At 37.0% G+C, this 57,671-nt stretch carries 59 protein-coding genes and 1 pseudogene (2 of these 60 running past the window's edge); 45 read left to right on the top strand and 15 right to left on the bottom strand.

Translation table 11 applies throughout. The annotated features are described in order from the left end of the window. The 4 genes from C1A40_RS05495 to C1A40_RS05480 all read left to right on the top strand — a co-directional run. Positions 1-595, top strand: the final stretch of a protein-coding gene (locus C1A40_RS05495; protein ID WP_102995021.1) for an McrC family protein. Its footprint begins 674 nt before the window's first position; the window shows 595 of its 1,269 coding nt (coding positions 675-1,269); the start codon falls outside the window, past its left edge; its stop codon occupies positions 593-595. Between the two features lie 2 nt (positions 596-597). After that, positions 598-1,488: a helix-turn-helix transcriptional regulator gene (locus C1A40_RS05490; RefSeq protein ID WP_102995020.1), complete on the top strand. Its 891-nt coding sequence runs from the start codon at positions 598-600 to the stop codon at positions 1,486-1,488. A gap of 68 nt (positions 1,489-1,556) precedes the next feature. Continuing rightward, positions 1,557-2,225: a hypothetical protein gene (locus C1A40_RS05485; protein WP_102995019.1), complete on the top strand. Its 669-nt coding sequence runs from the start codon at positions 1,557-1,559 to the stop codon at positions 2,223-2,225. A gap of 16 nt (positions 2,226-2,241) precedes the next feature. Next, positions 2,242-2,775, top strand: a complete 534-nt coding sequence (locus C1A40_RS05480) for a hypothetical protein (RefSeq protein WP_158651291.1) — start codon at positions 2,242-2,244, stop codon at positions 2,773-2,775. On the opposite strand, the gene C1A40_RS05475 is transcribed toward C1A40_RS05480, so the two are convergent. The 3 genes from C1A40_RS05475 to C1A40_RS05465 are packed head-to-tail and all read right to left on the bottom strand — an operon-like array spanning position 2,770 to position 6,399. Beyond that, on the bottom strand, positions 2,770-4,575 hold the full coding sequence (locus tag C1A40_RS05475) for a DUF2779 domain-containing protein (RefSeq protein ID WP_102995017.1): 1,806 nt from the start codon (positions 4,573-4,575) through the stop codon (positions 2,770-2,772). The genes C1A40_RS05480 and C1A40_RS05475 overlap by 6 nt on opposite strands. 1 nt (position 4,576) lies before the next feature. After that, positions 4,577-5,632: a nucleotidyl transferase AbiEii/AbiGii toxin family protein gene (locus tag C1A40_RS05470; RefSeq protein ID WP_102995016.1), complete on the bottom strand. Its 1,056-nt coding sequence runs from the start codon at positions 5,630-5,632 to the stop codon at positions 4,577-4,579. Then, a complete protein-coding gene (locus C1A40_RS05465) occupies positions 5,629-6,399 on the bottom strand; it encodes a DUF6577 family protein (protein ID WP_102995015.1) in 771 nt (256 codons plus the stop codon). The genes C1A40_RS05470 and C1A40_RS05465 overlap by 4 nt, the downstream gene beginning before the upstream one ends. Positions 6,400-6,793: 394 nt before the next feature. On the opposite strand from C1A40_RS05465, the gene C1A40_RS18130 reads away from it, so the two are divergent. The 26 genes from C1A40_RS18130 to C1A40_RS05340 all read left to right on the top strand — a co-directional run bounded on the left by C1A40_RS18130 (position 6,794) and on the right by C1A40_RS05340 (position 20,553). Continuing rightward, positions 6,794-6,949 carry a hypothetical protein gene (locus tag C1A40_RS18130; protein ID WP_158651290.1) on the top strand — a complete coding sequence of 52 codons (156 nt, stop codon included), beginning with the start codon at positions 6,794-6,796 and terminating at the stop codon, positions 6,947-6,949. A 54-nt stretch (positions 6,950-7,003) separates the two neighbouring features. Beyond that, positions 7,004-7,891, top strand: a complete 888-nt coding sequence (locus C1A40_RS05460; RefSeq protein ID WP_102995014.1) for a hypothetical protein — start codon at positions 7,004-7,006, stop codon at positions 7,889-7,891. A 106-nt stretch (positions 7,892-7,997) separates the two neighbouring features. Beyond that, positions 7,998-8,642: a hypothetical protein gene (locus tag C1A40_RS05455; protein ID WP_102995013.1), complete on the top strand. Its 645-nt coding sequence runs from the start codon at positions 7,998-8,000 to the stop codon at positions 8,640-8,642. A 1-nt stretch (position 8,643) separates the two neighbouring features. After that, positions 8,644-9,213: a hypothetical protein gene (locus C1A40_RS05450; RefSeq protein WP_102995012.1), complete on the top strand. Its 570-nt coding sequence runs from the start codon at positions 8,644-8,646 to the stop codon at positions 9,211-9,213. Between the two features lie 178 nt (positions 9,214-9,391). After that, positions 9,392-9,643 carry a hypothetical protein gene (locus tag C1A40_RS18125; RefSeq protein ID WP_158651289.1) on the top strand — a complete coding sequence of 84 codons (252 nt, stop codon included), beginning with the start codon at positions 9,392-9,394 and terminating at the stop codon, positions 9,641-9,643. A 10-nt stretch (positions 9,644-9,653) separates the two neighbouring features. Beyond that, entirely contained in the window at positions 9,654-10,202 is a 549-nt protein-coding gene (locus C1A40_RS05440) for a hypothetical protein (RefSeq protein WP_102995010.1), read from the top strand. 9 nt (positions 10,203-10,211) lie between these two features. After that, positions 10,212-10,439 (top strand): hypothetical protein, encoded by a 228-nt coding sequence (locus C1A40_RS05435; RefSeq protein WP_102995009.1) that lies wholly within the window; start codon positions 10,212-10,214, stop codon positions 10,437-10,439. 88 nt (positions 10,440-10,527) lie between these two features. Next, positions 10,528-10,947: a hypothetical protein gene (locus C1A40_RS05430; protein ID WP_102995008.1), complete on the top strand. Its 420-nt coding sequence runs from the start codon at positions 10,528-10,530 to the stop codon at positions 10,945-10,947. Next, positions 10,947-11,753 (top strand): hypothetical protein, encoded by an 807-nt coding sequence (locus C1A40_RS05425; protein ID WP_158651288.1) that lies wholly within the window; start codon positions 10,947-10,949, stop codon positions 11,751-11,753. The genes C1A40_RS05430 and C1A40_RS05425 overlap by 1 nt, the downstream gene beginning before the upstream one ends. Continuing rightward, entirely contained in the window at positions 11,750-13,486 is a 1,737-nt protein-coding gene (locus tag C1A40_RS05420) for a beta-propeller fold lactonase family protein (RefSeq protein WP_102995006.1), read from the top strand. The genes C1A40_RS05425 and C1A40_RS05420 overlap by 4 nt, the downstream gene beginning before the upstream one ends. 4 nt (positions 13,487-13,490) lie before the next feature. Beyond that, positions 13,491-13,985, top strand: a complete 495-nt coding sequence (locus tag C1A40_RS05415) for an N-acetylmuramoyl-L-alanine amidase (RefSeq protein ID WP_102995005.1) — start codon at positions 13,491-13,493, stop codon at positions 13,983-13,985. Further along, positions 13,985-14,170: a hypothetical protein gene (locus C1A40_RS05410; protein WP_102995004.1), complete on the top strand. Its 186-nt coding sequence runs from the start codon at positions 13,985-13,987 to the stop codon at positions 14,168-14,170. Before C1A40_RS05415 ends, C1A40_RS05410 begins: the two co-directional genes overlap by 1 nt. 10 nt (positions 14,171-14,180) lie before the next feature. Then, complete coding sequence (locus C1A40_RS05405) at positions 14,181-14,654, top strand: hypothetical protein (RefSeq protein ID WP_102995003.1); 474 nt, start codon at positions 14,181-14,183, stop codon at positions 14,652-14,654. Positions 14,655-14,665: 11 nt separating this feature from the next. Continuing rightward, positions 14,666-15,073, top strand: a complete 408-nt coding sequence (locus tag C1A40_RS05400; protein WP_102995002.1) for a hypothetical protein — start codon at positions 14,666-14,668, stop codon at positions 15,071-15,073. Positions 15,074-15,084: 11 nt separating this feature from the next. Beyond that, entirely contained in the window at positions 15,085-15,465 is a 381-nt protein-coding gene (locus tag C1A40_RS05395; protein ID WP_102995001.1) for a peptidoglycan-binding domain-containing protein, read from the top strand. A 4-nt stretch (positions 15,466-15,469) separates the two neighbouring features. Then, a complete protein-coding gene (locus tag C1A40_RS05390; protein WP_044638301.1) occupies positions 15,470-15,670 on the top strand; it encodes a hypothetical protein in 201 nt (66 codons plus the stop codon). After that, positions 15,670-16,017 carry a hypothetical protein gene (locus C1A40_RS05385; RefSeq protein ID WP_102995000.1) on the top strand — a complete coding sequence of 116 codons (348 nt, stop codon included), beginning with the start codon at positions 15,670-15,672 and terminating at the stop codon, positions 16,015-16,017. Before C1A40_RS05390 ends, C1A40_RS05385 begins: the two co-directional genes overlap by 1 nt. Positions 16,018-16,028: 11 nt before the next feature. Next, positions 16,029-16,397, top strand: coding sequence for a hypothetical protein (locus C1A40_RS05380; RefSeq protein WP_241910496.1), 369 nt, complete (start codon positions 16,029-16,031; stop codon positions 16,395-16,397). Next, positions 16,381-16,746: a hypothetical protein gene (locus C1A40_RS05375; RefSeq protein ID WP_158651287.1), complete on the top strand. Its 366-nt coding sequence runs from the start codon at positions 16,381-16,383 to the stop codon at positions 16,744-16,746. The genes C1A40_RS05380 and C1A40_RS05375 overlap by 17 nt, the downstream gene beginning before the upstream one ends. Further along, positions 16,652-17,083: a hypothetical protein gene (locus C1A40_RS18120; protein WP_158651286.1), complete on the top strand. Its 432-nt coding sequence runs from the start codon at positions 16,652-16,654 to the stop codon at positions 17,081-17,083. Before C1A40_RS05375 ends, C1A40_RS18120 begins: the two co-directional genes overlap by 95 nt. Before the next feature lie 75 nt (positions 17,084-17,158). Further along, on the top strand, positions 17,159-18,430 hold the full coding sequence (locus C1A40_RS05365; protein ID WP_158651285.1) for a hypothetical protein: 1,272 nt from the start codon (positions 17,159-17,161) through the stop codon (positions 18,428-18,430). A gap of 9 nt (positions 18,431-18,439) precedes the next feature. Continuing rightward, entirely contained in the window at positions 18,440-18,772 is a 333-nt protein-coding gene (locus tag C1A40_RS05360) for a hypothetical protein (protein ID WP_158651284.1), read from the top strand. 156 nt (positions 18,773-18,928) lie between these two features. Further along, positions 18,929-19,465: a M15 family metallopeptidase gene (locus tag C1A40_RS05355; RefSeq protein WP_102994994.1), complete on the top strand. Its 537-nt coding sequence runs from the start codon at positions 18,929-18,931 to the stop codon at positions 19,463-19,465. Further along, positions 19,465-19,899, top strand: a complete 435-nt coding sequence (locus C1A40_RS05350; protein ID WP_102994993.1) for a hypothetical protein — start codon at positions 19,465-19,467, stop codon at positions 19,897-19,899. The genes C1A40_RS05355 and C1A40_RS05350 overlap by 1 nt, the downstream gene beginning before the upstream one ends. Then, positions 19,896-20,363, top strand: a complete 468-nt coding sequence (locus tag C1A40_RS05345; RefSeq protein ID WP_044638308.1) for a DUF2190 family protein — start codon at positions 19,896-19,898, stop codon at positions 20,361-20,363. Before C1A40_RS05350 ends, C1A40_RS05345 begins: the two co-directional genes overlap by 4 nt. A 10-nt stretch (positions 20,364-20,373) precedes the next feature. Continuing rightward, on the top strand, positions 20,374-20,553 hold the full coding sequence (locus tag C1A40_RS05340) for a hypothetical protein (protein WP_158651283.1): 180 nt from the start codon (positions 20,374-20,376) through the stop codon (positions 20,551-20,553). A 351-nt stretch (positions 20,554-20,904) separates the two neighbouring features. Here C1A40_RS05340 and C1A40_RS05335 read toward each other — a convergent pair whose 3' ends face one another. The 4 genes from C1A40_RS05335 to C1A40_RS05320 all read right to left on the bottom strand — a co-directional run bounded on the left by C1A40_RS05335 (position 20,905) and on the right by C1A40_RS05320 (position 26,396). Continuing rightward, positions 20,905-21,771: a tyrosine-type recombinase/integrase gene (locus tag C1A40_RS05335; protein ID WP_102994991.1), complete on the bottom strand. Its 867-nt coding sequence runs from the start codon at positions 21,769-21,771 to the stop codon at positions 20,905-20,907. 5 nt (positions 21,772-21,776) lie between these two features. Beyond that, positions 21,777-22,604 (bottom strand): tyrosine-type recombinase/integrase, encoded by an 828-nt coding sequence (locus C1A40_RS05330; RefSeq protein ID WP_102994990.1) that lies wholly within the window; start codon positions 22,602-22,604, stop codon positions 21,777-21,779. A gap of 94 nt (positions 22,605-22,698) precedes the next feature. Beyond that, a complete protein-coding gene (locus C1A40_RS05325; RefSeq protein WP_102994989.1) occupies positions 22,699-23,613 on the bottom strand; it encodes a tyrosine-type recombinase/integrase in 915 nt (304 codons plus the stop codon). Between the two features lie 101 nt (positions 23,614-23,714). Continuing rightward, positions 23,715-26,396 (bottom strand): CHC2 zinc finger domain-containing protein, encoded by a 2,682-nt coding sequence (locus C1A40_RS05320; protein ID WP_158651282.1) that lies wholly within the window; start codon positions 26,394-26,396, stop codon positions 23,715-23,717. A gap of 126 nt (positions 26,397-26,522) precedes the next feature. On the opposite strand from C1A40_RS05320, the gene C1A40_RS05315 reads away from it, so the two are divergent. Further along, complete coding sequence (locus tag C1A40_RS05315) at positions 26,523-26,921, top strand: helix-turn-helix domain-containing protein (RefSeq protein WP_102994987.1); 399 nt, start codon at positions 26,523-26,525, stop codon at positions 26,919-26,921. Positions 26,922-26,933: 12 nt separating this feature from the next. On the opposite strand, the gene C1A40_RS05310 is transcribed toward C1A40_RS05315, so the two are convergent. The 6 genes from C1A40_RS05310 to C1A40_RS05285 form a co-directional block, all read right to left on the bottom strand. Further along, complete coding sequence (locus tag C1A40_RS05310; RefSeq protein ID WP_158651281.1) at positions 26,934-27,398, bottom strand: hypothetical protein; 465 nt, start codon at positions 27,396-27,398, stop codon at positions 26,934-26,936. After that, positions 27,373-28,407: a hypothetical protein gene (locus tag C1A40_RS05305; RefSeq protein WP_102994985.1), complete on the bottom strand. Its 1,035-nt coding sequence runs from the start codon at positions 28,405-28,407 to the stop codon at positions 27,373-27,375. Before C1A40_RS05305 ends, C1A40_RS05310 begins: the two co-directional genes overlap by 26 nt. A gap of 150 nt (positions 28,408-28,557) precedes the next feature. Then, complete coding sequence (locus tag C1A40_RS05300; protein WP_102994984.1) at positions 28,558-29,037, bottom strand: hypothetical protein; 480 nt, start codon at positions 29,035-29,037, stop codon at positions 28,558-28,560. Beyond that, complete coding sequence (locus C1A40_RS05295) at positions 29,034-30,116, bottom strand: LysM peptidoglycan-binding domain-containing protein (RefSeq protein ID WP_158651280.1); 1,083 nt, start codon at positions 30,114-30,116, stop codon at positions 29,034-29,036. Before C1A40_RS05295 ends, C1A40_RS05300 begins: the two co-directional genes overlap by 4 nt. A 224-nt stretch (positions 30,117-30,340) precedes the next feature. After that, complete coding sequence (locus C1A40_RS05290) at positions 30,341-30,748, bottom strand: hypothetical protein (protein WP_158651279.1); 408 nt, start codon at positions 30,746-30,748, stop codon at positions 30,341-30,343. Continuing rightward, on the bottom strand, positions 30,745-31,854 hold the full coding sequence (locus C1A40_RS05285; protein WP_102994981.1) for a hypothetical protein: 1,110 nt from the start codon (positions 31,852-31,854) through the stop codon (positions 30,745-30,747). The genes C1A40_RS05290 and C1A40_RS05285 overlap by 4 nt, the downstream gene beginning before the upstream one ends. Before the next feature lie 108 nt (positions 31,855-31,962). Between C1A40_RS05285 and C1A40_RS05280 the strand changes: the two genes are divergently transcribed. The 3 genes from C1A40_RS05280 to C1A40_RS05275 all read left to right on the top strand — a co-directional run bounded on the left by C1A40_RS05280 (position 31,963) and on the right by C1A40_RS05275 (position 34,231). After that, positions 31,963-32,352: a helix-turn-helix domain-containing protein gene (locus tag C1A40_RS05280; RefSeq protein ID WP_102994980.1), complete on the top strand. Its 390-nt coding sequence runs from the start codon at positions 31,963-31,965 to the stop codon at positions 32,350-32,352. Between the two features lie 173 nt (positions 32,353-32,525). Further along, the gene (locus tag C1A40_RS18115) at positions 32,526-32,702 is read left to right on the top strand and encodes a hypothetical protein (protein WP_158651278.1); all 177 of its coding nucleotides are present in this window, start codon (positions 32,526-32,528) and stop codon (positions 32,700-32,702) included. Between the two features lie 335 nt (positions 32,703-33,037). Beyond that, positions 33,038-34,231 carry an IS256 family transposase gene (locus tag C1A40_RS05275; RefSeq protein ID WP_102994979.1) on the top strand — a complete coding sequence of 398 codons (1,194 nt, stop codon included), beginning with the start codon at positions 33,038-33,040 and terminating at the stop codon, positions 34,229-34,231. Positions 34,232-34,269: 38 nt separating this feature from the next. Here C1A40_RS05275 and C1A40_RS05270 read toward each other — a convergent pair whose 3' ends face one another. Together C1A40_RS05270 and C1A40_RS18110 are read right to left on the bottom strand one after the other, a co-directional pair. Further along, complete coding sequence (locus tag C1A40_RS05270) at positions 34,270-35,208, bottom strand: ISAon1 family transposase (RefSeq protein ID WP_422395599.1); 939 nt, start codon at positions 35,206-35,208, stop codon at positions 34,270-34,272. A gap of 100 nt (positions 35,209-35,308) precedes the next feature. Then, positions 35,309-35,500 (bottom strand): annotated as a pseudogene (locus tag C1A40_RS18110) (ISAon1 family transposase N-terminal region protein); the annotation flags it as partial. 74 nt (positions 35,501-35,574) lie between these two features. On the opposite strand from C1A40_RS18110, the gene C1A40_RS05265 reads away from it, so the two are divergent. The 11 genes from C1A40_RS05265 to C1A40_RS05215 all read left to right on the top strand — a co-directional run. After that, positions 35,575-36,737 (top strand): IS3 family transposase gene (locus C1A40_RS05265; RefSeq protein ID WP_102994977.1). Its coding sequence is split into 2 segments (ribosomal slippage): positions 35,575-35,812 and positions 35,812-36,737, totalling 1,164 coding nucleotides; the frame shifts between segments, so codons are not numbered across the junction. Positions 36,738-37,218: 481 nt separating this feature from the next. Next, complete coding sequence (locus C1A40_RS05260) at positions 37,219-38,715, top strand: ankyrin repeat domain-containing protein (RefSeq protein ID WP_102994976.1); 1,497 nt, start codon at positions 37,219-37,221, stop codon at positions 38,713-38,715. Positions 38,716-38,766: 51 nt separating this feature from the next. After that, entirely contained in the window at positions 38,767-39,216 is a 450-nt protein-coding gene (locus tag C1A40_RS05255) for a DUF2271 domain-containing protein (protein WP_241910529.1), read from the top strand. Between the two features lie 10 nt (positions 39,217-39,226). After that, entirely contained in the window at positions 39,227-41,431 is a 2,205-nt protein-coding gene (locus tag C1A40_RS05250; RefSeq protein WP_241910495.1) for a PepSY domain-containing protein, read from the top strand. Positions 41,432-41,822: 391 nt separating this feature from the next. Then, positions 41,823-42,095 carry a hypothetical protein gene (locus tag C1A40_RS05245; RefSeq protein ID WP_158651276.1) on the top strand — a complete coding sequence of 91 codons (273 nt, stop codon included), beginning with the start codon at positions 41,823-41,825 and terminating at the stop codon, positions 42,093-42,095. Positions 42,096-42,532: 437 nt separating this feature from the next. Then, positions 42,533-45,127: a chondroitinase-B domain-containing protein gene (locus C1A40_RS05240; RefSeq protein ID WP_102997143.1), complete on the top strand. Its 2,595-nt coding sequence runs from the start codon at positions 42,533-42,535 to the stop codon at positions 45,125-45,127. Positions 45,128-45,549: 422 nt separating this feature from the next. Next, positions 45,550-48,168 carry a chondroitinase-B domain-containing protein gene (locus tag C1A40_RS05235; RefSeq protein WP_241910494.1) on the top strand — a complete coding sequence of 873 codons (2,619 nt, stop codon included), beginning with the start codon at positions 45,550-45,552 and terminating at the stop codon, positions 48,166-48,168. Between the two features lie 296 nt (positions 48,169-48,464). Then, positions 48,465-49,394, top strand: a complete 930-nt coding sequence (locus tag C1A40_RS05230) for a T9SS type A sorting domain-containing protein (protein WP_102994972.1) — start codon at positions 48,465-48,467, stop codon at positions 49,392-49,394. A 214-nt stretch (positions 49,395-49,608) separates the two neighbouring features. Next, a complete protein-coding gene (locus tag C1A40_RS05225; protein WP_241910493.1) occupies positions 49,609-51,966 on the top strand; it encodes a chondroitinase-B domain-containing protein in 2,358 nt (785 codons plus the stop codon). 361 nt (positions 51,967-52,327) lie between these two features. Beyond that, complete coding sequence (locus C1A40_RS05220) at positions 52,328-54,619, top strand: heparinase II/III domain-containing protein (protein WP_199287743.1); 2,292 nt, start codon at positions 52,328-52,330, stop codon at positions 54,617-54,619. 625 nt (positions 54,620-55,244) lie between these two features. Next, on the top strand, positions 55,245-57,671 hold the 5' portion of the coding sequence (locus tag C1A40_RS05215; protein ID WP_102994970.1) for a SusC/RagA family TonB-linked outer membrane protein. It continues 789 nt past the right edge of the window; only the first 2,427 of its 3,216 coding nucleotides appear in the window; its start codon is at positions 55,245-55,247; its stop codon lies off the right edge, out of view.

The raw sequence follows: 57,671 nt of genomic DNA, 5'->3' as shown, positions 1-57,671 counted from the left end.
TGATAAAATTGCCCTTGACCGCAAAACGGAACCATACAGAAATGCACTGGAAATAGCTAAACTCATTCTTCTCAATTATCACCCGGATGTAAACCGAGGAACCAATAATGTATTGGCACTGATGTTTGATATGAATGTGCTTTGGGAGCAGTTTGTTTATGTGAGTTTAAGAAGGCATAAAGCGAATGCCACAAGTATTGCTGCTCAAAACACTAAGAACTTTTGGAAGCCATTATCAGGCTATCGCAGCAAAATGAAGCCCGACATTGTTCTGAATAAAGACACAGAAGACTGTGTAGTTCTTGATACTAAATGGAAAAACTTGAATGGCTATAATCCATCTCCTGAAGATTTGAGGCAAATGTTTGTGTACATGAAATACTATGGAGCTAAGAAAGTAGCTCTAGTATATCCGGGATCAGAAAACAGAAACCAATCAGGACAATATTATGACCATAGCTCGCAGGATTCAAAGCATTTGAGCAATGAAGAATGTAGCGTTATCTCTATAGGAGTTGAAAAAGACGTGAAGGCATGGCAAAAAATAATACATGAAAACATTAGCAATTGGTGTCAATTGCAGGAAATAGTTTAGATATGGCAGACCAAGCGAAATTTCAGAAAATGTTAGAGGTGCTTCTCATGCTTGATTGCAAGTATGGTAGAACTATCTCAGAACTTTCGGATCGCTTTGATATTTCTCAAAGGACGGTGTACCGCTATTTTGATACTTTCAAACAGGTGGGCTTTGTCATTGAAAATAACAACGGCTATTTCAGGATAGATAAGGAAAATGCTACGGCACAAGATATTAGCCAATTACTACACTTTACCGAAGAAGAGGCTTTTATTCTAAGTAAAACCATTCATGCCATTGATGAAGATTCAGAATTAAAAGAGAAGCTAGTCAAAAAGCTTTACAGCCTTTATGACTTTGATAGAGTGATTCATGCTATTACCAAAAAGGAAGAAACGGAAAACATCTATAATTTAATCCAAGCCATTAAGCAACAAAAACAAGTGGTGTTAAAGGAGTACAAATCCGGTAACAGCAAGAACATTCGGGATAGAATTGTAGAGCCTATTGATTTTACCATCAATTATACCGGAGTTTGGTGCTACGATACCGAAGACCAAACCAATAAAATTTTCAAGGCTTCGAGAATTGAAGAGGTGGAAATTCTGGATAATGATTGGCAATACAAACCCAAGCATCGAGTAGGAATAACGGATATTTTTAGAATGCAAAGCTTTGAACCCATTGCTATTCAGCTTCAATTGTCCTTAGTAGCTTACAATTTGATTTTAGAAGAATTTCCATTGAGCGAAAAGTGCCTCAAAAAAGTAGATGATAACAACTACCTGCTTACCACAGAGGTTGGTAATTTCTTAGGAGTTGGTCGCTTTGTTTTAGGCTTACCCGGTGAAATTGAAGTAGTCTATCCGCAAGCTTTTAGGGATTATTTGAGTGAGAAAAGATCAATTTAATTTTATTTTGACGCTAGTTGACAAATTCTTTACATTTCTTTGTCAAGAATTTTAAAGGAACTGTCAAAATGAAGAAAATATTTTACCTAGCTTTTATAGCGATTTTAGCCTCTTGCTCATCACCATTGGAGAATAAATACAGTGATGCCACTTTTGAAAATGATTTAAAAGCCATTAAGGAAGCCAATGCTTTAGATAGCACAGAAACTATGCTTCTAGCAGGGTATTTTATGCGTGCTAAACTATTGAAAGAACCTCTTGATGGGAAAAGCTACTCCCAAATCTTAGAAGAGGCAAAAGCCTTTAAAAAGAAGCAAGAGGAAGAAGAGCGTATCCAACAAGAATTGGCAGAAAAAGCTAAAAAGGAAGAGAAAGAACGAATTGCTCGTTTGAAAAATGCCTTGACCGTTACCATTTACGACAAAGGATTCACTGAATACAACTACCAAGATTATATCACCTACAAATTCGCTTTTGAAAATAAGACAGATAAAGACATCACAGCATTTACTGGTCAAATGGTGTTTTTAGATCTTTTTGATAAAGAAATAAAGTCGTTGAATTTGACCTATGATGATGGTGTGAAAGCTAAATCAACAACCAATTACAGTGCTCAAACAGACTATAATCAGTTTATGAATGATGATCAACTCTTAAAGTCAAAGTCATTAAAACAAATTAAGCTGCAATGGAAGCCGGAGAAAATTCTATTTGCAGATGGAACAACCTTGCAATAACCCAAAAATTAATATCATGAAAAAAACACTATTAGTAATGTTAATGGGAATGTTTGTATTCTCATCGTATGCTCAAACTACTAAAGAAGTAGAAGTAAGTAACGCAGAAAAATTTTCAACCTCTTCCGGAGCCCTCATAAAAAAAGACTATCTCGAAATTGGAGATATTAAAGGAGCTAAAGTTCAAGTGGTAAAGTTTCAGGACTTAATCTCTGACAAAAGCACAAGTGCAATAAAATTTGAATACGAAGTTAAATCAAGTTATAGTACTGATACAAAGCAGGCTTTATTGGATGTTGATGAAATTGATGGCTTAATGAAGTCAATTAAAATTATGCAAGAGAAAATTTTCCCTTCTACATCAGAAAACTATTCTGAGGTGATATACAGAAGCCGTGGAGGTTTTGAAGCCGGATGTTACTGGAGTAAAGGTAAGTGGACCACTTATTTGAAGTTAGAGAAATACGATGGTAAAAGTTATGTGTTTCTTAGTCAGGAGGATTTTACTACTCTTTACAGCTTTTTAGAGCAAGCCAAGGGAAAACTATAAATTCCTCCAATGCTCCCAAATAATCACCATGGCAAGCGTATCCAGTTTGCAATAACGTAATAAAGCCTCTTTGTAGGCTTTTTTTATTTCCGGTTGGTGTTTACTGATACCAAAGAGCATATCCTCATAAGCACGCATAGCTCCGGTTCCTTCGTTCACCTTTTCGGCATTTTCCAATAAGTCGATAGGTGGCAAATGTTTGTATGGGTTCTCAATTATTCCGTCTTCGCCACGGTGCAATAAATTGATCCCTTCGTCAAAATTGGATAGCCAGTTTTCGGTGCGTTTAGACTTGTTAGCAGCCAAAACAGCCGGCAGTGTTACTTTGATACTGGTACGTCCTTTCATTACCGGGTGGAAATAGTATTTCAATGCCAAATCGTTCATGTCCACAAAGGCTCCGGCTCCATTTTTATCAAACTTCACCACGTATTCCAACCATCGTTTTAATCCCGGAATAGACTGATTGTACTCTTCCATTTGGTAATAGATGTTTCGCAAGGTGGTATTTTCATGCGAGCTCCACATCAAAAGTGTACCATCATAGCCGACCTTATTCATCAAACTTTCTGCAAAGGCAAAACTTGGGAATTTAGGATCGCTATTGAGCCACTCACTATGAATTGGTTCGGATCCGGGTTGTTTAATGGTATGGCAACTCCATTGAAAAGCACTCATTTCATAAGGTCGCATGCCTTTGTGAAAAGGTAATGCCGTAATACAGGTTTCAAAGTCTATAAAATGCAGCGGATATTTCCATGAGTTGATTTCTTCTTTCAATTCCCTGGCTATCCATTCCGATTGAGCTTTGGTATTGTTAATCTGTATCAATCTGCGTTCACCCCAAACGCCTTCAATAGCTTTTTCAGGCAAGGCATCTACATCCAGTTTTTTATCTCCAATTAGATTATTAGCAACGGATTCCTTGTTTTCTTTGATATTCCCCAAACGGTAAACATCTCTGATATGTAATTCCGGTTCCGGCATTCCTTTCCAACATTCATGGTAGCCGTTTTTATCATCTCCTGCATTGTATTCACAAGAGAAGCAATTTATATTCAAAGGTTCCTGAATTTTAGTCTCTTGCTGCAAACTTTCAGAATAGAGTTTAATGGCATTTTTAATGATGGAACTGTGTTTGTTTACTTCATCGTTTACATTCACCTTTACCATAAAATCATCCTTTCGGATAATTTTAGGATCACCGATAAATTCAATCTCGTAAAACTTAAACTGATTGTGAGCTTCTACTTCTTTGAGCTCAAACAAAGCATTTAAGCCATCTATTTGTGTTCGCTTGGCTTTGTCCGGAACAAACAGAAAACAGTCGATATGAGCATTCGGAAATACTTCTTGTAAAAGCTCCTTTTGAAATGCAATATCCTCTAGGTATTCATCCCAACCTTTGTCAAATTTCGGGTTATCAGAATCAAAGCCTTTGGACTTTACCTCAATAATTTCAAAACGATTGCCTTCCTTGACTAAAATATCAATGGCAGCGACTTTTCCTTCCGTTAACAAAGCCGGTTCAAAAAGGACTACATTTTCTTTTTGTAGTTCTTCTTTGGTTTGAGTAATGGCACTCTTTAGTCCGAGTTCGTTTTGTATGCGAATACCTTCCGGAAAATGAAGTGTAGCCAATTTACCAACGGCATAACCACCTTCGGCAAGGTATTCCATGTATTCGTTACCATCATTGGCAGATGGGTAGCCGTTTTTCTTGTAATAGAGCTTGGTCGGGCAGCTACGGGCTACCTTAAAATCGGACTTGGATAATATTTTTGAAAAGTCGGTTTTCATGTTAATTCAACGCCTTATACCAATAGAAAAATGCTGCTTTGTCTCTCGACTTTTTGAGTTTGTTCAGGAAGTTCAGCTCTCCGGTGATTTCCAGTTTACTGATGTCCTGACCGTTAAACTTTTCTATAGATGTATAGTCTTTGTTCTTTAATTGTTTGGTGAGGTAGGCTGCCTTACCTGCTGCAAGTATGGCATCCTCTATTTTGAAGTTTTCAGCGATCAAGAAGCCTTCAAACCTGCGTATTCCGGTGGTGAGTTCGGTAAATCTTGTTTTGTCCGGCTCTCCGGTGTTCTTGGTTCGTTTGGCTATGAGTAAGGAAGTGGTGAAAATATCATCCAGTATCTCCGTTAAGCCAATTTCAAGTTCACGGTAGTTGATTTCCTTGGTTCCAATTTTCTCAAAGCTCAACGCAATTTCCTCTACGTTATCCGCTTCATCGAACAGGCAACCAATATCAAAAAGCTGCTTGATGATTTCTTGCTCTTTATCCTTATCGTACAAAATACCAACTGTATTGGGTGCAAATGCCGTGAGTTTGTCTCCTAGAATGGATTCAATAGACGGTACAACTACTTCTAAAACTTCTTCGGATTCAATCCATTCCGATTGAATGGGAGCCGATAATAATCTAGGGTAATCGGTTTGTTCAAATAGAATATCCAACAACACAAAATGAGCACTTTGATTGAGGCTCGATTCATAATCAAATTCGTAATGAGCTTTGGGTACACCTTCCTTGTAGCTTCTTCTGTCTTGCAGCTCCCATTTATTGAAATGTGAGTTTGCTACTACTTTCTCCAAGACGGCTTCAACTTCCTCTCTGCTTTGAGTGGTAATAATGTCAATATCTACCGAAAACCTTCTCGATTTAGAAAGCAACAATACCAAACTCGTACCACCTTTAAAGGTGAAATTCAAACCATGAGCTTTGAGCTGCTGCAATAAAGAAAGTGCCTGAATCATTTTCTCCAATACCGGAGGGTTGATCCGCTTAAAATGCTTTTGTTGCTTAAAGCCGTTGATCCATTCTTTGGTAAAACAATGTGCTTTTATCATTCTAAAATATCTTTAACAAAGTCACCAAAGTTGTTCTCTAAGTAACTTTTAATTTGTTCTTCTTTATTTCTTCTTCTAGCGTAGCTAATAAGTTTGGTGAAGTTTATTTGATAGCGTTTTAAGGCATTTTCAAACAGCGTATCCATTTCACTTCCCTGAATGGCATAGAAGGTTACGGCATCGCTATACACATCAATTAGTATTTTCTCTATGGTCGGTACATAGATTTTATCCTTTGATTTCTCCTTTGCTGCGACTTTCTGTTTTGGTGAACGGCTGATAAGTGGTTTGATAATGATGGAAATTTCACTTTCCACATATCTTTCCATGATGTCCTCTTTGGGATCGAGGTACACGCGGTACTGTTTGGATTCGGAATACGCATTGAATACTTCCTCTACAAAATCCTTTTCAACCTCCAGTATATAAAAGAAGGTTCCCAATTGATGTCGGGTAAAATCATTAAGCCATTCTGTACTCCAAAGGCAGTAATCCAACTCATCAAACTCTTTGGCTATAATCTTGGATAATCGAGCCAGTTTATCTGATACAAATGGTATGTAAGCTACTTTGTCAGAAATAATGTAAACGCCTAACTTCACTTGGTCAATCACTTTGCGTTTCACCAAATCATGTATTCTCCAAGTTAAAACACTTTCTGTGATTTCCGGATCCAAATCAGTTAAAAAGGAACTGAGGGAATCTCGGTCGAAATGCCCTTTGCCTTTGAAATGCTTCGATATTTGACGGTCAATGATTTTAGACATAGCTCAATTTTGCCAGTATTTAACTTTTTAGGCAAATTATAGATTTACTCATAATTGCCAACAGTGCAAATATAGTGACATTTTTTAGAAATACTCATTTTTGCCAGTAAAATGTATTTACTGGCATTTTTGAGTAACTTTTTAAGAAGCTGAATTTATCCCCTTAATAAATTCCAATACCCTTTAATTTATCTCTAGGATAAATTAAATCCCTTCCTTTTTTGTACCGACCGATCTCCGGTTTTTGCCTTAAAGTTTGTCCATAGATAAACACTCACCAAAGGACAACTTTCGCCCTTTTTCTCGCCTTGTTTTCCCCTGACCTTAGCATCTCAATTGGTTTAAAAACCGCACAGTTCAATTCGGAAGATTTAAAAATTTAAAACGATACAAAATGAAAAATACTGATTGGAAATCAATTGGCATTATGGCAGGAGTTTCACTAGGAGTTTTTGTGATTGGTACAATCCTAACCAAAAAAGTGATTGATCCTGCTATGGAGAAAGCAAAAGCAAAAAAGCTAGCAGAAAGCAGCGAAACAAAGAAGTAGTTCCAAGGTGGGACTACCTGAATTTAGTTACAAACACTTAAAAAAGCATTCAAAATGAATCCATATAACGATGAGTTGATGGCATACGAAGATGATGCCGAAGACAGATACGATGACTACGATGGGTATGAAGAAGATGACTTCGATACCGGTTTTGAAGGTCATGAAGACAGTTATTACGATGAGGATGAATACTACGATGAAGAAGTAGAATACATCCCTGCCGATGATGACGACATGTACGATAGTTACAAAACAAATTCTATCGGACGCATTGATCCGAACGACCGTACCTTAACCGTAGTAGTAAAAAACACTTCCGGAGCCGATGCAGAAGCCATTCTGTTTGGAGCAAACGAAGAAGCAGCACAACCTGCCGGTGTAACGGTAAGTGTTGAAGAGAGTTCACACAAAGAAGTAAGGGAGGAATCAAAAGCCAACCCTTTCAAGATTGTGGGAATGAAAATGTCGGTTTCCAATCCGTTGCAATTTGACAATGTGTTGAAGATCAACAAAAGGACAGCGACAGGAAGCAATTCGGTAAGAGTTTACCAACCAAGAAATGCAACTTCTCCACAAAACTTCACTCAAGGTTTGATTGATGACAACAACTTTGAAGTGGATGTTACCGGACAAGACAGCATTAGATTATTGCTTAAAGATGGTGTAACGGTGGTATTCACCTTCACAATCAAGGCAAGAGCCAACATGGGTAACCTACTGGATGGTAAAAATGTTGCCGAGCTTTCAACTGCTCCAAGAACAACTGGTCTTCCACAATTAGACTTAATCAGAAGTAAAAAGCCGACAGCCTTTGGGTTGAAGCCTAAGAAACTGGTAAAGAAGATTGTCAGAAAGAGACCTAGTCCTGTTAAACGCAGACGTGGTATTTCAATGAGAAGACGACCTGGAGGAAGAGGATTCTTACGCAGAAGAAGATAAGAACCTATGCAAGCTGTAAAAGGCTCATAACAGGGACAATTTAAAGCAGCCAAAGTCAGCGTGATAGCTCTTTGGCTGTTTTTGTAAAAACTCAAATTGAAATACGATGCAAAAAAGTTTAACAAGGTCGAAATACGCACAAAATCGCATTGCCTACATCGTGTATGGCAATCCGGATGGTGCACGCAAGTTTTTGTTTGACCAAGGGTATCACGCCCCAAAGAATATTCATGATTTAGTGAAGGCTACTAAGGAACTGGTGAAAACTGAAGGCAAAAGCATTGTTCCGCATCTGTTAACTATTCATCCGGAAAAAGATTTGATTTTGAAACTGAACCAACCACTAGAATCAACAAAGGAAGACAGTTTTTGTGGTTCATGTGGAAGTAGCTCTTTTAATCCTGAATCCAACTTTTGTGGGGCTTGTGGCAACAGCAATTTTGGTGGTGATTCCAACTTGGATGTAGGCGACTACATTGATCAAATGGTAGATATGACCACTTCCCAATTGGAAAAACATTATCAGGAAGTATTAGCAGCCTCCAATAAAAAACCGGAAGACTTATCCCTTATGGAAGAAGTTCAACTGGTTTGGAATGAATTGAGACAACGAAAATTAAAGGCTGAAACCCCAACAAAAGAAGAGACCAAAGACAAAGACCGCTTTTCTGTTTCAAAAGACGGATTGGTGATTTTGGGCTTAACACTGGTTGCCGGTGTACTCATCGGATCCTCCATAAAAAGCAACTAAGATGATTAGAATAGTCAAAGAGGAAAATACACAGGCACTCAATCAGCAATCTAAGGCTGCTCTATCCTTAATTGGTGTAGCGGTTGCTAAAAATCCAAAGCCTTATAAAATGCTTTTGGACAGGTACGGCATTCAGGTTCCAACAAGCGATAAAATATCTCTAGCCAATGGATTGGTTGAAGGTTTAGCCCTTCAAAGCAAAGCATTCAACAGAGAACTTACTGAGCTACTCAGTAATATGGTAGAATCGGAAACCGCCTATAATCCTGATGAAGATGAATACCATTATGTACAAGCCATAGCTGGAGCAATTGCCGGAATATCCGGAGCTGTGGGAAGTATCGTTGGTGGCAAGAACAAGCAGAAAATGGCAAAGGAAGAAGCTCGCAGAGAAATGCTGAATAACATGCTTGCCATGAAAGCCCAGGAACAACAAGCTGCTGCCGAAGAACGCAAGTTGGCAGGCAAGAAAAGTCTCTACATCATAATTGGAGTGTTGGGCATACTGGGCATTATCAGCTTCTTCTATTTCCGGCAAAGAAAAAATTTAATCAATACAAATCCTTCATAAACGATAGATCATGGAAATAAGCAATTATAACTACGGAATAAGTGGTCAGCCAACAAACGAGTGGGACAACTTTTTATGCTTTGGCAGAAAATGTAAGCAACGAAAAGCCGAAAGGCATAAGGTACGAATGGAAAAGCGAAAGCTAAAGAATGATCAACAAAGAGCTGAAACAGAATCTATGAGAGCAGAAACAAGCTTAACCAAGCAATTGGCTTCACCAACATCCGCACCAACACCGCAGATGGCTCCACAAATGATGATGCAACAAGCACCACAACCAACATCAACGGCACAAGCTCCAGCTCCACAAGTGCAAAAAGCAGGCATGGGAAGTCCAGTAATGATTGTCATCGGTTTGCTTGTAGTTGGAGGTTTAGTGTATCAATCCATGAAGAAAAAAGGAGCTGCTGCTCCAGTACAAACTGCTTAAAAATTAAGTTATGATAGCTGCAAACCCGATATATGAATTACAGTTTTATGGGGGTCTTTTAGAAGAGGAAGACAACTTTGTTGATGGCTTAGGAAATGAATTTGAGTACGATGAATTCATTGGTAAGTGGATCAAAAAAAGGAAGGAAAAGCGAAGCCAAAATCCTAAAGTCATTGCTCGAAGAGAAAAAAGGGATGAAAAACGAATTGCCAAAGGCAGAAAGCCAAGGTTTAGTCGTCCTGCTCCGGTGCGAACTTCCAAACCGGTAGTAAAGCAAATTGCTCCCGATTTACCTCCAAAGAAGAAACCCATAATTAGTGAATCACAGGTAAAAAAAGCCCTAGTGGATACCTCTTCTAAATCAGAAGAACCAAGCACTAAACCGATGGAACAATCCGAAACAACGGCTTCGGAAACCACTACCAGTTTAACAACCGAAAGCACAGAAAATCAACCACAACAAGCTTCTATGTTGCCATTTGGCATGAGCAAGAAGACCTTGGTTTTTGTGGGTGTAGGTGTGGCTGCATTGGTAGTAATTGGAATGATAAGAAAATAATGAACAAGCATGGACATACTCGCTCAAATAACGGAAGAAGAAGCAACAACCAACGGAAACTTACCCCAAGGTTTTCTCTTCGCTTCCATCAAGAACGTGGGAACAAGCACAGCTCTTGTGAACAATGTGCCTTTGCCACCGGGAGAAGCCAAAAGCTACCCCTTTGTCGGAAAAGGTTATCAGGCGGTAAACTATGAGCCACAAGGTTCTGCGCTTAGAATATTAAGAATCCTATAACAGGCAATGCCTGAGATAATTATTGAGAGTCTTTGGCAATTTTAGGAAAGTGAGAAGCAAATAGCAACAACATCAAAATAGCGAAACAATGATTGCAGGAGAAACAGAATATATCATACACGGTGGAGAAGATAATTACGATTACTTCTTGAAAAACCTGTTTAAGAAAGATCCCAACAAACAGGCAAAACCCAAACGTACTGCCGAAGAAAAAGCAGCTCGAAAAGAGCAACGCCAACAATGGTGGGGAAAACAAAAAGAAGGTTTTCAAAATGCCGGAGGCGTTGAAGGTATTACCAGTACCATAGGAAATATTGTAGGCTTTTTTAAAGACGACACCCCAACGGATTATGATGTTTCCATGGGTGGGCAACCTGCTCCACAACCGGAGAAAAAAGGCATTTCAAAAGAAGTAATGATTATCGGAGGAATTGCCGTGCTAGTGATTGCTGCATACGGCTTTTCAGTCATGCAAAAGAATAAGAAAGTACAAATCCAGTCCGCTTAATGTTAGTACCAGTACCAACACATAACAATCGTTTTGTTTTGAAGTTAGGAATTAAAGCCCTTCGACCGGTCATTGTTGCCCTTAAAGGTTATGATGCCCACAGAGCTAATTCCTATTATTTCAGAAGAAAGGTTCCTTTCAAGCCTTCGGCAATGAGAGACGGCATGAATTACAAGGAAATTTCGATTGCCATGCCTTTGTCTCCTGAAACCTTATTGGTTGAAATTTACAATAGTGAAACCGGTGAAGAGAATGGCTATGTAATAGAAAAGTTTGAATTGGAAAAAATGGATGCCTCTGAGGTATGGGCTCAACCTGCCATGCATCGTTTCATTGACTTTGCTCAAAACTTTTCGAAATATAGTGGTACATACAAGCCCGGATTTTTTGATTCGCCCGATCATGAGTTTTTGATTCAGTTATTACCGGTTATTAAAGATCAGTTTGGCAACATGATGGTTACCCCTGCAAGAACCAACCGTCAGACCGGTAGAATACAAGTTTCCAATCAGGCATTTAAGCACTTTACCATTCCGGTAAGGATGTTTGTCTTATTGCATGAACGACAACACTTTCAGATACCAACACGAGAAGAGCGTCCCGCAGATTTAGCTGCATTAAAGCTCTATTTGGATTTACAATACCCAAAAATTGAAGCGGTCTACGCTGCTACAAAAGTCTTTGCCATGCACCCTGAAACTGTGGGAAGTCAGCATGTAACAAGAGCTCAGGACATTATCAATTTCATTGACAGGTATCGCAATACCCAAGAAATCATGTTAAACCACAAAGTCAAAGCCGTATGAACAGCAAACAGAAAATAGGGTTATTGGGAGCTTTGGCGGTGGTTGGCACAGGCTATTTCCTTTTCAAAAACGACAAAGAGGAAAAGCCAACAAGTACCTCGGACAAAGAAACTAAGTTGCACGGTGATGATACCGAAAGCAACTTTATTGGTATTTCCAATGCTCGTATTCATCAGGCATTAATGGCTCAAAATCCCAACTATGCTAAAGCCTATAAAAAGGACTTAAAAACATGGGGAACGGTGTCAGGTGTGATGGATGTTTCTAATGACTTTGATGAAGCCAAACGCAAGAAAAAGAAATTAAAAGCCTTTGCTCAAAAGGCATTGGAAGTTCAGAAGAACTACAAGGAAAAGGCAGCTCATTTACCTGAAATATCCAAAACACAAATTACCCTTACCAATAATGGTACTTCGGTTAGAACCATCAATTTATGGGGAGCTAACATGGGTACTTCAATTAGTAAACCATTACCCGGAGATGTTCAGGATCACAAAGTAAACCAAGAAGTACAGACTGGTGTACACCCTCAATATGTAGGCTTTAATTCTTTCAATGGATTAGTGTATGTAGCCAATCAGTTGAGCGATAGTATTACTATCATGGATAAGTCGGGAGCAATTGTAAAAACAGTTGCTTTAGGTAGTGTTTATCCCGGATTTGTTTCTCCGGTGGATGTTGCTTTTAACCCATCCAATGGTGAAGCGTGGGTAGTATGTTCGGTTGAGAATACAATTAGAATACTGGATGCTACGCACAATATTGTTCAAACCATTCCGGTAGGCAATCGACCAACTTCCATTGCCTACAATCCTGAAAATGGCTGTTTTTATGTAAGCAATTTATTGGATAACACACTATCCAGAATTGACAGCTCTACCTACAATGTAGTGGCAACTTTAAATACTGGAGAGGATCCAAGAACAGTTTCGGTGTGGAATCAGCAAGGAACGGTTTGGGTAAGCAATTCAAGTTCAGATTCGGTTAGCGTATTTGATAAAACCGACAATCTGCTAAGTGAAATTAATGCCACAGGAGATTATCCAACGGAGTTTACAGAAACGACTACTAGCTTGTTTTTGATAGCCAAGAACAGTAATGAGTTACTGGAGCTCAACCCACAAACCCAAAATATTGAAAACACTTATCCATTAGGATTTCAACCAAGTGGAATCATCTATAATCCGGTCAATGGATTTTTATACGTTTTGAGCAGTCAAACTGGCTTAACCTATATCTATTCTACTACCGGAACACTTTCAGAGACTTTGTCACTAAACAATGCACCTAACATTGGTATAGCTGCATTACCGAGTGGTGAGGTATTTACAACTAATACAAGTGGTGGCAACCTTTCTTTTATCGGTTATTCCGATAGTAGCAGCGACATTACCATAAATGAAAGTTACCCTGAAAAACGAGCGGAGTTTCAGTTCAAACCTGCACTGGTGAAGCATGCCAAATTTGTGTTTTCAGATGAAAACCGAGCAAGTGGCTTAAAACTGATTCACCAAAGTCCAACAGGGAAACAACACGTTACCCCGATTTCATTCAACAATTACAAAAGTCCACAAAACTACCTCGATGTAGCGGAAGTAACAGCCGTTCGTGGTGATGTAATTGATGGAAAATCTACATGGGAGTTTAAGATAGCTCCCGGACAGACCATTACCATTTTGGTCTATTACAAACAGCTTCAATTCAAATATTTAATACCAACAATTAAAATTTAAAACAATGGGAAAATTAAACTATCTGGTCATTCACTGTACCGCAAGTCCTGAAGGTGCAGCCCTTACTAAGGACGATATTATTCGCATGCACACCAATCCCAAACATTTGGGAGGAAGAGGTTGGAATCGTCCGGGATATTCCGACATCGTGTACCTCGATGGAGAGCTTGTAAACATCATACCATTCAACCAAGACGATCAAGTAGATCCATGGGAAATATCTAACGGAGTTCGTGGCATCAATGGCAATTCAAGGCATGTGGTGTATGTAGGTGGTGTTGATGAAAGCGGTGAAAAACCAAAAGACACTAGGACTAAAGAGCAAAAAGGCACTTTGGAAACCTATGTAAAGTTCATGGTATTACGCCATCCGCACATTCAGGTTTTAGGTCATAATCAAGCTCCCGGAGCAAACAAGGCTTGTCCAAGTTTTGATGTTCCTGAATGGCTTGAAAGCATTGGGATTTCAGAGACAAACATTTACAAAGAAGAAGACTAATGAGAACGGTAATCACATTGGCAATAGGCTTTTGGTTAGGCAGACAAATCTACATTAAGTACGACAAGCAAACAGCTCTTAAAAAAGAAGAGAAAATCAAGAACCGCTTGAAGTCCTTTTTGGAAGATAATGGATTAACCAAAAGTGAAGTGAAGGAAACCACGGAAGAAATTATAGGCATATAAATCAGTTATTATGGTAGGAGCAGTTGCAGGAGCGAAAGCCGTTGAAGGCTTATCACAAAACAAGGCTACCCCTTATATCATAGGGGGAATTATCCTCGTGGGTATTGGTATTACCTACTTTGGAGTGATACGTCCGATTCTTTGCAAAACAGGAATTGCCGACTGTAAAAGCAGTAAGAAGATTCGGGACATTATGAGCTATAAAGGCTTTGATCCGAATTATGCTCGTCCGGAAAAAATTACGCTATCCCACGATAGAGCAAAACAACTGGCTACCCAAATTTATGATGCCGGTTCCTGGTATAATGATGATGAAGGAGCCATTTATTCAGCTTTAGAAGAAGCCGGAAGTGCCGATAATCTTTCTCTGATTTCTCGAATGTTCAGTGCCATGAAATACGGCAGTTTAGCGGAGTACATCACTTATTACTTGGATGATGCCGATGAAGTGGCACGAGTAAAAGACATTTTAGAAAGCTATTAACCTTTAGAATTATGGATGCAAAGACAAAGAAATATTTAATCATAGGTGGTGTAGCCACAGTAGTTGTAGCACTTGCAGGTTTTGGAGTTCACAAGTTTATCAAGAACCGAAAGAACCGCACTACAAGAGGCAAACAAAAGGAACGAGAAGAGCAAAAGCTCATTGGTAAAAAAGTGCATTACGGTTCGGAAGGTTATGTCAATGTAAGAAGCTCTGCCAAGGTGGATAATGAGAATTGGACTTCCATGGATTTCTCACACAACCTTTTAACACAAGCAGAAAGCAATCCGGTAGGAACCATTTTAGAACGCCTCAAAGGTGAAGATGGCTATTACTGGTACAAAATAAAACTGACCAAACCTGTGGGAGGCAAAACCGAAGGCTATGTGCGTGAAGATGCAGTTGTAGTTCAATATTAAACCCTAAAGACATGAAGAAAGAGACATTCAAATTAGATAATAAAATGCTTTGGATCGGAGCTGGACTCGCAATTACAGCAGCCGGTTTTGGTGTATGGTATTTCCTGAAAAAACGAAAAGAGAAACAGCAATTTGCTGCAAGCATTAAAGGCACAACTACATCGAGCAGTTCTTCAGGGGTTCGCTCATTTAGTTGCATGTATTCCGATAGCAGTTTCCCATTGAAATTCGGAACCTGTGGATCCAATGTAAAGAAACTTCAAAGCTACCTAAACTCAAAAGGATCGGGAGTAGATACCGATGGCAAGTTTGGTCCGAAAACAGAAGCAGCAGTTCAGAAGGTATTTGGCACAAAAACCGTGTCTCAGGAGAAATTCAAAACCATAAGCTAATACTATGGAAACAGAAGAAAGAACAGGCATAAAAAACTATTTGGACAATGTGTTTAGCGATGATGGCTTAAAAACCGACATCAAAATCACAATGACCGATGAGACATTGAGAAAGACAAGCTTGTACCTCGTGGGTTCAGGTTTGGTGATTACGCTCATAGTTTTTGGTATTCGAGGAATTGTAAAAAATATGGAAGCTCAGTAATGAACAAGAAGGTCGTTGCATTATTCGCTATATCCGTTTTTGCCGGAGCCGGTTATGTGGCTTGGGCGTATTCTCCTTTGGGGAAAACGGTCATTTCTAAACGCTTATTAAGTCGTTGGGAAAAGGATTTAAAGGTGGATATGGCAAACAAAGAACTTCTTGAAAAAGAGTTCAAAGTATTGGATTACGAACAGCACGTTTTGCTATGGAATTTAACTCGATGGCATTTAGCCAAACCTTCCGAGAGGAAAGAGAAAAAGCTCAAAAAATTGGCTTTGCAGCTAAACGAATCGGGTATAGAAAAGCATGCAGCCCTCAAACAGATAACAGATATGCTCCAATCATAAATGCAAGAATTATGGATACAGGAATTATTACAGAAATAACGACACAAATTATGGGATATGTAAAGAGCCTTGATTGGGCTTACATTCTCACTTTCATCATTATCGGATATGGTATCAACTCACAAAAGTTTACTAATCAGATTAAGCAGAAAACCAATATTTCTTCCAAGCGAAGATACCGGACGGCATTGGTGGGTTTAGTCTATGCTGTGATTCTGTATTTCATTCGGGGGTATGAAGTCAAACATATCGAAGTACTGTTTCAGTCCTTCGTGTTTGCCTTTGTTTTTCACAAACTCATTTTGGATGGTTTAGTCCGCTATATCACTGGTAAAAGAACGGATTACAAAACACTAAAGGAAAATGAAAATGCGACTTAGCTATGCCGTCTTGTTGCTTTGGCTGATGACCATTATAGGTTTTGTATGGTATTGGAACTCACAGGACAGGTCGGTTAATCCAAACCCCAATTACGAGCAAACCATCAAGGAACTGGAACAGCAAAACGACAGCCTCTTAGCTATCAATCAGGGTTTGCAAGAGCAAATTGCTGAACAACTGGAAAAACAAGAAGGCATTAAAGAAGAATTGAAAAAACGAAACAAGGATTTAGAACAACTCAAATACAGGAAAAGTGAAAAGATTAGGGCTATTGGTAATTATGATAATGATGAGCTGTATCGGTTTTTCGCAGAATTTAAAACCGACAGTTTACACCATTCAGAATGATACGCTTTTCTGCTTTACAGTAAGTCAGGCAAAAGTAATTGCGATTGAACTGGAAGGGAAAAAGTATCAGGACAGCATTGCAGTTGAGCAATCTACCCAACTGGCTTTGCAAGATTCTTTGATTCAGCAGCAGGATTCAACTATTAAGTTGCTCCAACATAAAGCAACAAACTATCAAAGCATCATTGCCAATAATCAAGAGGTGAACAACGAAGTGAACCTGCAATTGGATTATCTAAAAACAGAAGTGAAACGACATAAACGAGATAAGATATTCCTAGGAACCGGACTTGGAGTAAGCATTGGAATTATAGGAATCTTAGCCATACTTAATTAAAGAATTATGAGTGCAATTGGTGGATATAGCAGTGATGTAAACCTAAACGATTTAAACTATGTAGGTGATTTTCCGGTGGAAAATAGCCTCGGTGGTTTTGGTGTTACAACCGGTGGAACAGATGACTATGTTTTAGAATTAGATCCTGCATTGAAAAACGCTTACCGACAAGGATTGAGTATTCAGGTGAAATTCAATCATGGTAATTCAGGCGTTTCTACAATCAATATCAATGGTAAGGGAGCGGTTCCAATAATGAAAGCTGTTAATGGTTCATTGGTAGATTTAGCATCCGATGATTTAGGAACTATCAACCACTATCTATTGCTTTTTGATGGCACTTGCTTTCAAGTGGTGGCAGGTTTAAAGTCGAGTATAGAAACGGCATCAGAAACCGTAGAAGGAAAAGCAAGAGTTGCAACCATTGAAGAAGTCAATGCCGGAACAAGTAATTCAACTTTTGTTACCCCTCAAAAGCTTGCAAGCTATGTAGCAGATAAGGTAACAGGACTTTGGGAAAATAAAGGAACTATTGACTGCTCAACAAATCCAAATTATCCGGCAGCCTTAGCCGGAGATGCTTATACAGTTAGTACAGGAGGTAAAATTGGTGGAGCAACCGGAGAAGATGTTCAGGAAATGGATGTCATTGTTTGTTTGGTTGATAATGCCGGAGGTGATCAGGCAAGCGTTGGAGCTTCATGGAATGCGATTCAAAGTAATGTTTCGCAAGCAACCGAAACTATAGCAGGGATAATCAAAGTAGCTTCCCAAGCCTTGGTGAATGGTGGAACAGATGATTTGAGTGCCATTACACCATTGAAGCTTAAAACACTTTTGGATTCAAGGTTAGCGACTGAAACACTTATTGGATTAATCGAAATTGCTACTCAGGCAGAAACCGATTTAGGAGCCGATAATCAAAGAGCTATTACGCCATTACGTTTGAAAACTCGATTGGATAATTACCTGAATCGAGAATCACTACTCACCATCACGGCTGAACAGATTGGAACGACCATGTATCACACACCGGGCAGAAATCGCTATTCAGTAATGAATGGAAACATGATACTCATCAAGGATATTCGATTGAAGCGTACAAGTGGAACCGGTTCCGTTGCTGCATGGGTAATGAATTTTCCAAAACCGAATAACAGTCCAACTGGAGCTTTGTCCGGAACTTTAACTAGCAATCAAGGTGAAACATTTTTCTACAATATTGACAACAACGGTCGGGTTTCCATATTTGGGACTTTTGTAGATCCGAATGATGAATTGCTTTTCAATATTCATCCTTATATCGCCAAATACCCGATCGAATATGATGCTACTTCACCTGCTTAAAAGATGACTATGGAACTATGGAAAATAATAACGCTGATTTTAGGAGCTACCGGATTTTGGAAGCTGCTTGAAATCCTTGTTCGCCTACGTACTGATAAAAAAGTAAAGTTGGCAGAAGCTATCAACCTACATGCACAGGCGGAGAATCAAATTGTTGCAAATTGGATACAGTGGTCGCAAATGTTAGAAAAGAGAATTAAAGAATCGGAGGAGCATACAGAAGCATTACAGAAAGTAATTGAGAACCAACGCAAACGAATCCAAGATTTGGAGGAAAAAGTGGTTCACATGGAGAAACAAAACAAGGAATTAATTAACGAGCTAAAACGCATAAAACAGTAAGTCATGAAGGAGAATAAAACAATGAACATCTTGTTTGCAACATTTATGGTCTTGTCCATTGCAAACATTTCAATCAACCTATTGAGAATGAAAAAGAGCTGCAAATGCCAAAGCGGTGAAAGCGGTGGTTGTAGTTGTCAAAAACAAGCATAACAAATGGCTGTTCAGGTAGATAAAAAGGTAGTCTTTATGGGTGTTGGTATCCTTGTAGGTGTCATCGGCATTGCTATTGCAAGTCGTTGGCTATACAAGAAACTGGATATTCAAACCAAGTTAAAGCTCCGTCAGCTTCGACCTGAAGTAAGAAAGAAGGTCGAGAAGTTTCTTATCAAAGCTCAAAAGGCAGGTATTCAACTCAAAGTCACCAGTGCCTACCGTGATTGTGAAGAGCAAAACAAACTCTATGCACAAGGACGAACAGCTCCCGGAGCAATTGTGACCAATGCCAAGTGCGGACAGTCGGACCACAATGTAGGAGTAGCGGTAGATATTGTTCCAATTGTTGATGGACGTGCCAATTACAAAGTACCGGAATCGGTATGGAATACCATTGGAGCAATTGGTGAAAGTGTTGGCTTGTCCTGGGGAGGGCGATGGACTTCTTTTAAAGACCGTCCACATTTTTACGACCGTGGTGGTAAATCCATCGCACAGCTTTGGACTGAACAACAAAACTTAGCAAACCTAGCATAATGAGCGAAGCAACAAGAGTACATAAAAACGCCTATCGAAATGGCAACGCCTCTTCCATGTTAGACTACTTGGAAGAGCTGATACTTATTCAAAGTGGTGAAAACGGAAGGTTTACTATTCCTGAAACTGAGCAAGGATATGAAGACTTGTCAGTTACCGATACGGAAGTAGCTCAATTGACCATTCCTGAAAACGCTATTTCAGCCACCATATCTATTGAAGCAGATGCAAGCGTATCGGATAAATCAAGAGTAATTCGTTTCAAAGAAAACGGTAGCGATCCAAGTGCAAATTCGGGTATTGCTTTAGGTGATAATGACCTTTATGAAATCACTGGTCGATGGAATTTGGAAAGCTTTAGAGTAATTGGAATTGAAGCAGGGAAAAACCATGTTTTAAGAGTGCAATACTATCAATCTCCACAGAACGCATGAGGTATATCAATAAACAACGCTTTGTAAAGGCTAGTCAAACCATCGTTGAGCAAACTGGTGGTACGGATCCGGGTGGTGGAACTGGAGGTAGTGAAATTCAATTAACCAACCGTTCGGCTCAGATTTTAGAACCCGGTGATGTGGTAATCATTGAGAAAAACAATCCTTTATCGGTAACGACTACCAATTTGTATTACAGCGAAGATGTTATTGGTGTAGTGAAAACAGGCGGTGGAATAGGTCAATTGGTAACCATTCAAACATCAGGCATTGCGGATATTAAAATGACTGTTTTTCCTGTAAATATTGGCGACAACATTTATACCGGTGATGTTCATGGAAGAGGCTATGCTTCATCATCGTCATGGCCGGGCACTTTTGCCAAAGCATTAGAATCAAAACCCAATGCAATTTTAGGAACTGTAAAAGCCCTTTTATCGGGAGGTGTACCGGAAGTCTATTAAACAAACTGCTATGATTGAAATATTAAAGCTATCCATTCAGGAAAATAACGGTCAAAAAATGATTGGTGTCCGTTACCAAAAAGACGGACAAGCCCAACCGTTTGTAATTTTCCATTATTCCGACCTCGATTCACCAACGGGTAATATTGAATTGAAGGATGCAGTGAAGAATTATTTGGGGGTTAGTTGATTTTTCTTTTCAACTGAATTATCATTTACTCGGAATGAAACTACCGGGGCGGTTCATACTGGGGGCATAGTAATTCTTGCTCTCCGAAGAAGAAACTTCACGATTGTGTACTACCTTTAAAAATGATGTTTCTTCATGGTTTTTAAAGTAGTCCTCGTGCGTAGGATATGTGAGTTTTAATGCACCCATGTAATAGGCACAAAACTAGCGATTTTAACCGGATTTATTGCTATTTAGAGGCTGTTTTCTGCTATTCCGACCAGTTGTTATTCCAGTTGAAAAGAAAAAGTTTAGAGCATAAAAAAGGCTTCCGGATAGTAGGAAGCCTCGTAACAGGGGTGTTTTATGTGTTTACAAGGGATGGTATTCGTTCAGGTCATTTTGAAGGTCATCCAAGTTGGTTAAAAGGTATCTTTCGGTGCTACTTACATACCGATGTCCTGCCATGTACTGCACTTCTCTCAGGTTAAATTTCTCTAGCCAAAAAGTAATGACACTCATGCGGAGCTGTTTCATGGATTTTACCTGTGGAGCATAACTTTGGATGGTTTTCAGCATTTTAGTAATTGCATTATTGATGCGTTCGCTTCCACCATTGGAGACAAAGAGTTTGTCGCTCTCCTTTTCGCTTACGTCCAAGATTAAAGGACGTGTTTTTTGGATGTATTCCTGTATTTGTAATACCTGATGAGCTGCCAGTGGTAACAATCGACTGTTACTTCTTCTGCCTCCCGGAACATAGAGTTTACCGTCTCTAAGCTGTACATGTTCAGGTTCCAGTTTCCCTAGTTCTTCGGTGTTTAAACCTTGATACACCACCATACCCAATATCACTTTATTACGTTTGCCTGTAATGCCTTTTTCGGGGTAATTATCAAAGATGTGCTGCAAGGTTTCTTCATCCAGTAAATCGTGTGGCAAGCGTCTTGATACGCCTTGTACATGTATGTTGGTGGCTACATTGTCTTTGATTTTACCGGTTTTGATTAAGTAGTTAAAATAGTGCCTTGCAACGGTAAGCTGTTCGTTAATGTATCGTTTGGAGTGCCCTTTATTGCCTGCAAAACGGATGTAGGCTAACATGTCGGCATAGCGTGTGTTTTCAGGTTTAATGCCTTCTTCTTTCAGCCAAGCTAGAAGTAATTCGTTTACCTTCAAATACCCTTTAATGGTTTGATGGCTGAACTGCTGTTTCTCCAAGTACTTTCTAAAATCCATAAGCTCTAGGTATTGGTGATTGCGGTGATGTAGTAATGTCCTGCCATTTCTCGCATGGTTTCTAATCCAAAGGTGTGATACCAGTGCAATAAGGTACTGGCTCTTAACTGTGGATAGGAACTGATTTGCGGATAGCGTTTGCGAAGCGTTGATCGAAGGTTATCGGTAATATTGATGCCTTCCTGTTTTTCACTCATGCTGATAAACAGTTTGTCGCTTTCTTTATCAGTAAGCAGCAATAACTTCTCACGGGTTTTATGCAGGTACTCTTCTAAAATAGGGGTTTGATGTTGTTCTAAATTTAAACTTCTTGCTCTTCCTCGGTGGGTTTGAGGTATGTGTACTTGTTTGTTGTTTAAATCAAGATGATTAATCTCCAGGTTAATGATTTCGTCCACGGTAAGTGCCTGATAAAACAATAAGCCCAGTATGGCTTTGTTGCGTTGACCACTTAATCCGGGAGTAGAAAACTGCTCGTACATGCTTTCCATTTCCTGCCAGCTAAACAGCGGTGGAAAAGGCTTTTTAAAGATGCCTTTAATGTAAAATTCCATGGCAAGTTGCTCGTTGGCTTCACCGTTTTTAATGAACATGTACAAAAGATTCCGTAAAGCCGACAAGGTATTGTTGAGTGATAATCGGTCGCTGCCTTGTTCCTGCATGTGGAAGATGTAGCCTTGGAAGTGATTCAGGTTTAAAGATTGGGTACTTAACTCAAAAGGAGCTAACCAATCTAAAAAAGGTTGTATTCTACTTAAATAGTTGGTGCGTAAACTTTCGCTATGTTCACTTAAATAGTCTAAAAATGCGGTATTGATGGCTTCTTTATCCATTATTCTTCGTTTTGTAATTCTTGTGCGATATGGGCATAGATTTGCGTGGATTGTTCACTTTATTTTTATTTTTCAAAGGTGTTCACGATCTACGCTAAGTTTCTAGTTCAGCTGCTATGTGAGCATATATCTGCGTAGATTCAATGCTTTTATGCCCTAAAAACTGACCGATGCGTTCCAGTTTCATGCCTCCCATAAGTAAGTGGGTAGCAATGCTGTGGCGAAGGGTATGCAAGCCGATGTCTTTGTGGATCAGCTTTTCATTGCCTGTTTTTTCTTTCAATTGTTTCAACCGGAGTAATAGGCTTTGTCCACCCACTCGTTCACCACGCATGCTAAGCAGTAATGCCTCGGTGGAGTGCTTGCTTTTTAACAAGCCATTTCGTCCGCTATTCACGTAATCGGCTAAGTAGCGAAGTACTTGACCTTTCACCGGAACATAGCGTTCGGTATAGTTTTTTCCATTACGGATGTATATCATTTTACGGTCAAAAAGAATGTCGTCTATATCCATTTGGATGCCTTCATTTCTTCTTAGTCCGCAGCCGTAATACAGGCTCAAAAAGGCTCTATCTCTTAGTCCTAACAAGTCATCCGATGTAGCATCATAGAGTAATTTCACTTCATCTAAGGTGAGGATGTCTTTGATGTGGCGTTCTTGTTTTGGGGTTTTCACTTCTACCAAAAAGCCTCCCTGATCGGTTTGTCGAAGGTAGGTACTGAACCGTTTTACCGCTTGTAGATGCTTGCTGATGTAGTTGTTGCTCAAGCCTCCTTCTCTGCGAAGGTTTACCCGGTGACGGAGGGTATCAAAGTAATCGTTGACGTGTTCCGGACTGACTTCTTCTATTTGCGTTATGCCTTGCTCTTCCAACCAAGCTAAAAATTCACGGATGTAATTGGGCATCCCATACACACTGGTTGGAGCATAGCCTAAAACAGCAAGCCATTCTTTAAAGCTGTGCTCTAAGCGGATGTAGGCTTTGTGTTGTATGTTGGACTGCTTCATGTTTTGTTGTCTATCTTCTTATTTATTGAACCACTAAAGGTTTTGTATTGATAATAAAGGGTTTGAGTGGTTCGCTACTCTAAATGAACCACAGCGAACCACTAACTATGTTCTTTTCGTTGTAACTGCTCCAAAAGACTGTCTAACACATGATCTATGGAGTGTTTTAGCTTTTTGTATTCCTCATAGCTGCTCACTTCATAAGTGTAGCCTCTTGTTTTGTTGCCCCCAATAATTTGCACCAAGCCACAGGAAGTTAATTCAGGTAGGTAACGTTTTAAACTGGAAGCGGTAACGCCCATTTCTGTTCGTAGTTCCTGTGTTCTAAATTCACTTTTCTTACTTTCTTTTAACCATTTTTTTAGGCGTTCAAAGAAGTTTCGGGAAGGTTCACTCAACTCATCGGCTTTGCGAAGCAGGATGTCTTTTAAAAGTTTGTTTGCCCAAGCAATGTCTTCTAAAGTACTCTCGATATACACTTCTCCGGTATCGGTATCGGCTTTCTCTTCTCGCTGATACTGGTGAATAAGGGTAATGATTTCAATGAACCGCAAGTAAATCCAGTTGCTTCTTCGCTTTTTAAATACCTTGCCCGGTATCTGTAATTGCGGTGCATAGGGATTAATTACCTTGATGGGACGAACCATGCGTTGGATATTGCGAAGTAGCCTTGTATAGCTTTCTTCTTGGTCTTTATTGATTTGCCCTGCTGCTTCGGAACGTTGGTATGCCATGATGCGGTCGTCTTGTTCTGAACTTCCATCTAAATGGATAAGTAAACTACGGTTGGCATTGTCTTCGTAAATACGACTTTTAGTGGTGCAACCTGCAATACATACCGGTCCGTGAACCGTTACTTTAATGGTTTTGATGTTGCCCTGACTGTCTTTAATACTCACCGTTTTGGTAAGTTTTTGCTTGGTTTGTAGTTCTCGCAAGGGGTACAACACATCCTGTGCTCCGTCCATATCTTCAATGAGCAGCACTTTGTGGCGGATTTCATCATTTTTAAAGTAGTACAAAGCATTGCCACTAAGGGAAGTGATTTCCAGTTTATCTTCTTCCGGAAGCAGGTTTCCAATGCTTTCCTGTAAATGTGTTTTACCGGTTCCACTGGCTCCAAAACTAATGATGTGCAAAGGCTCTTGGGTAATGCGACTTAGGTACACCAAGTACATGATCAGGCGGTTATGGATTTCACCTACAATACCTGTTTTTCCAAGGTCATCCATTAAGCGTTGCATGAGGTTTTCAGCTTTTAAATATTCCTCTGCTTTGGTGAGTTCTGTGGGAGTAAGAGCCGGACTTTCTTCTTGCATGGATTGCGTTTGGGAGAGGCGTTCGATGCGGTAAGCTTCCAGTTCTTCAATCAAAGCAAGTAAGCCTTCTCTAATCACTTCGGTTTTTACATCAAGCTGCTCGTTGATGGTGCGAACCAGTCGAGTAAGTTGTTCATTGTTGTACAAGTCCAAGTGTTGTCTGATGGGTGCATAATGGCTGTTTTTTACCGCTATTTTTAGGGTGACTTTCATGCGTTCCAGTCCACTGATTTTAATGCCACCAAGTACTGTAAAATGCAGTTCGGTAGTTTCATACACCAAGGCTTCGTGGTTTTTACTGTTCAGCTTTGGAGCTGCTTCGCTTTTTTCTTCTTTAACCGCTTTGCCTTCTGTACTGTAAAGTTGTTTTCTATTGTTGAGCAACTCCAGTATGTAGCCTTCTTCATAGGTGACATACAAGCTGTTGGGATCTTCTCCATCCGGTGTTTCAATATGGCTGATGCTTACTTTGGGTAGCAAAAAGTGGATTTGCTCGGCATATTTAGTGGCAGCTCTTCTTCCCGCATCGTCACCATCAAAGAAGAATACGATTTCACCGAGGTAAGTAAGTCTGCTAATTGCCTCTAAGTGTTCTTGGGTTAAACGGTTGGTTCCGTAAGCAGCCAATAAAGTGAAGTTGCTTGTGATGCTGTTGATTTGTAGCAAGGTTGCTGTATCAATAATGCTCTCGGTAATAAGTAGCTTTTGGGTTCCGGCAGGTGGATAAGCAGGATATAAACCTTGACTGTTTTTTAAGTAATAATGTTTGTTTTTTCCTGTGGCAGCAATGGATCTGCCATAAAAACTCACCACTTGTCCGTCCTTGTTTTTTAAAGGGAACATCAAGCAATGTTTGGCAAACACCCGATAACCTCCTGAAGGATTGTTTTGCAATAAGCCCACATGCACATAATCAGGGATGTACTTGCTGTTTTCTCTGTGGTGTAACTGACCGCTATTGTAACCCATGGGGTAATTACCCATAGCGGAAAGTTTTTCCAGTCCTCGACTTTGGATGTAGTTTTTAGCGGTAGTGCTATTGCTTTTTATCCCTGCGGTAAAATAATCCAGTGCCAGTTGCAAGGTTTCTGTTCTGCTTAAAGTAGCCTCTGGAAGCTCTTCTTTGGGTTTTTCCTCTTTAGGTGTAGTAGTTGGTATAGTTTCAGGAGTGGTATGACCAATAAGTGAAGTAGCTTTTTGTATTGCCTCGTATTTGCTGATGTTTTCATACTTCATGATGAAGTCGATTTGATCTCCACTACCTGCATTGCAGTTGGAGCTAAAACATGTCCATGAGTTGGTTTTTGGGTACAGTTGCAGCGAAGGCGTTTTATCCGGATGCCAGGGACAAGTAAGCCGATTATTCTTATCAGGCGTTAAATTATAATGCCGAAGTACAGTTTCAAGGCTTAAAGTGTGTTTTATCTCTGATATGGTCATTCTTTTATGGGTTATTTTATTCAATACCGAAATCTATTTAAACGCACAAAAATAGTTGAAAATATTTATAAAATATATTCAAAGGATGTATTTATTCATTTTGAACTATCTTAAATAGGTATAAAAGGCTATAAAAAGTATCTTTGTGTCGTGGATCATATAGACAAAATATGTAACGAGATTGGTGAGCACTTGCGTAATGCGAGGGTTAAAAAAGGCATGACACAAGCCGAAGTTGCCCAAGCTATGGATGTTGCTCAAAGCCAGTACGGGAAGGTTGAAACCGGGAAGGTAATTCCCAGTTTAAAAACCTTGATTAAGGCTACCGAAGTACTGGGAACCAACTTAAACCGTGTGGTATATGGTTCGGATAATGCTTCCGGAGTAGATATTGATATTAAAGATAAGGAGCTGATTGAGCGAGTAAACATTATCAGCGAACTTTCTGCTGATGACCGCCACTTAGCCATACAGCTTTTGGATCTAATTGCTGCCAAAAAGAAGCTAAAAGATATTACAGATAATCTACATAAAGATTATAAAGGGTAAAGAAAAAGCCCCCTAATTGGAGGCTTTTTTTAATTCATTACTACCTAACCCAAAATGGATTAGCATAGATATTACAAAAGCTTTTACTAATACCAGTAGAACTAAAAATACATTATCCAAGAATACTGCCAATTTAGTACTATCCATATCGAACAAAGGTATCTTGGCAAAAAGTATATCAAATAAGTACAGCGACAAAGCAGCTACGACAAGTAAAATATATTTCACCACCTTAATTTTTGTCTTAAAAAACAGAAGGATAATAAGACTTAGCAACACTATCCATGCTGAGAAAATCAAATAGTCTTTAGCAACAATACCTACAGTCTCAAGCATTTCGGTTAAAGTCCACCCTATAAATCCTCCTATCAAATATAATGTTGCATCCTTATATAGAAGTTCTGGTATAAGAAGTAGAACTGTTAATCTTAAGAAAATCTGAATAAACTTTTTATTGATCACTACTTGCATTGTCATCTGATTTAAACTGTTTATTCCAATCTTCTATTGAGATCATCTTATCTCCTTGCATAACCCCCTGAAAAACGCCATCCTTATTGACTTTAATACTGATGTCCACATTGATATTTACATCATCTTCATTTTCAAAGAATAAATCAAAAACAGGCCCCCATTGTTGATCTCCGGAAGTTTCAAAATTTCCAAGCCACAAAGAGTTCCCTTCACTATCATAAATAAATGATTCTTGATTAGGAAAATCATCTCCACTTATTGTTCCAGTAATATTTAACACATGATCTTGTTTAATATCTCCTGAAGTCGTAACCTTTAGTTTAGTAAATTGGTCAATAGGCTGCGCTCCAACTTGTGCTTCATTACCTGCAGAAGAATGAACATCAATATTATTTCCGCTTGATCTATTACTAACTTCAGTTGGAGATATTGCATCTTTCGAGAAGTCTTTTGTATAAGACCTTGAACGACCACCAAAAGCTTCTGTCGTTAAAGTTTCTGTATCATGGGTAATTGAAGCCAACCCTCTGTAAGAAGCTCCACGATCCAAAGTATGACCTCTATTATCACCATGCCACTCATTCCCTGGTCCAAACCATTTAAAAGGGGCATAACTCCTAGTTATGATATAGATGGGGTATAATCCACTAGGATCAGTAAATGACAACGGGTTATTAAACATGATACTGTATGGACTCCATGCTGGCATCATCCTAAAATGAGGATCAATATTCCATCTTTTTCCTAGACGTGGATCTAGCCCAAACCCTGCAAATTCATAATGATTTCCGTTACCCTTGATTTCATCATCTTTCTCGTGTCCACCAAATCCATATCGGTAGTCTCCATTATTCATGTTACGCCCTGGCATAGGCATTCCAAAATGGTACTGGTATGGCAGGTTGCTCGTAGCAGATACGCTGCTGTTACAAAACATAGTTTCCACCTTGCAAGAAGCTAATAATAAGCTTTTTGGTATGGTGTTGTTTGCTATGCTTTGTAAAGTATTCACTTTTTGCTTGTCAGTTTTTAATATACTTAAAGTAAATTATCAATGGTAAAAATACCAAATTAGAGTAATAATTAAGTATTGTTGAGTAATAAAGTTTAAACAGAAGAGAATTAAGAGCAATAAAAAAGCCTCCGGGGGGAGGCTTCAATGTTATCTAAAAGGCAAAGTGCCTTTTTCTTTAAACTGACTATATACTTCGTTTACATCGTATAATACAGCAGAAGCAACCCCTATTTCAGTTAGCTTCTTTTGATATTCATCTTCGTTTCGACATACAAATTCCTTTTGATTCTTGGTATCTATAAAAAACCATGCTTGTGTATTCTCTCCCGGCAAGGAAACAATACCGGCATCAATTATTATGATTGAATCAATTACCGTTATTGAACGAGCCTCTACAGATCTTTTTCTATTTATCTGTTGATAAGGTAGTTTTACCATCCAGCTATCTCCATATCCAATTGTAGAAATAACTTGAACAGGTTTTACTAAAGGTATGCGGAATAAATCTCCATCTCTCGGAGAGGTGTAAAACTCATCTACTTGTTCTTGTTTTGTTTGGGAATCACCATCCTTTTGTGGAGTTCCACACGAAAAACATAAAAGTAAAATTAATGCTTGTAGTATCATTTTGTAACTGACCATTGTCCTCTTGTTTGTAAGTTTTTGTTTCCTCCTGCCATAGTATGATAGAAAAACCCTAGTCCTTCGGAGATAGTGTTGTAAGCTCCTGACCTTCCTTTACTACCACTTAAATCTAATGTATCATACAGTCTATATTGAATAGTGATGGTTCCATCTCTTCCAACTTCTGCCCAATATTTTACAGTAGCATGCCTTAAAGCCCATGTTAATTGGTTAGCAGCTACTTGCCAAGTTTCTTTCTTCAACACAGGATCATTGTCTCCACCACTAAACCAGTCATTACCTGAACCTCTTTGACCTCCAAATTCTCTAACATCAAAACCACTTAAAAAGAACGCTTCATTGCCGTAACGAGGATCTGTTTTCACATCTGTTAATATTTGTTCTTGGAAACTCACCATGTCAGGATCTGCTTGAACAGCATCTAAAAGTCCTCCTCCAAGATTAGCTACATCATAATTCTGAAGAGAGGCTTGTGCTAAATCAACTCCATTATTTACAGTCATTTCTTGTGTTCCAGGAGAGCCAGACGTCCATCCTGTTGATTCTTGAACTGCTGGATAACTTTCAAAAGATGTATGTTTCGCAGGTCTAGTTGGGTCTGAGACGATGAGTTCGTTTCCTGCATATATCTTGTTAACATCGGCAATATTATTCCATTTTGCTAATGTCTCGACAGAAGTATTGTACTGATTTGCTATTCCCGTTAGCGTTTCCCCACTAGCAATGGTATGTTTTTGAACTTTTTTATTTCCTTCTTCTCCTTCAAGTCCTAAGGGGTCATTGAAATATATAGGATTGTTATTAAATGCTGCATATGGGGACTGCCAAGCATATTTACCGGACATTGGATCCACATTCCATCTTCTGCCTAATCGTGGATCATATTGCCAAAACTCTGCGGTATAAGAATTTCCGTTACCCGCAATTTCGTTATCCATTTCTTGTCCACCAAATCCATAACGGTAGTCTCCATTATTCATGTTACGCCCTGGCATAGGCATTCCAAAATGGTACTGATAGGGTGGGTTGCTCGTAGTAGATACGTTGCTGTTCCAAAACATAGTTTCCACCTTGCAAGAAGCTAATAATAAGCTTTTTGGTATGGTGTCGTTTGCTATGTTTTGTAGTGTATTCACTTTTTACTTGTCAATTTTTAATATACTTAAAGTAAATTATCAACAGTAAAAATACCAAATTAGAGTAATAATTAAGTATTGTTGAGTAATAAAGTTTAAACAGAAGAGAATTAAGAGCAATAAAAAAGCCTCCGGTGGGAGGCTAATATTTAAGTGGCTTCATTTATGTGCTTGTTTCGAAATAAAATAAATAACAAACCAAAACTAAGAGAGATTGCTATTAAAAAACCAGAAAAATGACCATTAAGAAAGTTTATAATTATGTAGCTTAACACAAGAATACTGGTTACCAAGAACCATTTTTTTTGCAGAGTATTATTTTTTAAGGCTTTAAAATCAACAATCAATGATATGATAATCGGTATCAAAAATAAAATTAGTTGAAAAACTACACCTTCTTTTTCTTTCAGCAAGTCTTCATGTTCGGGAACACCTGACAATTGAAAAGTTACCTGTTGGTAACCTATAGACAGAATACTAATAAGCATCGCTAATGACAACAGTAGCTTAATTGTTATGGTAACCTTAATAATATTTCTTTTTAACTTATTCATCATTCACATTCATCGCTACAAAACTCAAATTCTCCAGTATTATTTTCAACCGCATTATTTACGGTATTTCCATAATTTATCCCATCTTGGTTTGCTCGCATATCATTGCTATCCCAACCCTCTCCAATACCAAACACACCTGGCAGCCAATCTTTAAAAGCTTCTTTTGACCAACCTAATGTATAGGAAGTTTTAGGGCCATACTTCATTGTGTAGTATGCGGATGCAGTAAAATGTAGCAACTTATCATGTCCAGTATTGTCGTTTTGTCGAACAAAGTTGTCGTACAAGAAGAATAGTGTTGATCCGTTCTTCCAAGTTTCAGTATCAACAGTTTCCCAAACATCTGTTGCTGCTTTTACATAGTCACTTTGCTTTACACTTTTAAATGATTGTTCAAACAAAAATCTTCCAAATGCAACATTGTAATTCTCAGAAAATTGACCTCCGTTTAATGCGTAATCAGATTTGATTTTATCCATTCCGGCTTGAACGAGTGGTGCAGGAGTTTTTGTTCCTTGCAATTCTTGAACAGTACTTAGTGAGGCGTTACTTCCATTGACTACATATTGCTGTCGTTGATTTATGCGAGTTTCATATATAGGTACTTGTATATCTGCTCCGTAAGAAACAGTACGGTATCCAACTATAACCTTGTCAATTATATCTGTTGTTGACTGCAATTCCATTTTAATTTCTCCTTGACTACTCATAGTCATTCGATAATCATATTTTTCAGCTCCCTCTAATTCTATTGCATCAATAGGTCTGTTTTCACTAAAGGCATAGGGAGAATTCCAAGGGAACGATTTAGCTAATGGATCAGGGCTCCACATTCTAACTATACGTGCATCATACTTTCTGAATTTGTAATCAATCAAGTTTTTGCTGCCTAAAACTTCATCATCACTTTCTTGATTTTGAAATCCATAACGGTAGTCTCCACTATTGGCGTTACGCCCAGGCATAGGCATTCCAAAATGGTACTGGTAGGGTGGGTTGCTCGTAGTAGTTACGTTACTGTTCCAAAATATAGTTTCCGCCTTGCAAGAAGCTAGAAATAAGCTTTTTGGTATGGTGTTGTTTGCTATGTTTTGTAAAGTATTCACTTTGTGTTTGCCAATTTTTAATATACTTAAAGTAAATTATCAACGGTAAAAATACCAAATTAGAGTAATAATTAAGTATTGTTGAGTAATAAAGTTTAAATTTGTGTTATGAAGACTAACGAGACATTGTTATCAGGAATTGGAAACAACATCCGTTCTTTACGAAAAGCTCGCAAATTTAGCCAAGTAGAAATGGCTAAAAAGGTAGGGGTGTCCATATCACAATACCGCAGATTAGAAGGAGGTGAAGCAAATGTCTCTGTTTCTATCCTTGTCAACATTGCTTCCTTTTTAGAAGTGAGCTTAGATCTACTCGTTCATGGAGAATCCATTTCAACAGAAAATGATACCATAGAATTGAAAGAGCCTGAACTCATCGAGAAAATGAAAGAACTGGAGGCTCTTACCGGTGAAGATAAAAAACTAGCCCATAAGGTTCTTGACTTACTTATTGCCAAAAAGCAACTCAACGATATAGTTGCTCATATCCATAAATAACATCTAATCTCCAAACATAAGTCGCAGAGTGCAGTGTAAGTGCAGAGCGTTTTTACCTGAAACTGCCCTTTTTATTGGGTTTGTCATGCTTTCCTTTTGGTAAAATAAAACGCAGAGTGCAGAGTGTTTTTGCATAATTCTGAAATTTATAGGCTCAATAAAATATAGTCTGTATGATCTCCATTGAACAATGCCGAAAAATCCTTTGCAAGAAAAAAGGAATTCATTTCACCGATCAGGAACTCCATGATATTCGTAAGCTATTTTATGAGCTCGCAGAAATTGATGTGGAACATTATTTCCGAGTTCAAAGAGAAAAAGCATTGGCTAAATCCGATAAGCAGAAATAGCCAAACAAGCCTTTTATATAGCCATTCCCACAAGCTTTGCATGGTGTAGAATTATGTCCACATCCTGCATAATAAAGTTCGATATTTGTCGGCTGCCTTGTACAAAAGCCTCATCTTTTTTAAGATGGGGCTTTTTTTATGCTTTAAATTTATGTTTTGGAATTACCCTATTTAAGGGATCAGTCCTAAAAGTTGGGGACTAGGCATAAATTTGTGCTAATCTAAAGAGGAAGAATTCCTTGGGACTGTAAACTATTTTGTGTTTTTGCTGTTAGTTAGTTTAAAAATGATTTTGAAATTCATAGGCAAAAAATTTACTTTTAAATTTTTATTTTATGAACTCAGACTTAGAAAAACAATTAGACGCCTTGATCGGCAAAATCAGCAACAAGGAGGACTTTGACCAGGTCAAGGAACAGTTGCTTAAACGTGGTATTGAATCACTTTTAAAAGCAGAAATGACTGCCCACTTAGGGTTTCAAAAAGGAGGTTCTGTAATTGAGAACAACCAGCGCAATGGTTTCTCAGAGAAAACTATCAAGACTCATAACGGCGAACAACGCATCAAAATCCCCAGAGATCGTCAAGCGAGCTTTGAGCCTGTTATTGTCCCCAAACATCAATCGATTAGTCAAGAATTAGAAGATTGTATTCAACTGCTTTACGCCAAAGGTATGAGCAATAGCGATATTATTGATTTTATTGAAAGTACCTATGGAGTGCAGTATTCCACATCACAGGTATCCATTATCACCAATCAATTATTGGAAGACATCAAACAATGGCAGAATAGACCTTTAGAAGACGTATATCCCATTGTCTGGATAGATGCTATTCATTATAAAATACGTCAAGAAGGCAAGGTAATATCTAAAGCCTGTATGATAGTTTTAGGGGTGAATACCGAAGGGCAACAAGATATTTTGAGCATGAGTATTGTGGAGACAGAAAAGGCAGCTGCTTGGATGTCCATTTTAGACGATCTGCGCTCTAGAGGCGTAAAAGATATCTTCTTTCTGTGTTCGGATAACCTCTCTGGATTAGATAAAGCTGTAGAAGCTATTTTTCCAGGTAGTATACGTCAAATATGTATCGTACATCAAATTAGAAACTCTTTAAAATATGTGAGCTATAAGGACCGTAAATCAATAATGGTCGATATTAAAGCTATTTATCAAGCCGATAATGAGAAATTCGCTTTAGAGGCTTTCGAAGTCTTTAAACAAAATTGGGAAGATAAATACCTCTCTGCCGTACAGTCTTGGGAAAACAATTGGGATAATTTGACCTCGTTTTTAAACTACCCAAAAGAGATTAGAAAACTTATATATACTACCAATATCATTGAGAGTTTTAATGCCAGTTTAAGAAAATATACACGCAACAAAAAAGTCTTTCCTCATGATGATGCAGCACTGAAATCCATATATTTAGCAGCTCAAAGCATCAGCAAAAAATGGAAGAAAACACGATTTAAATGGGGCCAAATTTACAATCAATTGTATATTTGTTTTCCAAACAGGTTATAATCTATATTATTTTAACCTATGAATTTTGAAATTATTTTTCAAAAACACAAAATTTTGGATAAACTCAATTCCTTATTTCTCACACCTCTAAGTTGTTGTCTAAAGGCTTTGATCTTTGCATTAAAAGATTCAGCAGCCGCATTGGTACTTCTGTTGTCAAAATAGTTTAATATTCCCCTGTAATTTAGGGAGATTGTGTTCATAACAACTCTAAAGCTTTTAAAGCCACTATTTTCAATTTGATTGTACCAAAGTGCCAATTTAGTCATTGCTATATTTTTGTCTGTACAAGTATTATAAATTACTCTTAGCTGGTTTGACAAGTCATAAGCTTCCTTTATCATAGGGTATTGCATGAATAAAATTCCTGCCCTTTCCTTTTGGGAACTAGTCCATTTGTCAGGACTTTTGAATAGAAGATACCTACTTCGTGCTAGCAGTTGTTTGCGCGTATCCCCGTTACTAAATACTTCTGCTAGATACTGGTAGTTATTATTTTTAGCTGTCTTGATAGCCTCATTTTCTAGTTCTAGAGCTTGCCAGCGGTATTTTACTCTAATGTCTTGTACAGTATCAGAAGCTAGTTGTTGTACATGAAAGCGATCAATGACTTGCACGGCTCTTGGGAAGCTCTTCTTTGCAATTAGTTTCATGCCACCGGCCATAACTAAGGTTATTTCTTCTACCAACCTCCGCTTGCCTTCAGGTATCTTTTTAAGATATTTAATAACCTCTTCAGACTTAGTTCCTGAAATAATAGCTACAATAGAACCTGCTCTACCTTTGGCTTTTTTATTGGTTACTACGGTGTATAACTCTCCTTGTGAAAGTGCTATTTCATCTATAGATAATCGTTTGCCAATATTTTGAGGGTAGACTAACCATTTGGAGGATTGCTTAAGGTATTCCCAATCTTTAAATTCACTTAAATAATCTCGATATTGGCGCTGTAGCTTTTTACCATCTAAACCATACAAATTAGCTATAGTTTGCGTGCTAGTATTGTTATTATCGATTAATTTCTTTTAAAAAAGCGGCAAACTCGGTGGTCATACGAGTGCCTTTTGCTACATTATTCTAGTCTCTTTGCAGGGTTTCTTTTGTGTCTACATCACGCCATCTGCGGCGCTTTAAATGCAGATAAACTAGTTTCCCTCTAAGTGGAAAATCCTCGATAATTATTTCTTTATGAAAACCTTTAGATTCTACTTTACGTGTTTTAAAACTATTTGGGACAATGTTCTTCTCTTCGAAATACAACCGAAGTTTATCTTCTGTTGAAGAACTGAAGTGTCTACCTTTGTTGTGACGGTTTTATATAGAGTATAAACTATATTTGAATTATGGGAAAAAAATATGACAACGAGTTTAAATCGATGATATTAGATTTATCCAAATCTGGTATACCAACAAAACAACTGAGTGAAGAATATGGAGTTCATACAAGTGTTATTAATAGAAGGAAACAAGAGTATGATTTAAAAGGAGGAGATTTTTCTAAAAATGAACCTAAATCCAAAGAACATCAAGAACTTATAGCATTAAAAAAGGAATTAAGAGATGTTAAAATGGAACGTGACATCTTAAAAAAGGCGGTGAGCATCTTTTCCAAGAGCGACAGATAAGGTATAACTTCATTTTATCAAACAAAAATACTTATCCTGTCGAAAAGACGTGCAAATGCATGAAGGTTAGTAAAAATGCTTATTACCATTGGCTTAAAACCAAAGACACCTTAAAGGTTAATTCCTCTAAATCATTTTTAAAAGACAGAATCGAAGCTATATTTGACAATAGTAAACAGATTTATGGTAGCTATCGAATTCAAAAACAACTTGAACGAGAAAAGCTTTTTTATTCCCGTTCATATGTGGGGTTACTTATGAAAGAAATGGGACTAAGAAGTGTATTGAATAAGAAATTTGTGGTAACTACGGATTCAAATCATTCTCTAAAAACAGCTAAAAATGAATTAGACAGGGATTTTACCAGTTTTTCTTTAGGCTACAAATTAGTCTCTGACATTACGTATATAAGAGTTAATCAACAATGGAACTATTTAACCACGATAATGGATTTGGCTGATAGAAAAATAATAGGCTGGTCTTTAAGTGAAGATATGACTACTGAGAATACGGTTTTAAAGGCCTGGGTTGATGCTAGAAGAAACAGAGTGATAAACCAGCAGTGTATTTTTCATTCGGACAGGGGTGTGCAATATGCATCCAACAGAATCACAAATATGTTCTTTTTTAATCAAAAAGTGATACAAAGCATGAGTAGAAAGGGAAATTGCTGGGATAATGCTGTAGCTGAAAGTTTTTTTAAAACCATTAAATATGAGTGGATTAACAGATTTAAGTATACGTCTTATAATCAATTATACAAATCTATTGATCAATATTTAAACTGGTATAACACTCAAAGATTACATTCTAGTTTAGGATACATGACGCCTCTTGAAAAAGAATTACAATTAAAAGGATTTATTAACAAAGCTGCTTAGTATAAAATAGTACCAAATTTATTAGGTAGTCCAAACTACTTTTAAAACTAAAATGAGCTACCAGAAAATCAGGTAGTAATAAGGATAATAAATCTTTAGAAATTTCCACGGAATTTAATTTTTTCCAAAGATAAAATTATTTTTACTCCCCAACTTTTGCTCTTGATCCTATTTAAGCTCCTAATTGTAAAATTTGACATAACAAATTGGATAGGTTTGGGAAACAAGCTGCTCGGTTTCTACTAGGTGAATCACTTGAATATCAAAAAAGAGGTATCCAAACCTTAAGTTTTGAATCGTTATTTTATAGCCACTTCATATACCTCGTTAGTTCTGGTTATGGCTTTAAATGCCTTCATGTGAAAAGCTATGGACATTAAAATAATAAAAAAAGATGGCTTTAATGTTTTTTATTTAGATTCATTCTATATAAATTTGCCGCCATTATATTGTTTATTTTTATTCAGTCTAAATAAGAGTCATGAAAAACCCAAAATTAATTATTATTGCGCTTTTATTTGTAAACCTGGCGCTAGCACAGTCTAAAAATGTGTTTTTAGAACGCGACTTCTGGAAAGAAAACCCATCTATTGAAGTTATTAAACAAAAAATAAAGGAAGGGAACGATGTTTCAGAAGCAAATGGAGGTGGTTTTGATGCCGTTACCTATGCCATTTTTGCTAAAGTACCGTTAAACGTTATCGAATTCCTTTTATCAAAAGAGGGAAATGATGTAAACAAATTAACGCACGATAAACGTACCTATGCGTTTTGGGCCTCTAACAGCGGGAATTTAGAACTGTTAACCTATTTAATCAACCATGGTGCAAATTTAGAAATGCGCGATGCTCATCATTATTCTGTATTAACCTTTGCTGCTGCAGCTGGTATTACCGACACTAAAATTTACGATTTATGTATTAAAAATGGTATTGATGTTAAAACCGATACCAACGAGCATGGTGCTAATGCTCTGTTATTAATCATGCCACATCTAAAAAGCTTCGAATTGGTAGGTTACTTTACTGCTAAAGGTTTGTCTATAAATGATGTAGATGAAGATGGTAATGGCGTGTTTAACTATGCTGCTAAATCTGGAAACAAGGAGATGGTGGCCTTGTTATTAGATAAAAAAGTGCCTTACAAGACGCTTAATAAAAAGGGTGAAAATGCTTTGTTTTTAGCTACAAGAGGATCTAGAAGACATCAAAATTCTTTAGAATATCTTCAATATTTAGAAGGTTTAGGCTTAGAGGCGAATATTACAAATACCGAAGGGCAAACCCCTCTTTTTAACCTGGCTTCTGGTAATAAAGATGTTAAAACTATAAACTATTTTTTAGAGAAGGGTATTGATGTGAACCAAATCGATAAGGAAGGTAACAATGCCTTGATGAGAGCTGCGGGTAGAAATTCTTTAGAAGTGATTAAGCTATTAGGATCGAAAACTAAAAACATTAATCAAACTAATAAAGATGGTGAGACAGCATTAACATTTGCGATAAATAACGATGCCAATGTTGTAGCTTATCTATTAAATAAAGGTGCTCAGGTGAACGTAGTCGATTCAAAAGGAAATAATTTAAGCTATTATTTATTGAAAAGTTACAATTCTAGAAATAAAGCCGCTTTTTCTGAGAAACTTGAATTGCTTACAAGTATAGGTCTAGATGTTAAAAAGGCGCAAAAAGATGGGAATAACGCGTACCATATCGCTTTAGATAATAGAAATGCAGACGAACTATTAGCTATTGTTCATGCGAAGTTTAACGCCAATGTTAACGCAAAAAATAGCGATGGTTTAACACCTTTGCACAAGGCGGTGATGCAAGCTAAAGATGTAAAAACGGTGAAATACCTTTTAAGCATTGGGGCTAATAAAAATGAAAAAACCGATTTTGATGAAACTGTTTTCGATCTTGCTCAAGAAAATGAGTTTCTTCAAACCAATAAAACTGATATTAACTTTTTACAATAATTAATCATGCGTAGAAACACGATTTTTAAAATATTACTAGCACTTGCAATAATGCTTTTTGGATGCTTCGGATTTAAAAGCATTGCCGATTCAACGAATTATAAATGTATGATTCAAATGAAGAATTATACAGGTGAAGGGGCTTACATTGCCATTTCATTATTAAGTCCGAAAGGCGAATACGTTAAAACTCTTTATGTTCAAGGTGATGATGATGAGTGGTACTCAGACATTACCGAATGGTGGAAGTTTCAAGGTAAAGTGAGAACCGATATCGATGCCATTACAGGCGCTACAGTGAGTGGTGGCGGACGCAGTATTAACGTGATTGCTATTGATAATGATAAGATTGATGCTGGTTATAAAATTCGTTTCGAATCGGCTGTTGAAAATCAAGAATATTATAAATATGATGTGGAGTTCGAATTGACTTCAGCATCTGTAAAAAGTAAATTTGAAGGCAACGGGTTTATCCGTTATATACGCATGATGCCTCAATAAAACGTCAAAAATGACCATTTCTATATGGAGGTATAGCCATCTTATTTTGGCTATATCTTCTTCAATATTCATGTTATTAGCGTCTTTAACTGGGATTGTTTTGGCTTTTGAGCCTATATCAAACCAGGTAAAACCTTATGCAGTAGAAGAGGCCCAGTCGCTTTCGGTAGCACAAACCATTTCGGCGCTTCAGGCTAGATATGATGAGGTTGTAAGTGTAGAAATTGATCAAAACGATTTCGTACAAGCTTCTGTTTTTACAGATGAAGGGCAGAACGAAGACTTCTACATCAACCCTTTTACAGCTGAAAAAATAGGGGATATTATTGAAAAAGATCCCATATTTAAGTTCGCTACCAATTTACACCGCTCTTTATTTTTAAAGTCTACAGGACGATTTATTGTAGGGTTTGTTTCATTTTTATTGTTTTTAATGGCCGTTACTGGCGTGCTTTTAATTGTTAAACGCCAAGGTGGTGTAACCAAGTTTTTTTCTAAGGTGGTAAAAGAAGATTTCGATCAATACTACCACATCATCATCGGGCGATATACACTTATTCCTATCATCATTATTACCTTAACAGGCGTTTATTTGTCTTTGGAAAAGTTTTCATTACTGCCAGAAGAAAAAATCTCACATCAGTTTAATGATGACACACCAAGTGATGCTACCAAATTGCCGCTTAGCGATTTTGATAGCTTTAATACTTTAACCTTAAGTGATGTTAAGCGTATTGAGTTTCCTTTTTCTGATGCTATTGAAGATTATTATTTCCTGAAGTTAAAGGACGGCGAGATTTATGTAAATCAGTATAACGGAAATATTGTAAGCCAACAGGATTACGGCCTGGTTTCTAAAGCGTCAAGTTTGAGTATGGTATTGCATACAGGACAAGGGTCAATAAGTTGGTCTTTGGTGTTATTAGTAACCTGCTTTGCCATTTTATTTTTTATGTATTCTGGTTTTGCAATGACTGTGAAGGGCAAGAAAAATAAAATCAAAATCAAGAATAAATATAACAAGGATAGCGCAGAATATATTTTACTTATCGGATCGGAAATGGGTAGTACTTTCGGTTTTGCGAAATCGCTTTACAATGCCTTAATTGCCGAAGGAAAATCGGTTTTTGTTTCAGAATTAAATCAGTACACCAGTTATAAAAACGCCCAGCACTTGGTTGTTTTAACGGCGACTTATGGTGATGGCGCACCACCTACCAATGCAAGAAATTTTGAAAAATTAGTGAAAATAACGCAGCAAAATAACGATTTGCAGTATGCGATTGTTGGATTTGGATCATTAGCCTACAAAGGATTTTGTGAGTTTGCCATTGGAGTAGAACGTATGTTACAAGTGCAAACAAAATTTAGTCCAAGTTTACCCCTTCATAAAATAAACAATCAATCCTTTAACGAGTTTAAAAGTTGGGTGAATTCTTGGGGTAAAGCTGTTAATTTGAACTTAAAGGTTGAGGAACCCGAAAGACAAATCAATACAAAAAAAATGATGCCGTTTCGAGTTGTAAAACGTACGGATTTGAATTCCGACCAGTCCTTCATCATAGAATTACAGCCCACCAAAAAGGCAACATTTGTTTCAGGTGATTTGCTGTCTATTTATCCAAAAGAAGAGAAGGTTGCCCGTCAATATTCTATTGGGAAAATTGGTGACAATATGGTTTTAAGTATCAAAAAGCATGAGTTTGGTGTGTGCTCGAATTATTTGAATGACCTTATGGTTGAAGATACTTTTCTAGCTCAAATAGAAGAAAACACGGACTTTCATTTTTCAAATTCAGCAAAAGAGGTGGTCATGATCTCTAACGGTACAGGAATAGCACCTTTTATAGGTATGATAAATCAGGAGAAAAATAAAGCTGTTAAATCTTATTTGTTCTGGGGTGGTCGTACCAATGCGTCCTTTAAAATGTATGCGCCTTTTGTAGATAAATCTTTTTATGCCAAGCGTTTATCGGGATTATATGTTGGTTTTTCAAAAGAAGAGAGCCAGAAACGCTATGTGCAAGATTTGATCTTTGAAAAAGCCGATTTAATGGCCCGTGTATTAAAAAATGGAGGTGTGATTATGATTTGTGGTTCGGTGGCTATGGAAACAGAAGTGATGAAAGTTTTAGAGCACATTGCTGTAACAAAACTCAATACTTTTTTGAGTGTGTTTCAAGCCAAAAACCAAATAAAAACCGACTGTTACTAAATCTTCAAAGCTTTCTATAAAGCGCACTATAAAAGTGCTCACATGACCTATAAAACGACGAATCATCGTTTTATAGGTCATGTGAGCTAGTATCATTTAAAATTTAATAATGTTCATTTGGAGCTGGTTTAATAGCTATCCAGCAGGCTTTAGTAAAATGACAAACTATGGCTGGATTTTCTCTAAAAAATACTTGTGATTTGTTTCTATAAGGCTTGTATACGTGTTTACTTAATAAAATGAGATGCGTTTACGGGTATTAGATTTCTACTATGCCAAAGCTTAGTCGTTTTTGTATCAGTCATCGTGTTTTGGGCGATTTAAAATATAAATTCACTAATTTTATAAACTATCCTGGTCGTTACAAAAAGTGCTCTTAATTTAATGTGTTATGATGAAGCATCTATTTTCCGTAGGTATTATGTTAACTCTTTGTTTATGTTCATGTAAAGAAGGGAAATCTGAAACAGAACAAGTGATACATCCTGTAGAACGTGCTACCGATGAGATCGTGAAAAGTAGTGCCCAAGATGCACAAGGTAAAACCTTACATATGATTTTTAACAACACACAAGGGACTGCCACTTTGGAATTAGATGGTGAAACCATAGAAGTGATGAGAATGCGTTCAGTCTCTGGGTTTTGGTATAAAAACAATACTTAGGAGCTTAGAGGTAAAGGCGATAGCATGACCTTAAAAAAAGATGATATTATCGTGTTTAAAAACTGATTTTGTTCGTCTTTTGATATAAAAGGGACTGTCTAAAAAGTTGTTATTACCGTAATCTGAATTTATTTCAGATTCTCATAATTATTAGATTTCAATGCCGTGAGATTCGGAAACGAGAACAGAATAATGATTGTTTTAACTTTTAAGTATGCCGCCTTCTTACTATTAATTTCTTTTCAATTCCATAGCAATACAATAATTACAACGATGCAGGATTTATGCTCGTAATGCCTAAGATATTTAGATTTAGGTAGAGTTTCTTAGTGGTTTTTAGGGTTTCATATAAATTTAAATTATATTTGGAAAACCAATCTGGAAAACCAATTTGTTATTCAGATAAAAACTAAAACTAAAACTAAATTAAAATGGTAATGAAAACTACATTTACTATGCGGTCGTGCGCGAAAAAATCACGAACAACATTCTATTTATTATTTCTAGTCCTTTTAACAACACAGTTTGTAGTTGGTCAAACCGTATACAAGATTACAGATCCCGAAGATATTAGGGGGTTATCATCAACATTGGTTCCAGGAGATATTGTTGAGCTGGCCGATGGGGTTTATGACAATTCCGGACGTATGCGCTTCGGTGCCAACGGAACAGAAGACAATCCTATTATTTTTAGAGCGGAAACTCCAGGAGGCGTAACATTTACTAACGGGGCACGTTTGAGTATTAGCGGTGATCATGTGGTTGTAGATGGTTTCTATTGGAAAGGCGGTTATGGTTCAAGTGCCGTAATTGAATTTAGAGATAGTAGCGATTTAGCCTATAATAGTACGCTTCAAAATTGTGCTATGGATGGTTTGATTGTAGATCCAAGCGATGAAGTGGCTGGGCAAAGTAAAAAACACAACTGGGTTAAATTGTATGGAAGTCATAACAGCGTCATCAACTGCTCGTTTATGAACAAAAAGAATGCAGGGGCATTAATTCTAGTAGAGCTTTATTACAATATGTCTGATAATGGAGGTGACCAATGTGTAGAGGTAGGGCATACGATTAGTAATAACTATTTTTACAATTTTGAAAAAATAGATCCAACCTTAACAAATGCTGGCGATAGCGAAACCATTCGTATTGGAGTAAGCGGTGGTCAAATGGTGAATGCAAACTGTTTGGTTAGTAATAATTACTTTGTTAAATCGGATGGTGAAAACGAAATCATCACCAATAAAAGTAAAGGAAACTCTTATATCAACAATACATTTAGAAGTTGTAGAGGTTCTTTAGTACTGCGCCATGGTTCTAATGCTACGGTAGATGGAAATTACTTTTTAGGTGAAAATGTTGATGGTACCGGAGGGATTCGTATTGTAGATAGCGACCATAGTATTACCAATAACTATATTCAAGATTGTGTTACGGTTTTAGATCAAGCTAAATGGAATAATGGTATTACCTTTATAGGTGGAGATCAGTCTAGTGTAGATGATTGTGCGTCGTTAAGTTCGTCAAGTGGCTATCAAGAAGTGAAAGATATTACACTTTCAAACAATACCATTGTGAACACCAACGCCCCTTTGTTCTATAATATCGATAAGGGTGATGAACCTGTTACAGGAACCGTTGCTAACAACTTAATTTATTTTAGTTCTGGCAATGCCAATGTAAGCGATGTTATTGTAGGAGAAACAGCTACAGCTTATAGTGAAATTGGACAAAGTTTAGCGTATTCAGGCAATGTATATGCTGGAACAGCTTTAGGTGAATCTGATGGGAATACAGGAAATGGATTTTCTTTAGAATCAGGAATTACGGCTACCCCTTCTGGTGAGATTTTTACCTTTTCGGGAGCAACAGGTAAAGGTGCCGATATGGGGGCTTACGAGCCAACTACCGATGCTATGGTAGGTCATGGTATAGGTGCTTGTTTTTTAAACCATGCAGGAGGTAAAATTACTGATGGCGATTGTACTATAGTTATTAGCGAATCTTTACTTGTGGGTACTTTGGCGCCATTCACTTATGAAGCCGACAGTGAAACTGTAAATGTTACTGCCAATGTAAGTTGGGCTGCCGCTCCAAATGATTCTTGGATAACGATAGATACCAATGCGGGGGCAGGCGATGCTGTGGTTACGGTTTCAGTAACGAAACATACGGGTTCAGCAAGTCGTACGGGTACCATAACCTTTACGCAAGACCCTGGAGGTGATGATATCGTAAGAACGCTTACCGTGACTCAAGAAGCACCAAGTCCAACCGATTTGGCTACGCTAATTAATGATCAAGGTAACGGGGCCGATGGTGTTGTGGTACATTCGTTTTCCATGGAAGAGGTGAATGGCTCTACAAAATTTAATTATGCTGATAATGTTTTAGATAAAAACCAAGGTACCAATTGGTCCTCAGATGGAACAACAGGAGGTGATTCTTTTATTATTATTGATTTAGGAGCTTACTATGATTTAGAAATTGTTGATTTTGCCTCTGTAAATGGTAAAACCTATGAGTTTCAAATACGCGTGTCTTCGACAGGTATAGATGATGCCGATTTTATTGATCCGTTTGGAACAGGTAATTTGGTGAGTAGTAATGATAATACTTTTAGAAGTTTCGTATTGCCATCTATTGCTTATGGTACTAGATATGTTAAAATTCTGGGATTTGGGCAGCCTAAACCCAATGGTAGCGGTAGTCTGTGGACCTCCATAACCGAACTTGATTTTTACGGCGAATTTAGTGCTGCGCTTTCCACAAAAGAAAATGCCTTTGGAAAGAATTTAAAAATATTCCCTGTGCCTACACAAGACATTTTAAATATTAAAACCAACGATGTGGTTGTGAGTACAGTGGGGGTTTATAGTTTGGATGGTCGTTTAGTTCTGAATCAAACTAATGGGAATTCATCGGGGAATATCAAATTAAATACGACATCGCTTACCAATGGTACATATCTGGTGAAGGTTACAGATGTGAATGGTGTAAGTGCATCTAAAATGATTATTGTTTCACATTAATATATTATAAACAGCTATTTGCTGTAATTTTTAAAGGCTGCCTTAAAAGTTGATTTTTTGTCAATCTTAATGTGTTTCAGATGCTCATAATTATTGAATTTCAATGTCATGAGTTCCTGTGTTCATCACAGAAAGGCGATAGTTTCAATTTTTAGGGCAGCTTTTTTATTCTATTGTGTCCTAAAGCTTTTATAAATAACTTTTATTACTAAGTGGATTTGCATTTTTTTAATCAGTCAACCACCCATTTAATACTTTCTTGGTTCAAAAAAATAATCCTATATTTGGAAAACCAATTTGGAAAACCAATAATTGGATTCAGATAAAATATCAACTATACTAAAACTAAACTTAAGATGGTAACAAAAATTACACTCACTAAACGACTGTGCTTTAAAAAGTCATGGTCAAAATTCAATTTAATGCTTCTGGGCTTACTTATAACCCAGTTTGTTGCGGCACAATCGCCTTATACGATTACTAATCCCGATCAATTAGAAGGTTTAAGCCTTGTTGCGGGAGATGTAGTTATTCTAGCTAATGGTACTTACTCCACGGATGAAAGGATCACATTTTCTGGCACTGGAACAGCAAACGCTCCGATAATATTTAAAGCTGAAACCCCTGGAGGAGTCGTTTTTACAGGTGGTATGGCAATGAATATTGTAGGAGATCACCTCGTAGTAGATGGGTTTCACTGGAAAGGAGGGTATGGAGCGAGTAACTTCATTCAATTTAGAAGTGGCTCGGTTTACGCAAATCATAGTACGATTCAAAATTGTGTTATTGATGGTTTAGGGATTGAGCCGGATGATTTAATTGATGCTCAAGATCCTGCAAACCCTGGATTTTACACTAGTGTGCCAAAGCACCGATGGGTGGTTTTATACGGTACATATAACAACGTTGTTAACTGTACTTTTTTAAATAAAAAAAGTGCTGGGGCCTTGGTTCTAGCAGAGTTAGAGTATAATGCATCGCCAGATGGTGTTCAAAACACTCGTTGTTTAGAAGTGGGCCATACGATTAAGAATAATTATTTCTACAATTTCGAGAAAATAGTGGATAATTGGGGGACAAAATTCGATGGTAGCGAATTGTCTAATGCAGGAGATTCTGAAACTATTCGTATAGGAACCAGTGAGTTTCAAAATGTAAATGCAAACTGTGTTATTAGTGGGAATTATTTTTATAAAGCCGATGGTGAAAATGAAATCATTACGAATAAAAGTAATGGAAACATCTATGAGAATAATACGTTTAGAAGCTGTAGAGGTTCTTTAGTAATGCGTCATGGTTCTGAAGCCACGGTGCAAGAGAATTTCTTTATGGGAGAAAATACAGAAGGAACTGGTGCAATAAGAATTGTAGATAGTAAACATGTTATTACTAATAACTATATTCAAGATTGTATAAATACCATGGCACAGGCTAAATGGAATAATGGAATTACATTTTTAGGAGGTAATGATAGTGCCGATGTCGCTTGTGGTTCAACAAGTGTTTCTAATGGATATCAAAAAACGACCGCTATTAATGTGTCTAATAACACCATTGTTAATACCAATGCTCCATTGTTTTATAACTTAGATAAAGGTTCTACAGATCCAACGGGAACAGTGTCTAATAATTTAATTTATTTTGATTCTGGAAATGCTAATATTACAGAAGTAATTTCTGGAGATACTTCAAGCTCTTTTACTAATCTTGGTACAGCCTTAACTTATTCTGGTAATGAATTTGTAGGAACAACTTTAGGAGCTTCAACATCTGGGTTTGATGAAAATACAGGAATTACAGCGACTCCTTCTGGAGAGATATTTACGTTTTCTGGAACAACAGGTAAAGGAGCCGATATGAAAGGTGCGCTACCATTTAGCCATTCTAATGTTGGAAACGATGGTGTAGGCGCTTGCTTTGTTGATTATTTAGGAGCTGCTATTTCCAACCCAACTTGTAATGAAATTATTGTAACACCAGGAGAATATTTGTCGGTTGGTACGGTGTCAACATTAGCCTATACCGCTGGTATTTACGATGTGTCGGTGTCTGCAAATGTAAGCTGGGAAGTTACAAGCATTAATGGGACTTGGATTTCTAATGTATCGCCTAGCTTTAGTACAGGAAACGAAACCGTGTCTTTTACGGTAAGCGAGAACTCTGGTACGACTTCAAGATCAGGATCCATAACTTTTACCCAAACTTCTGGAGCAGATAACAAGGTGGTTGTTTTAAATATTACTCAAGATGCGCCCGATTTAACAGATTTATTGAATTTAATTAATTCTGGAGCAAATGGCGCTCCAGTTACGGTAGACTCTTATTCTAGACAGCAGGACCAGTCACACCCAAATCCAAAAAATAATGTAGCAACAAATTCTTTAGATAAAGATTCAGGAACGAGTTGGGTGGCAGACGACCTTCAAACTGATGGTGAATATGTAATTTACGATTTAGGGGGTGCCTATACTTTGGATTTAATTGAAATTGCTACAGATAGTAAATCAAATCCTTATGCATTCCAAGTGTGGGTGTCTACGACAGATACCCAAGCAGGAAGTTTTACAAAAATATTGCCTGTAAGCGATAATTATTTTTATACAACAGCGAACTCAACAGATTTTACCCAATTTGCATTAAATCAAGAAAAAGCGAGATATGTTAAGGTTGTTGGTTTCGGGCGTTTTAAAGACACAACCAATGGTGCGGAAGTAAGAGATAGTCAGTGGATGAATATTGCTGAGATTAATTTTTACGGTGAAGCTACAACATTGTCTACAAATGAATTTGATTCTAACGCTATTTCATTGTATCCAATACCAGTTAAAGAAGTACTCCATATTAAAACCAACGATATTTCTGTAGATGCGGTTCATATTTACAGCTTGGAGGGTCGCCTAGTTTTAACTCAAAACTTTACAAATGCGACATCGGGTATTTCTATAAATACCTCGCGATTACCTCAAGGCACCTATATTGTTAGAATGACAAATCAAGCTCATGGGCTAAATACATCAAAAATGATTGTTGTAGCGCCATAATTTGTAATTCATTGAATTATAGCTTGTTAAATTGAAAAAAAAGCCGGTAATTTTAAGTGCCGACTTTTTTTATGATTTGAATAGAAATGAGCGTGGTAACACATTTTGTAAGTGAATACCTTAGCTAGTTCTGTATGGTTATTTAATTGGCGTGTATTTTATTGATTTTAAATTTAACACGACAAAATTTGGAGTTTTGATATTATTAACTATATTTGGAGAACCAAAGTGGTAAACCAAACTGGTTTACCGTCTAAAGCTTAACCACAAACTGAAATTTTTAAAACTAAATAGATATGAAAACAAAATTACTTTTTCCTGCACTTTTTGTTGCAGCTTTTGGGTTCGCGCAAACGCAACCAACTGTTTTAAACCCGACTTTCGATAAGTTGATGAAATCTACAGGTTCTTCGACTTGTTCTTGTGCTGGGTGGATGAATACTGATTTAGGAGATCAAGCAGAGTCTTCAACTAATAGTGGTCCTAATGGGGATAGTGATGCTATTAAATTTGACGGTGGAGAAGCCGATATCATGTATCAGGAGATTGCTGTTGAGGCAAATTCCACTTATGAATTAACATTTGATTATCAAATTAAGCCAGAGGGGTCGTCAGTGGTTACTGAGGCTGGTCAACTTGAAATCCGTGTGTTAAAAGGATCAGGTTATAGAGCGGGATATACTCCTGTGTATCAGTCTGATTTGACAGTTAAGGCTACCAAGGACTTTGGGTACAATGATATTGCAGAAGTGGAAGCGAGCGGGAAAACTATCGTTGAGTTAGTAGAAGGATTTGTAAATGATGATTGGGGTACTGCCACACTAACTTTTTCCACTGGTTTAGAAACTAGTATTGCAATTGTCGCTAGGGGAATTGGTAGGAGCGCTGCACCAGTTGATGGAAAACCTTATACATGGTCCAATGGAGATCATGAAATCAGACTTGACAATTTAGAGTTAGTCAATACAACTGGTCTTTCTGTTGAGGAGGCTGCAGCAAATGGTTTCGCAATCTATCCAAACCCAGCAAGCGATATTTTAAATATAAAATCTAAAAACCTTCAAATTTCAGCCGTAAGTATTTACGACCTGTTAGGAAAAAGTGTTTATAAAAACAATCAATTTAGTGGTAGCATAATTGATTTGTCTAGTTTCAATAAAGGAGTTTACTTCTTAAAAATTGAAGCTAGTGGACGTACTTTTAGTAAAAAATTAGTAGTTCAATAAGTAGTTGTTTAGTTATTAAAAGGCCTTTTATTTACTAAAAGGCCTTTTTGTTTGAAAACCAAATATTGAAAGCAAATAAAATAAACCACACTTGGTTTATTTTATTTGCTTTTATGAACCATATACGAACTTTCCTTGTTTTTTGACATTTGATTTTATATAATAGTCAATATGTCATACATTTAAATGTGGAATAATCTTAATTAATAGCGTAATGAATAAATTTAAAATGAAAAATGTTCAACATTATCTAAAAGTGAAAACGGCTTTATGGTTAGCTGTATTGTTTTTAAGTCTTGGTTGTAAAGAGAAGTCTGTAAAGGTTTCATCGTCTAACGTAAGTGATATTGAGGCTTTAAATACGGCTATAAAAGATGCTAAACCCGGTGATGTTATTGTGATGTCTAATGGCGTATGGAAAGATGTTCAAATTAAATTTCGAGGAAAAGGAACAAAGGATAATCCAATTACCATTAAGGCAGAAACGGCTGGAAAAGTTTCTATTGAAGGTGAATCATACTTGAAGTTCGGTGGTGAATACTTGGTTGCTGAAGGCTTGCATTTTCAAAATGGTCATGCACCGTCAAGCTCGGTGGTTGATTTTAGAATTAATGAAGACGAAGTGGCATTTCATTGTAGCTTAACCAATTCAGTGATTGAAGACTTTAATCAATTACATCGTGATGAAACCGATTTGTGGGTGCAGTTTTGGGGTAGACATAACACGTTAAGTAACTGTTATATTGCTGGAAAAACGAATCGCGGACCAACAGTTCGTGTTAACTTAGAAGGTATAGAGAGTACCAATAATTATCATCAGATTGTAAATAATCATTTTGGTCCTCGCCCAAGAAAAGGTGGTGCCAGTGCTGAAACTATTCAAATAGGAAATAGCTTTACTTCCATGGCGCCTAGTTATACTATGGTGGCTAATAACCTTTTTGAAGAATGTAACGGTGAAGTTGAAATTATTTCGAGTAAAACAAATTTTAACGAGTTTAGAAATAATGTTTTCTATAACAGTGAAGGATCTTTAGTAACCCGTCATGGAAATTATTGTATCATCGATGGTAACTATTTTATTAACGATAGTGAAAATACAAATGTTGGTGGTATTAGAATTGTAAATTCGGGTCATTGGGTAACTAATAATTACTTTTTTAACATTAAAGGTGAAAGTTTTAGATCGGCATTAGCCGTTATGAACGGGATTCCTAAATCTCCTCAAAACCGATACAATCAGGTTACCGATGTGGTGGTAGCTTACAATACTTATGTAGATTGTGTGTCGCCTTGGCAATTTGGTGTTGGTACTAATATTTCTCAAAAAGATGTATTACCTAAATCTGAAATAAGATCGGCTAGAGCTATTAGAACGACTGTTGCAAACAATGTTATTTATAATGAGGTTGGCGATGCGTCTCCTGTTTTTGAGCATGATAAAGCCGATGGTGTTTTATTTAAAAGTAACGTAATTGATAATCAAGGTGTGGATTTTAATAATTTTGATGGAGGCATTGAAGCGGCATCCTTGGAATTGAAAAAAATATCTGATAATATTATGATTCCTACTGGTATTCCAAATGCGGTAGAGCCCTATGTAGGATTTGATTTTAATACCATAACTAAGGATTTATTTGGAAACTCTCGTGAAGACCATAACACTATAGGTGCTGTTGTGAACGCCGATGTAGCTAATCCTAATATTTTAGATAAATCCAAATATGGTGCCAATTGGTATTCAAATGTTGTTGAGGTTAAAGAGCCAGAAACGCATACTGTAACTGCTATTGATGCTTTGCAACAACAAATTGATGCCGCCAATACAGGCGATGTGATAACGCTAAATTCAGGTGTATATGAGCTTAATGCATCATTAAAAATTAACAAAGCGATCACAATTGAATCTCCGGAATCTCAAAGAGCAGAAATCGTGTTCACGGGTTCTGAAGGTACCCCTGTTTTTGAACTAAACCCTAAAGGGCTATTGACTCTAAAAAATATTGTTTTAAAGGGTGATAGTAAAAATTATGCCTTCGCTACATTAAAAGAAAATATGTCTAATCACTTTGGTTTAAATGTATCAAATTGTGATATCAGTAACTTTGCTTATGCTTTAAAAGTATACCGAGAGGCCTTCGCAGAAAACATTACTTTCGATAAAACCAATTTTTTTAATTGTGAGAACGGCTTAGAGCTTTCTGAAGAAACTTTAGATAAAGGAGATTATAATACCGAGTATTTAACCATTACAAACTCAACGTTTAATGCTATTAAACAAAATGTGGTAGATTATTATAGAGGTGGTTACGATGAATCAACTATCGGTGGGAACTTGTTAATTGCAAATTGTACCTTTACCAAATCAGGTGGGCATGAAAAAAATAGAATCTTATTAAATCACCGTGGGATTGTAAATGTTAATATAAAGGATAATACCTTTAAAAATAATCCAGGTAAGTTTGTAGCAGTATTATGGGGTGCTAAAAATAATGAGCATTCAAATAATACCCTATCTAATTCGGGAGAGATTAAAGTTCAGGAGAACTTAGAGATGACATTGATGTATTAAGCTTCTTTGTTTTAATCATAAAAGGTTTTGTATTGGTCTATACGACTATTACAAAACCTTTTTTTATGGTTCCTGTTTGTAGCTTTTAGGCCAAAATATCTATTCAATATTACAAACCATAAAACCGGAACTGTAAATACGGGGTTGATAATTTTATAATTTAAACCAGCTTTTTTTTGCGGATATATTACATAGGTGTAAATAATAAATACTATTTTTATGCATTTAACAATCTGATTCTGTTAAAATTAGCAAATTGCAGCTTGATTTTTGGTGTAAGTTATAATTATACCTATCTTTGGGCAACCAATCTGGTAAACCAAACTGGTTTACGCCATAAACTGAATTTAAAATACCTTCTATGAAACGGGTGACGTTAATTAAAAAATCTGTTATTAGTGTATGTCTTAGTTTCCTACTGCTAGGACTTATGTTTTCTTGTAAAATTCAAAATGAAACCTCTTATAAAAAAGAGGCAGCTACTCATTTAGGTAGTCATCCTAAATTAATCATTACTAAAGCTGGTGTCGAACAAATTCGTAAAGAATTGGGTCATATTCCAATTTTTGATGCCTCTGTCCAAATCGCCAAGGAAGAGGTTGATGCGGAAATGGCGTTGGGTATAGATACACCAATTCCAAAGGATTTTTCAGGAGGTTACACGCATGAACGTCATAAACGCAATTTCTTCATGTTAGAAAAAGCGGGTCTATTGTATCAGATTCTAAATGATGAAAAATACGCTAAGTATGTAAAAGACATGTTGTTTCAATACGAAGCCATGTATAAAGATTTGCCCGTGCATCCTCAAACCCGTTCGTATGCTAGAGGGAAATTGTTTTGGCAATGTTTAAATGATTCTAACTGGTTAGTTTATGCGAGTCAAGGATACGATTGTATTTACGATTACTTGTCCGCTGAAGAAAGAGCCCAATTGGAAAACAACCTTTTCAGACCTTTTGCTGATTTTATTTCTATCGAAAATCCGCAATTTTATAACCGCGTGCATAATCATAGTACATGGGGGAATGCTGCTGTAGGTATGATTGCTTTAGTTATGGGTGATGATGACTTATTACATCGTGCTTTATATGGTATTGAGAATGATGGTATTGATGCAGATGCCAAAGATAATGACGGTGGATATATTAAAAATGAAGATGGTAAGGCAGGATTTTTAGCCAATTTAGAGGAGCCTTTCTCGCCAGACGGTTATTATACCGAAGGGCCGTATTACCAGCGCTATGCGATGTATCCATTTTTGATTTTTTCTGAAGCTTTAAATAATGTAAAACCAGAGCTTAAAATATTTGAACATAAAAATGGTGTGATATTGAAAGCTGTAAATGCGCTTTTAAATTTATCTGATGCCGATGGCGACTTTTTTCCTTTAAATGATGGTCAAAAAGGAATGTCATATTATTCTAAAGAATTGGTGACAGCCGTAGATATTGCTTATTTACATGGTTTGAAAAATCCAGAATTGCTAAGTATTGCAGAAAAGCAAAATCGAGTATTGTTGGATGATTCTGGCTTAGCTGTAGCTTTAGGAATAAAAGAAGGCGTTGCAAAACCATTTGAAAAGAAATCCGTTAATTTTAGTGATGGCCCTCAGGGAAAACAAGGTGGTGTTGCTGTTTTAAGAGATGGCGATGTTGAGGTGGTTTTTAAATATGCTGCTCAAGGTTTGAGCCACGGACATTATGATAAGTTGTCTTTTTCGATGTATGAAACTGGTGAAGAAATTCTACAGGACTACGGATTAGCGCGTTTTGTTAATATCGAACAAAAAGGAGGTGGTAATTACCTTAAAGAAAATAAAACTTGGGCTAAGCAAAGTATTGCACATAATACCCTTATTCAAAATGAAGAAAGTCATTTTCAAGGTAAATATGATATTGGTTCACAGCATCATTCGGTCTTAAATTTTTATGATTTTAATAATGATCGCATTAAAGTGGTTAGCGCTCATGAAACAAATGCCTATCCAGGTACAGTACTTAATCGTACCATGGCGTTAATTCGAGATGCTAATTTTGAAAAACCTTATGTGTTGGATATTATGGCTGTAACCTCAAACCAAACCAATCAGTATGATTTTCCCTATTACTACTTTGGACAGGTTATGGAAACTAATTTTGAATATACAACCCCCGAAATCCTTAAGCCCCTTGGAACCAAAAACGGTTATCAGCATTTATTTGTTGAAGGACATGGTAAAGCTAACAACGGGAATGTGAAGTTTTCTTGGTATCATGCAGGACGTTTCCATACCCTAACTACTGTTACAAATGCTCAGGATGATATTTATTTTACAAGAATAGGAGCTCACGATCCTGATTTTAATTTGAGAAAGGAACCTGGATTCATGCTTAGAAAAAACGAAGCGAAAGATGCCCTTTTTGTTTCAGTTATCGAATCACATGGAAGTTATAGTCCTGTGTCGGAAAACGCAGTGAATTCCCATAGTCATATTGCTGAAGTTAAGGTGATCTATAATGATAACCAATATACGGCTATCGCGATAAAAGATATTCAAGGAAATATAAAAACCTTTATTGTGTGTAATAGTAAGGTTTCCGGAAAAGAGCAACATGAATTAGTAATAAACGGTGATACATTTCAGTGGACTGGAGCGTATTATTTTAATTGAGTAAATAAAAAATGATTATGAAAACATTTAGAGAGATTAAACAAATATTTTTACGATTTGATAGGCGGTATCAAAGTAATTTTCGAAGGCGTATCACAATGAATTTTGCGATCGAAATGTAAAATGAATTTTTTCTAGATTCGATTTTATTAAGGAAGGTTTTAATTATAATTAAAAAGTTAGTATTCAGTCATTTAAGTTTTTTTGTTAAATTTGCAATAATATTTTCGCAATTATTTGTGGTATAAAATTGTAAATATTGTTAAAATATTAAATTATTTTGCTGTTAACACAAATTAACATATATTTGGTGAACCAAATTGGTCAACCAAACTGGTTAGAGTCAAATAAATTAAATGTATAACACTTTCTTAAAATTATTTCTAGCATGAATTTATCGTAAAAAAAAGGATTGGCAAAGGTCTGTTCTTTTTGCAATTTTACTTCTTTTAGGAGGGAAGTAAATTAAAATTCACTCCATATCTATTATTAATTTGAATCATTAGGTTAAACGTTTAATTAGGTAATTTAAATTGATAAGGGTAGGGGTAAAAAAAGGCAACTCTGGTGTTTATGTGCTTGGGTTGTAGTTAACTATACTATTTTAAACATAAAAAAACCAATTATGAATTTAAAGAATAAATTAGCTCTAGTTGTGATGTTGCTTTTTAGTATCACGGCAATTGCCCAAAGTGGAATTGTTCTGAAAGGAACTGTAGCTTCTGTAGAAGACGGTATTCCAATTCCGGGTGTAAATGTTATTGTTGTTGGTACGACCAGAGGTACGACAACAGATTTCGATGGTAAATACGAAATCAATGTAGAGCAAGGTGAGGCGGTTCAGTTCTCTTATCTGGGTTATGTATCTCAAACCAAACTTGTTAATGGAAGTGACCCTTTAAATATTTCGTTAAGTGAAGATGTTTCTCAACTTGATGAAGTGGTGGTTATTGGTTATGGAGATCAAAAAGAAAAAGATATCACTAGTGCCTTAACTAAAGTTGATGCTAAAGATATTCAAGATTATTCAGTAGCTCGTGTTGAAGACGCTTTACAAGGTAAGGTTGCGGGTTTAAGAATTCAAGTAACAACTTCAGAGGCTGGTGGTGATCCTAAAATTACTATGAGGGGGCCTGGGTCTATTACAGGTTCTTCGGCACCACTTATCGTGGTTGATGGTGTTGTTTTAGGTACCGATCCAGATATCTTAGGGTCTATAGATAATAATAATATCGCATCTTTAAGTGTTTTAAAAGATGCTTCTTCTGTTGCTATTTATGGTTCTCGTGGTGCAAATGGTGTGATTTTAGTAACCTTAAAAGAAGGTGTTGAAGGTCAGACAAAATTCTCGTACAATACTTTTACAGGATATAAATTTGCTACTAAAAACAAAAACTTTAATACTACAATAGCGCAAGAGCGTTCTAGATTAAATAGTTTACAAGGTCAAGTTTCTGCTATCGATCCTAGCAGCCCTAGATATGTCGATGTCAACAGATATTATGATACAGCATATGCAGAGCTAGAAGCTATGGAATTTATTGCTTCTTTAGGTGGTGGAGAAACCAATTGGCAAGATGAGATTTTTAACGGTGGTGTTATTAGTAGCCACTCTTTATCGGTTAGAGGTGGTACCGAGTTAACAAGTTATACCGGTTCTATTGGATATCTTGAAGATGAAGGTATTGTGTTAACTGATAATTTTAAGAAGTTAAATGCTAGAATTAAGATTGATAGTAAATCTAAAAATAAGAAAATTAAATTTGGTGCTAACATTAGCGCAAACTACAATGACCAGGTTAGAGTACCTACTAGATTTACCGATCCATTAAGACAATATGGGCATTTACCACTTCGCTTAAATGAAGAGCATATGAAATATGTTACTCAAGGCGATCCTGGTGATGCTGGTAAACAATTTGAAAATATTGGTGTAGGTAGCTATGGTTTCTCTAGAGCCTTTGATCACGTATTTACTGTAGATCCAAACAACCCTAGAGCCATTAATAGAGATCCAGTTACAGGACTTCCTACAGTTAGTCCATTAACTTCAGGGGGATTAACTTTATCGACTACTAAAAACGTTCACCCTTTAGTGCACTATTTAGAAAGAGATCGTTTAAAGAAGAAATTGAACTTGAATACTTCTGCTTATATGGATTTCAAATTAGCTAAAGGGCTTAATTTCAGACAAACCATTTCAGGTGTATTCAGACATGGTAAAAACAATAATAATGATTACTTCTACGGTCAAGAAAATAGAGATCAAGAAGCATTTCGTTTAGAAAGTAGAGACGAATTAAACCAATATGCTATTGAGTCACTTCTTAAATATAACAGAAGTTTTGGTAAGCACAGTTTTAATTCAGTATTAGGATTTGAGTTTACTCAAAGAAACTTTTACTTCCAATCAACCGAAGCTGTTGGATATACCGATGATTTTAATAACAATATTGCTATCGCAGACGGTGGGATTTCTTATACCGATAACGGAACAGATAAGTTAGTATCGTACTTTGGAAGGGTTGATTATAGCTTCGACGAGAAGTACTTAGTACAACTTTCAGCACGTACCGATGGTAGTACAAGATTTGGAACGAACACAAGATTTGGTTTCTTCCCTGCAGCCTCTGTAGGTTGGATTTTGTCTAAAGAAGACTTCTTATCAAATAGTGATGTTATTAGTTTCTTAAAATTAAGAGCGAGTTATGGTATTTCAGGTTCTAATGAAATTGATAATAATATCTTTAATTCATTATACCGTTTTGAAGAAGCTTTTAGTACGATAAGTTATAATGGTTTAACTGGTGTTAAAGCCATTACCCTAGCGAATCAAGATTTAGGTTGGGAACAATTAGTAGAGTTTAACCCAGGTGTTGATGTGACTTTTGGTAGAAGTTTACTGAATTTAGGAGTAGATTACTATACTAGAAGTAGTAAAGATTTAATTCTTTTCGCTCCAGTATCAGGTGTTTATGGAACCGATAACTGGTTACAGAATATTGGAGAAGTGAAAAATGAAGGTGTGGAGATTGAAGTAAGCTCACGTCTT

The organism is Tamlana carrageenivorans (genome assembly GCF_002893765.1).
Taxonomy (GTDB): Bacteria; Bacteroidota; Bacteroidia; order Flavobacteriales; family Flavobacteriaceae; genus Pseudotamlana; species Pseudotamlana carrageenivorans.
The sequence above is the reverse complement of the archived record's forward strand: the minus strand, read 5'-3'. Positions and strand labels throughout refer to the sequence as shown.

Bases quoted from the DNA above. Each gene is read 5' to 3' on its own strand.
- C1A40_RS05395 (WP_102995001.1), top strand. From the start codon at position 15,085: ATGAAGAAAGAGACATTCAAATTAGATAATAAAATGCTTTGGATCGGA.
- C1A40_RS05420 (WP_102995006.1), top strand. From the start codon at position 11,750: ATGAACAGCAAACAGAAAATAGGGTTATTGGGAGCTTTGGCGGTGGTT.
- C1A40_RS05245 (WP_158651276.1), top strand. From the start codon at position 41,823: ATGATGAAGCATCTATTTTCCGTAGGTATTATGTTAACTCTTTGTTTA.
- C1A40_RS05280 (WP_102994980.1), top strand. From the start codon at position 31,963: ATGAAGACTAACGAGACATTGTTATCAGGAATTGGAAACAACATCCGT.
- C1A40_RS18130 (WP_158651290.1), top strand. From the start codon at position 6,794: ATGAAAAATACTGATTGGAAATCAATTGGCATTATGGCAGGAGTTTCA.
- C1A40_RS05465 (WP_102995015.1), bottom strand. From the start codon at position 6,399: ATGTCTAAAATCATTGACCGTCAAATATCGAAGCATTTCAAAGGCAAA.
- C1A40_RS05390 (WP_044638301.1), top strand. From the start codon at position 15,470: ATGGAAACAGAAGAAAGAACAGGCATAAAAAACTATTTGGACAATGTG.
- C1A40_RS05450 (WP_102995012.1), top strand. From the start codon at position 8,644: ATGATTAGAATAGTCAAAGAGGAAAATACACAGGCACTCAATCAGCAA.
- C1A40_RS05300 (WP_102994984.1), bottom strand. From the start codon at position 29,037: ATGATACTACAAGCATTAATTTTACTTTTATGTTTTTCGTGTGGAACT.
- C1A40_RS05250 (WP_241910495.1), top strand. From the start codon at position 39,227: ATGACCATTTCTATATGGAGGTATAGCCATCTTATTTTGGCTATATCT.
- C1A40_RS05330 (WP_102994990.1), bottom strand. From the start codon at position 22,604: ATGGATAAAGAAGCCATCAATACCGCATTTTTAGACTATTTAAGTGAA.
- C1A40_RS05225 (WP_241910493.1), top strand. From the start codon at position 49,609: ATGAATAAATTTAAAATGAAAAATGTTCAACATTATCTAAAAGTGAAA.
- C1A40_RS05385 (WP_102995000.1), top strand. From the start codon at position 15,670: ATGAACAAGAAGGTCGTTGCATTATTCGCTATATCCGTTTTTGCCGGA.
- C1A40_RS05410 (WP_102995004.1), top strand. From the start codon at position 13,985: ATGAGAACGGTAATCACATTGGCAATAGGCTTTTGGTTAGGCAGACAA.
- C1A40_RS05355 (WP_102994994.1), top strand. From the start codon at position 18,929: ATGGCTGTTCAGGTAGATAAAAAGGTAGTCTTTATGGGTGTTGGTATC.
- C1A40_RS05490 (WP_102995020.1), top strand. From the start codon at position 598: ATGGCAGACCAAGCGAAATTTCAGAAAATGTTAGAGGTGCTTCTCATG.
- C1A40_RS05415 (WP_102995005.1), top strand. From the start codon at position 13,491: ATGGGAAAATTAAACTATCTGGTCATTCACTGTACCGCAAGTCCTGAA.
- C1A40_RS05460 (WP_102995014.1), top strand. From the start codon at position 7,004: ATGAATCCATATAACGATGAGTTGATGGCATACGAAGATGATGCCGAA.
- C1A40_RS05485 (WP_102995019.1), top strand. From the start codon at position 1,557: ATGAAGAAAATATTTTACCTAGCTTTTATAGCGATTTTAGCCTCTTGC.
- C1A40_RS05480 (WP_158651291.1), top strand. From the start codon at position 2,242: ATGAAAAAAACACTATTAGTAATGTTAATGGGAATGTTTGTATTCTCA.
- C1A40_RS05375 (WP_158651287.1), top strand. From the start codon at position 16,381: ATGAAAATGCGACTTAGCTATGCCGTCTTGTTGCTTTGGCTGATGACC.
- C1A40_RS05380 (WP_241910496.1), top strand. From the start codon at position 16,029: ATGGATACAGGAATTATTACAGAAATAACGACACAAATTATGGGATAT.
- C1A40_RS05295 (WP_158651280.1), bottom strand. From the start codon at position 30,116: ATGTTTTGGAACAGCAACGTATCTACTACGAGCAACCCACCCTATCAG.
- C1A40_RS05310 (WP_158651281.1), bottom strand. From the start codon at position 27,398: ATGACAATGCAAGTAGTGATCAATAAAAAGTTTATTCAGATTTTCTTA.
- C1A40_RS05345 (WP_044638308.1), top strand. From the start codon at position 19,896: ATGAGGTATATCAATAAACAACGCTTTGTAAAGGCTAGTCAAACCATC.
- C1A40_RS05470 (WP_102995016.1), bottom strand. From the start codon at position 5,632: ATGATAAAAGCACATTGTTTTACCAAAGAATGGATCAACGGCTTTAAG.
- C1A40_RS05360 (WP_158651284.1), top strand. From the start codon at position 18,440: ATGGAACTATGGAAAATAATAACGCTGATTTTAGGAGCTACCGGATTT.
- C1A40_RS05235 (WP_241910494.1), top strand. From the start codon at position 45,550: ATGCTTCTGGGCTTACTTATAACCCAGTTTGTTGCGGCACAATCGCCT.
- C1A40_RS05350 (WP_102994993.1), top strand. From the start codon at position 19,465: ATGAGCGAAGCAACAAGAGTACATAAAAACGCCTATCGAAATGGCAAC.
- C1A40_RS05230 (WP_102994972.1), top strand. From the start codon at position 48,465: ATGAAAACAAAATTACTTTTTCCTGCACTTTTTGTTGCAGCTTTTGGG.
- C1A40_RS05440 (WP_102995010.1), top strand. From the start codon at position 9,654: ATGATAGCTGCAAACCCGATATATGAATTACAGTTTTATGGGGGTCTT.
- C1A40_RS05290 (WP_158651279.1), bottom strand. From the start codon at position 30,748: ATGATGAATAAGTTAAAAAGAAATATTATTAAGGTTACCATAACAATT.
- C1A40_RS05260 (WP_102994976.1), top strand. From the start codon at position 37,219: ATGAAAAACCCAAAATTAATTATTATTGCGCTTTTATTTGTAAACCTG.
- C1A40_RS05430 (WP_102995008.1), top strand. From the start codon at position 10,528: ATGATTGCAGGAGAAACAGAATATATCATACACGGTGGAGAAGATAAT.
- C1A40_RS05335 (WP_102994991.1), bottom strand. From the start codon at position 21,771: ATGGATTTTAGAAAGTACTTGGAGAAACAGCAGTTCAGCCATCAAACC.
- C1A40_RS05405 (WP_102995003.1), top strand. From the start codon at position 14,181: ATGGTAGGAGCAGTTGCAGGAGCGAAAGCCGTTGAAGGCTTATCACAA.
- C1A40_RS05240 (WP_102997143.1), top strand. From the start codon at position 42,533: ATGAAAACTACATTTACTATGCGGTCGTGCGCGAAAAAATCACGAACA.
- C1A40_RS05325 (WP_102994989.1), bottom strand. From the start codon at position 23,613: ATGAAGCAGTCCAACATACAACACAAAGCCTACATCCGCTTAGAGCAC.
- C1A40_RS18115 (WP_158651278.1), top strand. From the start codon at position 32,526: ATGATCTCCATTGAACAATGCCGAAAAATCCTTTGCAAGAAAAAAGGA.
- C1A40_RS05220 (WP_199287743.1), top strand. From the start codon at position 52,328: ATGAAACGGGTGACGTTAATTAAAAAATCTGTTATTAGTGTATGTCTT.
- C1A40_RS05475 (WP_102995017.1), bottom strand. From the start codon at position 4,575: ATGAAAACCGACTTTTCAAAAATATTATCCAAGTCCGATTTTAAGGTA.
- C1A40_RS18125 (WP_158651289.1), top strand. From the start codon at position 9,392: ATGAGAGCAGAAACAAGCTTAACCAAGCAATTGGCTTCACCAACATCC.
- C1A40_RS05435 (WP_102995009.1), top strand. From the start codon at position 10,212: ATGGACATACTCGCTCAAATAACGGAAGAAGAAGCAACAACCAACGGA.
- C1A40_RS05400 (WP_102995002.1), top strand. From the start codon at position 14,666: ATGGATGCAAAGACAAAGAAATATTTAATCATAGGTGGTGTAGCCACA.
- C1A40_RS05255 (WP_241910529.1), top strand. From the start codon at position 38,767: ATGCTTTTTGGATGCTTCGGATTTAAAAGCATTGCCGATTCAACGAAT.
- C1A40_RS05455 (WP_102995013.1), top strand. From the start codon at position 7,998: ATGCAAAAAAGTTTAACAAGGTCGAAATACGCACAAAATCGCATTGCC.
- C1A40_RS05275 (WP_102994979.1), top strand. From the start codon at position 33,038: ATGAACTCAGACTTAGAAAAACAATTAGACGCCTTGATCGGCAAAATC.
- C1A40_RS05425 (WP_158651288.1), top strand. From the start codon at position 10,947: ATGTTAGTACCAGTACCAACACATAACAATCGTTTTGTTTTGAAGTTA.
- C1A40_RS05340 (WP_158651283.1), top strand. From the start codon at position 20,374: ATGATTGAAATATTAAAGCTATCCATTCAGGAAAATAACGGTCAAAAA.